The sequence below is a fragment of the uncultured Pseudoxanthomonas sp. genome, assembly GCF_947498795.1.
Lineage (GTDB): Bacteria > Pseudomonadota > Gammaproteobacteria > Xanthomonadales > Xanthomonadaceae > Pseudoxanthomonas_A.
On the sequence record NZ_CANMLQ010000003.1, the window covers coordinates 192672 to 250342 of the forward strand.

Consider the following 57671-nt stretch of genomic DNA (forward strand, 5'->3'; position numbering starts at 1 on the left):
CGAATCTCGCCGCCTGGGACTTCGGCTACCTGCAGGCGGGCGCAGTCGCGGAGCGCACGCGGAACGTCTTCGACACGCTGGAGCAGCTGCCCCGGCACCGCGGTCACTTCCTCAACTGGTACGACACCTCGAACCTGCAGCCGCTTCCGCCGCGTTACGTTTCCACGGTGGACAGCGGCAACCTGGCCGGGCATCTGCTGACGTTGAGGCAGGGACTGCTGGCGATGGTCGATGCGCCCATCCTGGCGCCCACGACGTTCGGCGGCATCGCGGATACCTTCGGTATCGTCGAGGAAGAAGCGGCTGCGCAGCCTGCGCGGAGCGCCGCCGTCACCCTCGAGCTGGCGGCCTTCAGGGGCGGCCTTGCAGCCATCGACACGGATAGCGCCCTCTCGTTGGAGCAGGCGATGTCCTCGCTCACCGGACTGCAGACGCATGCCGCGAATCTGCTGGCGGTCTGGCCGGCGCCATCCGACATGGCGCCCGGCGACCGCCACTGGCCACAGGCGTTGAGTGATGCCTGCACCGGTGCCGTGGAGGCGCTGGCGCTCTTCTTTCCGGACGCGGCCCTGCCGCGCACCGGCGCGTCGCCCGGCCGGACCATCCCGAGCCTGCGGCAACTCGCCACCGCGGGCGAGGATGCGCGGGCGTCGCGGCTGGCGCGGGAACGCATCCGTGAGCTGGAGCGGCTTGCGCACCTGGCCGGGCAGTTCTCGTTGATGGAATACGGCTTCCTGTACGACCGTTCCAGGAACCTCCTGGCGATCGGCTTCAACGTGGACGATCACCGCCTGGACAACAGCTTCTACGACCTGCTCGCATCGGAAGTGCGCCTGGGCGTGTTCGTCGCCATTGCGCAGGGGCAGCTGCCGCAGGAGAGCTGGTTCGCGCTCGGTCGCCTGCTGACCGAAGTCAATGGAATGCCCGCGCTGCTTTCCTGGAGCGGCTCGATGTTCGAGTACCTGATGCCGCAACTGGTGATGCCGGATTACCCGGACACCTTGCTCGACCAGACCATGCACAACGCGGTGGAGGCGCACATCCAGCATGGCAGGAACGTGGGGCTGCCGTGGGGTGTGTCGGAGTCGGGATACAACGCGGTCGATACGCGCATGAACTATCAGTATCGGGCGTTCGGCGTGCCCGGCCTGGGCCTCAAGCGCGGACTGAGCCAGGACAGCGTGGTCGCGCCGTACGCCAGCATGATGGCGCTGATGGTGAACCCCGAAGCGGCCTGCGAGAACCTGCAGCGCCTGCAGGCGCTGGGATTTTCCGGACGCTTCGGCCTGTACGAGGCGATCGACTACACGCCGTCGCGCGTGCCGCCGGGGCAGGAGTGCGTCCTGCTGCGCTCGTTCATGGCGCATCACCAGGGCATGGGCTTCCTGTCGCTGGTGCACCTGCTCGGCAACCAGCCGATGCAGCGGCGTTTCGTCGCCGATGCGGAGTTCCAGGCGACCTTGCTCCTGCTGCAGGAACGCATTCCGCGCGTGGGCGTGTTCCATCCGCACGAGGTGGAAACGCTGGAGACCCGGACGCCGGTGGGCGAGGGCGAAGCGGTACTGCGGGTCATCCGCGATCCGGAAGGCCCGCGTCCTGAAGTGCAACTCCTGTCCAATGGTCGCTATCACGGACTTCTGAGCCACGCGGGGGGTGGTTACAGCCGCCACCACGACATGGCGACCACGCGCTGGCGCGAGGACGGCACCACCGATGCCTGGGGCACCTTCTGCTATCTGCGCGACATCGAGAGCGGGGAATTCTGGTCGACGGCGCACCAGCCGACCTGCGTGCAGGTGGACCAGTACGAAGCCATCTTCTCCGATGCCAAGGCCGAATTCCGGGGCCGCAAGCACGGCTACGAAAGCCATCTCGAAATCGCCATCTCGCCCGAAGACGACATGGAGCTGAGGCGGCTGAAGATCGCCAATCGCAGCCGCCGCGCGCGCACCATCGAGATCACCACCTACGCGGAAGTCGTGCTTGCGCCGCCCGCGTCTGACGACGCGCACCCGGCGTTCAGCAACCTCTTCGTGCAGACCGAGATCGTGCGCGAGAAGCAGGCGCTGTTGTGCACGCGGCGGCCGCGCGCGCACGATGAAGTGCCGCCGTGGCTGGTTCACCTGGTCGCCGTGCACGATGCCGACGTCGCCACGATCTCCTACGAGACGGACCGGTCGGCATTCCTCGGTCGCGGCAATACCCCGCGTGCGCCGAAGGCCTTGACGGGCGCAGTGGCGCTGTCCGACAGCGAAGGTTCCGTCCTGGACCCGATCGTGGCGATCCGCGTGCGGGTGACGCTGGAACCGGAGCAGGTGGTGCAGGTCGACATGGTCTACGGCGTGGCGGCGAGTCGCGAGGCCAGCGAGACGCTGATCGACCGCTATCGCGACCGTCGCCTGGCCGACCGCGTCTTCGATCTCGCATGGACGCACAGCCAGGTCGTGCGTCGCCAGATCAACGCCACCGTCGCCGAGGCGCAGTTGTACGAGCGGCTCGCCAGCCTGGTGGTCTACGCCAATCCGCATCTGCGTGCCCCCGCGGATGTCCTGCAGCAGAACCAGCGCGGCCAGTCGGGGCTGTGGGGGCATGCGATTTCCGGCGACCTGCCGATCGTGCTGCTCAAGGTTCACGACGCCGACAACATCGAGGTGGTGCGGCAACTGGTGCAGGCGCATGCGTACTGGCGGCTCAAGGGACTGCGCGCCGATCTGGTCATCTGGAACGACAGCAAGGCCGGTTATCGGCAGCAGTTGCAGGACCAGATCCTGGGCATGATCTCGGCCGACGCGGAGGCTTCCGTCCTCGATCGGCCGGGCGGCATCTTCGTGCGGCCCGCGCAGAACATGTCGCAGGAAGACCGGACGCTGCTGCAGGCGGTCGCCCGCGTGCTCATCGACGATCGGGAAGGCACGTTGGCCGCGCAGCTCGGACGGCTGGTCCCGCCGAAGCCCTGGCCGGCCGCATTCGCGCCGCGACCGGCTGCCGACGACGCGTCGAGCACCCCTGCGTCGGACGCGGGCGACGAGAACGAAGGGATCGACCCGCGCAGCGGGCTTCCCGCACCATGGGAAGGCGACGAAGAGCAGCGGGAAGCGCTGTGGCCGTTCCTTCCGGTGGAAGCGGAGCGCATGTTCGACAACGGGATCGGCGCGTTCACCGGCGACGGCCGCGAGTATGTCGTGGTGTCGCGCGAAGGCATGCCGACGCCCGCCCCCTGGTGCAACGTGCTGGCCAACGATGCGTTCGGCTGCGTCGTCAGCGAGAGTTCGCCGGGCTACACCTGGTTCGAGAACGCGCATGAGTACCGCCTGAGTCCCTGGCACAACGATCCCGTCTCCGATCTGGGCGGCGAGGCGTTCTACCTGCGCGACGATGCAAGTGGCGAGATCTGGTCGCCCACGCCGCTTCCTTGCCGGGGCAGCGGCGACTACCGGACGCGCCACGGGTTCGGCTATACCGTCTACGAACACCAGGAACGCGGCATCCACACCGAGTTGTGGATCTATGTGGGGGTCGACGAGGCGGTCAAGCACTCGATGCTCCGCATCCGCAACGTGTCGGGCCGGATGCGCACGCTGTCGGCGTTCGGCTACGTCGAATGGGTGCTGGGCGACCTCCGCCACAAGTCCAGGATGCACGTGGTGACCGAAGTGGATCCGGTCAGCGGTGCGTTGATGGCGCACAATCCTTTCAACACCGAGTTCGCCGGCAGGACGGTGTTCTTCGACACCGACGCCAGCGGCTGCAGCTGGACGTCCGACCGCATCGAATTCGTGGGGCGCAACGGAGGTTTGCACCGTCCCGCCGCCCTGAGCCGCGAACGGTTGAGCGGACGTGTCGGCGTCGGGCTCGATCCCTGCGCCGCGATACAGGTGCCGATGACGCTGGGCCCGGGCGAGGAACGCGAGGTGGCTTTCCGGCTGGGCGCGGCGAAGGACCGCGACAGCGCGCTGGCGATGGCGCGTCGCCCGCAAGGCATGCACGACGCGCACGATGCACTGGACGCGGCGCGCATCCATTGGCGGGGCCTGCTGGACTCGATCCAGGTCCGTACGCCGGATGCCGCCTTCGACGCGCTCGCCAATGGCTGGCTGCTCTACCAGACGCTGGGATGCCGCTATCTGGCGCGCAGCGGCTATTACCAGTCCGGAGGCGCGTTCGGCTTCCGGGACCAGCTGCAGGACACGATGGCGACCATCCATGCGCGTCCCGACCTGAGCCGCCGGCACCTGCTCACCAGCGCTGCGCACCAGTTCCCGCAGGGCGACGTCATGCACTGGTGGCATCCGCCGCAGGGACGCGGTGTCAGGACGCGCTGCTCGGACGACTATCTCTGGTTGCCGCTGGCCACCAGCCGCTACCTCGAAGTGACGGCGGACCGTACCGTGCTCGACGAGATCGTCGGTTTCGTCGAGGGCAGGGAGGTCAATCCCGATGAGGAAGGCTATTACGACATGCCGGCAGCCTCTGCACTCCGGAAGACGCTCTACGACCATTGCCTCCTGGCGTTGCGGCGCGGCTGCCGTCTGCTGGGCGAGCGCGGGCTGCCGTTGATCGCCACGGGCGACTGGAACGACGGCATGAATCGCGTGGGCGAAGGCGGGCGCGGCGAGAGCGTCTGGCTGGGTTTCTTCCTGGTGGACACGCTGCGGAAATTCATTCCCGTGGCCGAGGCGCGCGGCGATGCGGAGGTCGCGCGCTGGTGCGCCGAGCAGGCGGATGCGCTCGGCGTCGCGCTGGAGACGCACGCCTGGGATGGCGAGTGGTATCGCCGTGCATGGTTCGACGATGGCACCCCGATCGGTTCGTCCAGCAGCGACGAGTGCAGGATCGATTCGATCTCGCAGAGCTGGTCGGTGCTCTCCGGCGTGGCCGACGCCACGCGTGGCCAGCGGGCCCTCGATGCCCTCTACACGAAGCTGGTGAAGCCCGAGGCCGGCCTGGTGCAGCTTCTCGATCCGCCTTTCGACCGGACGACGCATGATCCGGGCTACATCCGCGGTTATGTCCCAGGGGTGCGCGAGAACGGTGGGCAGTACACGCATGCGGCGGTATGGGCGGCGATGGCGTTCGCGCATGCCGGCGACCCCGAGCGTGCGTGGGAACTGGCCCGCATGATCAATCCCGTCAACCACGCGCTGGATGCCGACGCCGTCCAGGTATACAAGGCGGAGCCGTACGTCATGGCCGCCGATGTCTACGCGGTGGCGCCCCACACCGGCCGCGGTGGCTGGACCTGGTACACCGGATCCGCTGGCTGGATGTATCGGTTGATGATCGAATCGGTGCTGGGCGTGCGACGCAAGGGCGATGTCCTGACGCTGGATCCGCGTACGCCGTCGGCATGGGAGGCATTCGAAGTGCGATATCGGTTCGGCAGCTCGACCTACCGGATCAGCGTCACCCGGGGAACGTCGGGTGACGCGACGGTGATGCTGGATGGCGTTGCGCAGGACGCGCTCGACGTTCCCCTGGTCGACGATGGAAAGCTGCATCGTGTCGTCTACACGACGTGAGACCAGGCATGGAACTACGACCCACCACCGAAGCGAAGTGGCGCAACCTGGTCGACGCGCTTCCCGAGTGGACGAGCCGCGTGCGTCATCCAGCGCAGTTCTGGCCCCAGTTCCACGCGCTGGTCCAAGAAATGGAGCTCGAATGCGGTCCGCGCGAATTGGCGGAGCTGCGCGATCGGGTAAGGGCGCTTGTTGCCAGCCTTGGTGAGGCGGAATGATGGGTGGCTGCCGGCCGACATCCGACCCGCCAGTCCCATGGTTTGATTAAGCGCGTGTACCTCTACAGCCTGCCTGCTACGCATGCCGATCATCGAAGGTGGGCAGCGTGAAAAGCATCGTCAAAGCGTCATCGACACGATCGGCTTGCCGACGTGCGTTGTGCCTTCTGTTCTGCACCGCATTCACGGTCGCCGCGGCACCCGCACCTGCGCCGGCAGCAGCGCCAGCACCCACCGCTGCCATGATGCCTACGGCCGATCGCCTCGAGATCGAGCGGCAGCTGACCGAAGAGGTGCAGGCGCGAGTCAACCGGCAGAAGCGGATCGAGGGACAGGGCAAGGACGTATCCGTGCATGTCGAATTCGACCGCGCCAGCAGCAGAGTGATCGTGGATCTGGGTCGCGGCTATGTCCCCAGGTATGCCGGAGGCGAACTGGAAGACCTGGAAGCGCAACTGAGGACCGTCGTCGAGGAACTGCTGATGGGCCTGGTGGACTTCAGCGGCGTCCAGTTCCGCTACGACGGAAAATCGATCCAGCACTTCCATCCCGATCCGCCGTGGCCGACGTTCCGCTCATCCACCCAGAGCCCAATGGGGTCCCCGCACTGAGACGGTATCCCGTCGGCCCGTCCGCCTTCGACCCGAAGCGGACGTCAGCCCTTGCTTGAAACCTAAGTCCTGATGGGAAGATTTTCGATCAGCTTATCGAGCGTGATCGGGTATTCACGAACGCGCACGCCAGAGGCGTTGTAGATGGCATTTGCGATCGCTCCGCCCACTCCGCAGATGCCGAGTTCGCCCACGCCCTTTGCTTTCATCGGTGAGGAGATGGGATCCGTCTCGTCCAGGAAGATCACCTCCTGATGTGGGATATCCGCATGAACGGGGACCTCGTAGCCGGCTAGATCGTGATTGACGAAGAAGCCCAAACGCTTGTCTACGGCCAACTCTTCCATCAGGGCAGCCCCGGCCCCCATGACCATGGCGCCGATCACCTGGCTGCGAGCCGAGGTTGGATTGAGAATGCGGCCTGCGGCACAAACGGCAAGCATGCGACGGATGCGGATTTCGGCGGTGTAGGCATCCACGCCGACTTCAACGAAGTGTGCGCCAAAGGTCGCCTGCTGAAACTTCTTCTGCAGATCGCCAAATTCAATGGTGTCCTCGGCCACCAGCCCGCCATCGTGGGTGGCTTGGACCAAGGGGATTTCCTTGCCCGCGTCCAGCACGTGGCCGTCGACGAACTGAGCGCGAGCAGGATCCAGCCCGAGCTTGGTTGCCACCGTATCGCGCAACTTGACGCATGCCGCGTACACGCCAGCGGTGGAGCTGTTGGCGCCCCATTGGCCGCCAGAACCCGCAGACACCGGGAAGCTTGAATCCCCCAGCCGGACGTCTACCCGATCCAGCGGGACACCCATCATCTCCGCAGCGGTCTGCGCAATGATCGTGTAAGTCCCTGTGCCGATGTCGGTCATGTCGGTCTCGACAATGACCCGTCCTTGAGGGGTAAGCCGAACGCGTGCGCCGGACTTCATCACCAGGTTGTTGCGGTAGGCCGCCGCAACGCCCATCCCGACCCACCAGCGGCCGTCGCGCACTTGCGCGGGTTTGGCATTGCGTTTGTCCCAGCCGAACTTGTCCGCACCTGTCTTCAGGCATTGCACCAGCTGGCGCTGCGAGAACGGGCGTTCCGGCTTCTCCGGATCGACCTGGGTGTCGTTGAGAATCCGGAACGCCACCGGATCCATGGCCAACTTCTCGGCCATTTCGTCCACGGCTGCTTCCAACGCCATCATGCCCGGTGCCTCCCCCGGCGCACGCATGGCGCTACCCTCCGGGAGGTCGAGTTCGGCCAGCCGCAGCGCGCACTTGCGGTGCTCGCCGGCATAGAGCCAGCGGGTCTGCTGCGTGGCGACCTCGGGACCGCCGCCGGGAAGATCACCGGACCAACTCTCGTGAGCGATGGCCGAAATGCGACCGTCCTTGCCGCACCCAATGCGGATGCGCTGGATGGTCGCAGGCCGGTGGGTCGTGTTGTTGAGGGAGAGCGGGCGCGGCAGCGCCACCTTGACCGGACGCTTGGCTGCACGGGCGCCCAATGCCGCCAACAAAGCATCCGAGCGCAGGAACAGCTTGGATCCGAAGCCCCCGCCAATGAACGGCGAGTCCAGCCGCACCTTGTCCGCCGGGATGCCCAGCGTACGGGCCATGTCCTGCTTGCCCCAGTTGATCATCTGATTGGACGTCCACAAGGTCAGTGCGTCGTCCTGCCAGGCCGCGATGCTGGCATGGGGTTCCATCATCACGTGGGACTGATCGGGCGTGGTATAGGTCACATCCAGTTGGACAGGCGCGGACGGGAAATTCGCGTTGAAGTCACCAGCCCCGGTATCGGGATCGCTCTTGGGCATGGTGGCCGAGGCTTTCGCTGCAGCGAGGTCGAAGCGACCCTTGGTGCGCGCGTAGTCCACCTTAACCAACTGGGCTGCGGCACGCGCCTGCTCGAACGTCTCCGCCACCACCAGGGCTACCGCCTGGTGGTAGTGCTGGACGTCCGAGACGGCCAGCAGATGCGCGGTGTTGAAGTTGCCCTTGGCCAGAGTGCCGGCATTCTTGCCGGTGACCACGGCCAGCACACCAGGTGCGGCGCGCGCGGCCGAGGTGTCGATCGAGACGATGCGGCCTTTAGGAATCGTGGCGCAGACAGGATAGCCGTAGGCCTGGTTGGCCACCACGTCGTGCCGCTCGTAGGCATAGGGCGCGCTTCCGGTAACTTTGCGCGGGCCATCGATCCGCGCGGTGGGCTTGCCGACGACTTTAAGCTGATCGATGGGGTTGGTAGTGGCGGGGGTGTCGAATTTCATGAGCGCACTCCTGCATCGGCCAACACGGAGGCGATGGTCCGCTCTACCAGAGGCACCTTGAACGCGTTGAGTTCGCTGGTCCTGGCGCCAGCCAGCAAGGGCGTGGCCACGGCGACTGCGCCGTTGGGCAACTCGCGCTCTGCCTCCTCCACGCGCCACGGGCGCGCCGCAACGCCTCCCAAGGCGACTCGGCCTTTGCCGTCGCGCTGGACGATGGCGGCCACGGAGACCAATGCAAAGGCATACGATGCGCGATCGCGCACCTTGCGGTAGAAATGCTTGCCACCCACCGGCTCGGGCAAGATCACGGCCGTGATCAGTTCGCCCAGCTCCAGCGCCGTTTCCAGATGCGGCGTGGTGGCAGGCAGTCGATGGAACTCACCCACAGGGATCTGCCGCGTGCTGCCATCGGGTTTGACGGTCTCCACGACCGCATCCAAAGCGCGCAGCGCCACGGCCATGTCACTGGGATGGGTCGCAATGCAGGACTGGCTGGTGCCGAGAATCGCGTGGGTACGGTCGAAGCCGCCGATAGCCGCACATCCACTGCCCGGCAGGCGCTTGTTGCACGGCTGGGCCGTGTCGTAGAAGTAGGGGCACCGGGTACGCTGCAGGAGATTGCCCGCGGTCGTGGCGCGATTGCGCAACTGGCCCGACGCGCCGGCCAATAAGGCACGGGACAGTACTGCGTAGTCCTTGCGCACTTGGGCATCGGCGGCCAGATCGGTATTGCGGACCAGCGCACCGATCCGCAGTCCGCCATCAGCGGTTCTCTCGATCTTGTCCAGGGGCAATGCGTTGACATCGACCAGATGGGTCGGGGTTTCCACCTCCAGCTTCATCAGATCGACCAGATTCGTCCCGCCGGCGATGAAGCGCGCACCCGGCGAGCGCGCGACCGCGGCTGCCGCCTCCGCAGGGGTTCTTGCTCGCTCGTAAGAGAAGGCCTTCATGAGCGTGCTCCGGAGACATCGGTCATTGCGTCGATGATGTTGGAGTAGGCGCCGCAGCGGCAGATATTGCCGCTCATACGTTCACGTAGCTCCTCGGCACTGACGCGCGGTTGCTCGGTCAGGTCTGCGGTGACATGACTGGGGATCCCATCCTTGATCTCGTCCAAGACCGCGACCGCAGAGCAGATCTGACCGGGTGTGCAATACCCGCACTGATAGCCATCGTGATCAACAAAGGCCTTCTGCATCGGATGCATGGCCTCAGGCTTGCCAAGCCCCTCAATCGTGGTGATCTCATCGCCCTCATGCAGGACGGCCAAGCTGAGACACGCGTTCACCCGCCGGCCGTCCACCAGCACGGTGCACGCACCGCACTGGCCGTGATCGCAGCCTCTCTTGCTACCTGTCAACTTGAGGTGCTCGCGCAAAGCGTCAAGCAGGGTGGTGCGCGTGTCCAGCGTAAGCGTGTGCGCCGCACCGTTGACGCTGAGACTCACCCGGGACATGACCGGCGGTCTGGCCGCAGGCGATGCCCCTTGGACCGCAGAGGCCAAGGCCCCCGGTACCGTGCTGGCGGCCACGGTGGACGCGCTCGCCAGGAGCATTTCCCGGCGACTGAACTTGAACGGTTCTTGCGGTGTTGTCATGGCGATGACCCTTTGGCTGCAAGCCAAGCGGGAGTGCCGAGGCACCGGCTTGCCTGTGGCTAGATGCTTTAATGTGTAGCACAGCGTGCTTATTGCACTGTGAAAGATACGGCGAGCCGTTGCGTGAATGCGCCATGCCGGTGCCGGCTGTTCTGTTCTTCGCTGTGCGCCTCATAGTTGCGGTACTTGTCGGGTGTACTGGCATCCTGGGCATCGCTGCCGGGATCAGTGGGGACACGGATGGCCTGTCGTGATCGCCGTGATCTTGTAATCGACTCGATTGCGGGCATGCGTGGTGATGGAGGCGTGATGTGGCAGCCTCGACATTCACCCGATACTCACCGGCTGCGCGAACAATCGGTCATGGATCGACACGAGGCACATGCATGACTACCGCCCCCCTACCGCCGAGCGAGGGCAAGCTGTCCCGTCGCGCCGCCATCCTGCACTTCCTGTTCCGTTACCGGAAATCCGGCGTCTTCCACGGCCTGACGCTTGAGCCAGCAATGCTGGAAGCCGATGCGGTGGAAGAGGGCAGTCCGGAACGCTTCGCCGACGAACTTGAAGCATTGGGACCTACGTTCGTGAAGCTGGGCCAGATGCTGTCCACGCGCCCGGACCTGGTGCCGCCCGCGTACGCGTCCGCACTGGAGCGGATGCAGGAAAAAGTGTCGCCGGTGCCGTTCGAAGTAATCCGTGAACAGGTAGAGGAATCGCTGGGCGTGCGCATCAGCAAGGCCTACGCCAGCTTCGAAGAAACACCGCTGGGCTGCGCCTCGCTGGCGCAGGTGCATCGCGCCACGCTGCGCGACGGCCGCGAGGTAGCGGTGAAGGTGCAACGGCCCGGGGTGGCGCAGCAGCTGATGAGCGACCTTGAGCTGCTGCGCGGCATCACCGATACGGCGGACCGATTCACCAGCGTCGGCCGCAACGTGCGCTTCTCCGAATGGCTGGGCGAGTTCTCCCGCTCGCTGACCGCCGAACTCGATTACGTGGCAGAAGCCGAGAACCTGGACCGCTTCAGGCTGCATCTGGCGCCGTTCCGACAACTCTGGGTGCCCGCGCCGATCTGGGACTACACGGGCAAGCGCGTGCTGACGATGGAGCTCGCCGATGGCCGCCGCGTGGATGAAATCTCCGGACTGCGCCGGACCGAGCAGGGCATGAGGCCGCTGGCCGAGGATCTGCTGCGCGGCTATCTGGACCAGATTTTCGTACATGGCGAGATCCATGCCGATCCGCATCCCGGCAATCTGCGCGTCACCGAAGACGGGCGGTTGGCGATCTTCGATCTGGGCATGGTGGCCAACCTGCCGCCGCGCCAGCGCGACCGCCTGCTGAAGCTTCTGTTCGCCGCAGTGGACGGTCGCGGGGAACAGGTGGCGGAAGAGTGCATCGCACTCGGCATCCGCCTGGAAGACTACGACGAGCCGCGCTTCCTGCGCGAAGTCGGACAACTGGTGGCCCGCTACGGTGCGCACCAGACGTCGATGTCGGAAGGTCGGGTGGTGCTGGAGCTGGTGCGCATTGCGACCCATTGCGGCCTGCGGCCCCCGCCCGAGCTGAGCCTGCTCGGCAAGACGTTGTTGAACCTCGATGCGGTCTGCCACCTTCTGTCGCCCGAACTCGACACCCAGGGCGTGGTGGAGGACCAGCTGCAGCACGTCATGCGTGCCCGCCTGCGCAAGTCGCTTTCTTCGCCCAACGTGGCCAGCGAGATGATGGAAGTACAGGCCTTGCTGCGCGACGGTCCGCGCAAGCTGTCGGACATCCTGTCGTTGGTGGCCGAGAACCGGTTCCAGCTTCGGGTCACCGGACTGGAAGAGTCGCGGCTGATGGAAAACCTGCAGAAGATCGCCAACCGCATTGCGGTAGGTTTGATCACGGCCTCGCTGATCCTGGCGTCGGCGATGATGATGCGGGTGTCCTCGACGCACACGTTGTGGGGATATCCGGTCGTGGCGCTGGTCCTGTTCCTGCTCGGCGTGGCGCTGGGTGCCGGCATCATCGTCAGTTCGCTGCTCAGCGACCACCGCGCGCGTTCGCGGGAGGAGCGCGGCCCGCGCTGATGCGTCCCGCTTCCGCGTTGCCTCCGTCATCACGAAGCCGGCGCTAGGCTCGACCCATAGACGACGGAGCACGCCCATGGCGAAGAAGACGGCGAGTAAGGTCACAAAGGCAGTGGTTAGCGAAGCCAACGCGACCTCGTCGCGCCAGCGTGCCCTGCAGCGAGAGGCATTGAAGAAGGCAGCCGCCGTGCCCAAGCCGAAGAGGAAGGCAGTGCAGGCTGGCGTACGCGCGCAGCCCAAGCCGCCGCTGCCGAAACAGCACCTCGACAAGCCGGGCAACGAGGGCGACCTGCAGCTGCAACCGAAATTCCTGGCGCCCGATTATGCCGGCAGCGGCAAGCTGCAGGGCATGACCGCGATCGTGACGGGCGGCGATTCCGGCATAGGGCGTGCAGTCGCGGTGCTGTTCGCCCGTGAAGGCGCCGACGTTGCCGTGCTGTATCTGGACGAACACGAAGATGCGCGTGTCACCGCCGAGCATGTCGAGGCCGAGGGGCGCCGTTGTCTGGTGATCGCTGGCGATGTCCGCGATCCCGCGTTCTGCGAGACGGCCGTGGCGAAGACGCTGGAGGCATTCGGGCGACTCGACGTGCTGGTCAACAACGCCGCATTCCAGCAGCACGCGATGCGGCTGGAGGACATCAGCGATGCCCAGCTCCAGGAAACGCTGCAGACCAACATCGGTGGCTACTTCAACATGGCGCGCGCCGCGCTACCGCACATGCAGGAAGGCGGTTGCATCATCAATTCCGGCTCCGAAACCGGCATCTTCGGTAGCCAACACCTGCTCGACTACTCGGCGACGAAGGGCGCAATCCACGCGTTCACCCAATCGCTGGCCAGCAACCTGCTCCCGCGCGGCATCCGCGTGAATGCGGTGGCGCCGGGCCCGGTGTGGACGCCGCTGAATCCTGCCGACAAGAAAGCAGAGGATGTGGCAACGTTCGGCAAGGACAGCGACATGGGACGCCCCGCGCAGCCGGAAGAAATCTCGCCAGCCTATGTGTTCCTCGCTTCGCCGATCACGGCGTCGTATGTCAACGGCGTGATCCTGCCCGTGATGGGGGGTCCCCGCGGCTGAACCAGCGGGATCTCCCTGCGGCCTTCGATGCAGGGCGATGCCGGTCCAGGACCCTCCGGTGCAGGCGGAATCCGAACCGCCACAGCGTGGTCCAAGCGGTTGCTGTGCGACCCTCTTCACTTCGGGTGTTGGCGCAGTTCCGCGTTTTCGCAGAAGCTGGCACAACGCGATCCCTCAGGTCCGATGCTTCGCCTGGATGATCTCCGTCGTCCGCTCACCGAAGACGACGCGCGGCGCTCGTGTTGCCTCTGGGCACGTCGGCATGATCGATGCGTCCGCGTTACGCAGTTGCTCGACGCCATAGACCTGCACGTTGCTGGTGACGTCGTAGATCAGGTCTTGCCCCCTCTTTGGGGTGCATGCCGGATGCCAGAAGGTCACCGGCGGCAGGAACATGGCGGGATCTCCATGCGCACATCCGTGGCACCGTCGCCGACGCTCGTGCGTCATGCTGTCCGCTTTCGGTCGCGACACGCGCGGCTCGCTGGCACACGCAGCTATGCCGGCGCCTACGACGACGCATGGTGCGGGTCAATCAGCGTCGCGCAACACGTTGGCGCTGCGCGTGGACTTCTGCCCGGCAGGCGGCGTCGCCGCTGGCAGAATTCAGCTACGACGCTCCGGGCCTCCTGTTCGAGCCGACGAAACAGGAAGGGAATTTGGAGTGCGGATGCCGCTAGTGATATGTCGAGAGATTACGCAACCCTTTCCGCGTTCTTCCTCTTGACGATGACCACGCCCGTGTCAGTGCGACAGCGATCCCAGCAACAGTCCTGCCCCGAACAGCGTCCAGTCATTGAGCACATGCGCGCCGGTCGACACCCACAGATTCCGCGAGAACAGGTACGCCAGACTCAGTACCAGCCGGGCGCTGCCGATGATCACCAGGCACTGCACCAGGTCCCACTGGTAGGTGGGCAGGTGCGCCAGCGCGAATGGGATGGCCGACAGTAGCCACGCCAGCACCAAGGCAGTGCGTCGCGCCAGCCTCATGCGGGTATGCAGCCACCACAGCAGTGCGAGCAAGGGCAGGATGGTCAGCAGCTCCTCGCCCAACAGCTGCGGCACCATCGCCGCGAACGCCATGACACGGGTGGCCGTATCCGCTTCGCCCATCGATTTGAACGCGGGATTGGCCGACCCATGGTCCAGGCCGTTCAGCAGCAGCCCGATCAGCAGGGTGACCACCAGGTTCAAAGCGGCGATGCCGACCATCAGCAACAGGTCGCGGCCGCTAGGGCGATGGAACAAGGCCGTCCAGGCGCGACCGACAACGAGGGCCAGGGCGCACAGCGGCACGCCGCAGAAAAGCAGCACGGGAATCCACATGCCCCATGGCTGGGCAGGACGTGTCCACGCTGCCACCAGCAGCCAGAACGCCAGCGCCACGCTCGCCATCACGACAAGCCATTGCGGACCGGAAAGGCTGACGGGCCTGCCGGCGTAAAAAGGAAAGTCGGGATGATCCTGCGAACCGGTCGGATGCATGGACGACTCCGCGAGCGTACGGCTGCATTTAAGCATGGGTCCATGCAATATGTGACACGACCTGATGCTCGTGCCATCTCGACAAGGACACCGCGATGATCCGGACCACACTGATCGCATGGCTGGGGCTCCTGCTGCTTCCCCTCTGTGCGCATGCCGTGCCGTCATGGGGGGCGAAGACTTCCAGCCCTGCCGGCACGCCGCCGGCCGCGCTCAAGCCCGGCGAATGGGTCTGGGGCGGCGATGCCAAGGACATGGGGCCGATGGCGGTGGTGGTCAGCCTGACCGAGCAGCGCGCCTACGTGTACCGCAATGGCCTGTTGGTAGCGGTGTCGACCGTCAGCAGCGGCAAGCCCGGACATGAGACGCCGACCGGGGTGTTCACCATCCTGCAGAAGGACAAGGATCATCACTCCAGCAAGTACAACGATGCCCCCATGCCCTATCAGGAGCGCCTGACATGGGATGGCGTGGCGCTGCATGCCGGCGGCTTGCCGGGCTATCCCGAGTCGCACGGCTGCGTGCACTTGCCCACGGAGTTCGCACGACTGCTGTTCGAAGCCACCAACATGGGCATGGTCGTGGTGATCGCGAAGGAAGGGATGGCCCCTGAAGATCTCGTGCATCCTCCCGTCGCCAGCCCGATCGATCCCAGGACGGGGGCGGAGAACGCCGCCCCGCTGCTGGGCGCGGCCGAATCCTTCCGCTGGGAGCCGCAGAAATCGCCGACCGGTCCGCTGTCGATGGTGATGAGTACCGCGGACCGCCGCCTGTTCGTCTTCCGTAACGGCATCGAGATCGGACGCGCGCGTGTGGATTTCCGGGATGGTCCCGCACCGCAAGGTACACACGCTTACCTCGTATCCGGTGCCACGCCGGGTCAGGCGCCGACATGGCGCCGCATCGGCATTCCCGGCCGTGAGGACGAGGCCGGCCAGGAGGTCGCCGAGAAGGATGCAGCACGCATCGTGGTGCCGGCGGCTTTTACCGCTGCGGTCTCGCCGCTGCTGCGGCCGGGCGTCGTGCTGCTGCAGACCGACCTGCATGTGCTGCCGGAGACCACCGGCGCGACGGTACAGGTGCTCAACGGGGATGTGCCGACCCTGTAGCCACGCGTTCGGAGGTGGGTCTTCACGCTGCCGTGGTCGTCAGGAGGTGATGCTCGACCACGGTGGACGGCGAGCCTCACACCCGCTGCGCAGGTGGTAACGCGCATCAACGGGGACACGCACGTCAGGTGCGCCGCACGCAAGGAAGCACAACTCAGGCCCGATCGTTGATCCAGACACGTATATCCCGAAGTCGAACCCCATCAGGAGAATCGCCATGCGTAGTCGCCTTTCGCGTTCCGTCACTCTCTTCACCCTGCTGGCAGCGCCTTTCGTCGCATCCGCGCAGACGCCGCCCGATGTGGAAGACCTGGTCGGCGCGCGCGGTGCCGGCGGCGAAACCCAGCTGCAGTCGCGAGGCTATGAGCAGCGCGATTCCAACACCGTGCGCGACCAGCGTTTTACCTTCTGGTGGAACGCGAAGCGCAGCCAGTGCATCTCCGTCTCCACCATGGATGGCCGCTATGCCTCGATCCAGTCCGTGCCGGCCGCCAACTGTGGTGCGTCCGGGGGTGGATCAGGCGGCGCATCGTCGCGTCCGTATCCGTCCAGCGAGCGCGATCCCAATTCGCTCGTGTTGGTCTGCTACGGCGCCGGCACGCGTCCGACGGTGACCAGCGAGCCGAACTACAGCTGGGACGACAAGCGCAACAAGTGGCACGAAGCCGATACCGTGCGCGCTACCACCGAAGGCTTCAGCAGCGACGTGCAGATCGAACTGTATGGCGACCACGGCCGGATCCACCTGGGTGCGCCGCTGATTCCGCCGATCAACTCGCACGGCGATCATGGCTGGTGGGATCTCGACAACCTGCAGGTCGGTTCCGACCGCATCACCGCGAGCTATCGCCTCAATGGCATGAACAAGCCGCGCCTGACCGTCGACCGCCGTTCCGGCCGCATCAACATCGAGGGTGGCACGACGTTCTCGGGCCAATGCGACATCGGCAACTATGGGGGGGGTCAACGCCGGTTCTGAATGAGCTCGACATGGCGGCGCCAAGGGAGTGGCGTTCGGTGCCGACACCGGCTGGCACTGGAACCACGTCGTGAGGTGTCAGCAGCACGTGCTGCGGTCGCTGTTGATCGGGACTGAAAGAGAGGAGTGCGAGACAGGGGGCGATGCAACCCGCATCGCCCTCTCGCGTGCGAATGACGGAAGCGAGGCAGGGCCTGCATCTGCCGCGTGAGGCCATGCGTATGTACGGCAGCCCTCACGGAACGACGCAATGCGTGCCGATGCGACACGTTTGATCCTCAATCTGCTCGGCAACCAGGTGGTGTGGTTCGTTGCCGTGATCGCTGCCGGGCAGGGACAGGCATGGCCCGGGGTGCTCGCGGCGTTCGCCTTTGTCGCGTTGCATCTGCGAAGCGCACCGCGGCCCGGGGATGAGATTCGCCTGGTGGTACTCGCGGTGCTGTGCGGGGTGGTCGTCGACGGCGTGGCGGCGTGGCAGGGTTGGGTCGTCTATCGCGCCGCCACCTTCGGTACCGCGATGGCGCCACCGTGGATCCTGGCGCTGTGGGCATCGCTGGCGGTCACGGCCCATACGGGCATGCGGTCGCTGCAACCGCGTCCTTGGGCCGCCGCGCTGCTGGGGGGTATCGGCGGTCCCTTGGCCTACCTGGCAGCGGCCCGGGGATGGGACGCCGCGCAGTTCCCCGTGCCTGCGTGGCGGGGCGTGTGCTGGCTCGCGATTGCGTGGGCGATGGCACTGCCTTTGTTGCTGGGTGTCGCGAGACGGCAGGTGACGCGCAGCGCGCTGCGTTGAGCGGCACGGGCCCGCGCGGTCAGCGTTCGGCTTTCTCCCGCAAGCCGTCTTCGTTCTTGTCAGTCGCGTATCCCGAAGGTCAGGCAGCTGCTGCCCTGCCACTGGATCTCGAGAGGCTCGCCGGCGTCTTCAACGGTTTCGACGGAAGGATCCTTGCCGCTGCCCAGGTTGAGTTGGCGGTCGGCTTGCTTGCTCACGCCGATCGTCACCACCAGCCGGCTGCCGGCGGCCAGCTTGCGTCCGATCACGCGCGTGTCCTTCACGACAAGGCGTTGGAGCTCGCCCGGCTGCAACAGGCGCCGCTGCCGCCGGTCTTCGCTGTAGCTCGCTCGTTGTAGCCACCATGCAAGATCGAGGTATTCGCCGTCCGCATTCCGTTCGTAGACGCCGATGGCCAGGTCGACATCCCGCTTGTTGACGGTGAAGTCGAGCACGCCACCGAACGGGCCCGCGAGTTCGATCTCCTGCATCACGGCGTCGCCCACGAATGCCAGGCCCAGGTGCGGATCCAGTCCGGTCGTGACAACCTGCTGCGGCGGTGCCCAGTCCGCGTCTCGGCGGTCGCTGAAGTCAACGCGTTGCGACGCCACAACGCCTGGACGCGATCGCGGGGAAAGCGTGTAGGTGTCGATCGTCGCGCCAGGCGCCAGACACCACGACTGCGTGCGTGTGGCCATCGTCTCCAGCGTGTCAGCATGGCGCCACGCATCGGCACCCATGACCTGCCAATTCACGCGGCCGGCCAGCAGGTCGGGTTTCGGTGCACCTTTGAAGACATGATCGAACCAGGCTAACCGCAGGGCCTGGAGGTTGATGCGCGCAGCGGCATCCGGTGCATAGCCCTGCACGCTCGGAGGCACGCCCGCCTGCATGGTGATGTGTTCGTAGGGACCGATGACCAGCGTGTGGTCGGCGTCCGCGCGGTGGCGCAGGTGCTGGCGGAAATAGTGCAGAACGCCCGCCTGCGCACCATCGAAGTAGCCCGTCGTCGCCAACACCGGGACCCCGATACGGGCGTACTCCTCGCCCTGGGGGATCATCGACTGCCAATACGCGTCGTAATCCGGATGCTGCAGCCATTCCAGGAACAACGGATTCGCGCTGCCATCGACCTGTGGCCGATCCCGGTACGCGAGACCGCGGGCATAGGCCTCGCGGTCGAGCTTGAGCCAGCGTTCGCCATCGCCATACCGTGCGTTGTCCAGCCAACGGTTGCTCGCGGTGTACAGCGGCCAGGGATACATGAAGTTGAGGAAGACGTTGCCTTCCATGGGAATGTCGATGCCGGGCGCCGCCGAGGCGGACGTGGCGATGGCCTTCAATGCCGGCGGCAGGTGCTTCAGTGCCGCCCACTGCGCGAAGCTGTTGTAGCTGCCGCCGAACATGCCCACGCGTCCATCGCTCCAGGGCTGTGTTGCGATCCAGCCGATGACCGCGGCGGCATCGGTTCCGTCGTGCTTGAACGGGGCGATGGCATCCGGACTGCGGCCCTTGCCGCGACTGTACGCCACCGCGCCGACATAACCGTGCGCGGCCATCGTCTTGGCATCGCCCCAAGCCACGTCATCGTCGGCGTAGACGGTGAACTGCAGCAAGGTGGGCAGTCGAGGGGCCGCCGCCGGGCGTACGACGAGGGTGGCGATGCGTGCGCCGTCCGGCGTGGGCACCAGGACATCACGATCAATGCGGTAGCGAAGGGCGTCGTCTTCCCGCAGCGCATCCGCGAACAGCGGTTGCAGCGCCACGTAGACACGATGGACTTGGTACGCACGGATGAGGTCGATAGCGTCCGGCAGCGGCACGCGTCGCTTCCCCGCGATCTTCGCCAGCGCCGCATCCAGATCGCCGCGGACGCGCGTCACCGATGTTCCGAAGGCGAACTCCGCCTGCAGGGCCCTCCTGTCGTCGAGCGCACCGAACCGTTGCGCGAACGCCTGGCGCCACGCGTTCGTGAAAGACATTCCCTGCTGCGCCTGCAGGACGTTCGCGCGCGCGTGGATCTCGTACTGGAGGAAGACCGGCGGCTGCGACGGCGGATCGTTGCGCAGCAGGCGGAGTGCATCGATGCTTTCGATCGCCTGCGCGTACTGGCCGGCGACCATCTGCAGCCGGAATCGCGTGCCGAGATAGCGCGCCCGGTCCTCGTCCTGGTGCAGTCTGAGTACGTCCCGCGCGAGGCCGGGCATCGCTTGGTCGATGTCGCCACCTTGGAGTCCTGCAGGAACCGGCACTTCCGGTACCTGTGCGAACGACGGCAGACAGAGGATCGTAAGGATAAGTCCCAGCAGTCGTTTCATATCGGCCGGAGTCAGGCATACAGGCATGCAGCTTGGCATGCTGCCCTTGCAGCAGGGAAGTGACCAAGGCATGCCGGCGCGAGGCGATGCATCTCGTAACCTAGTGCGGTGCCGACCCAGTGCCTCCGGCATACTGATGGCCTACCGCCCGGATAGCGAAGCATGACGGTGTTGAGCAGAAGCATGGACATTGAAGTGCAGGCGATGGGAGGGTGCCGTGCAGCCAGCGGCGCTGTCGCCCCCGGATCTGATTCGTACTGTTTCGCAGGAAGAGCGCGCTGGCAGCGGACCGTCGACCAGCCGTGCACTCGTCGTCAGTGTTGGAAGGCAACGCCGCGTAGACGTGCCTCGCCCGGGATTCGGAACGATGCGCGCATGCCGTTGAAGTCGCGCTTCTGGCCGCTGGTGTGCGCCGCCTTGTGGGCACGGGCCGCGGGGGCTGAGCCGGCCGAACAGCCCGTCTTGCCGGCGGAAACGCTCGATCGTGTCGTCGTGACCGCGACACGGCTGGAGTCGGTCACCGCCTTCGACACGCCCGCATCCGCCGTTGTCGTGGCACTGGGCGATGGCGGTGCGCGTCCGCAGGCAGCGTTGTCGGAGGTGCTCGAGGGCATTCCCGGCGTATTCGCGCGCGAACGGCAGAATCTCGCCCAGGACACGCAGTTGTCGATTCGTGGATTCGGCGCGCGGTCGACGTTCGGCGTGCGCGGCTTGCGCCTGTATGCCGACGGCGTGCCGGCGACGATGCCGGACGGTCAAGGCCAGGTGTCGCACTTCAACCTGCTGGGCGCGGATCGCGTGGAGGTGTTGCGCGGGCCCTTTTCCGCACTGCATGGCAACTCGTCCGGTGGCGTGATCCAGTTGTGGAGCGACATTCCTGACGACGGGCGCGAAGCGCGTGCGCAGGCCAGCGTCGGCAGCCACGACAGCACCGTGATCGGTGCGCGCGTGCGCGGCGCGGGCGACGTGCTCGGCTACTCGCTGTCGGCTTCCGTACTGGATACGCAGGGCTATCGGGACCACAGCGCCGCACGGCGGGAATCGCTCAATGCCCGACTGCGCTTGAAGCCGGGCGACGGCACGCTGGATCTGGTGCTCAACCATTTCGACGCGCCCGACGCCCAGGACCCACTGGGCCTGACGCGGGCGCAGGCATGGCAGGCACCGCGCCAGGCGGCGCCCGTCGCAGTGCAGTACGACACGCGGAAGTCCGTGCGCCAGGATCAATTGGGCGCGGTCTATGAACGGCCCCTCGCCGCCGGCCACCGGTTGCGCGCGATGGCCTACGGCGGCCGTCGCGATGTCGAGCAGTACCTCGCGCTGCCGATCACGGCGCAGGGCAATCCGCTCAATTCGGGGGGGGTGATCGACCTGGCCAACGATTACGGCGGCGCCGATCTCCGCTGGTCATGGACAGGCGACCTGGCGGGCCGACCGTTCGAGCTGGCGGCCGGTATCAACGCGGACCGCCAGCGCCAGCATCGGCGTGGCTACGAGAATTTCGTCGGCACCTCGCTGGGCGTGCGCGGTACGCTGCGGCGGGACGAACGCAACCAGGTCGGCAACGCGGACCAGTATGCACAGGCGTGGTGGCGCCTGGCGCCGCGCTGGTCGCTGCTGGTCGGTGTCCGCCACAGCCGTGTCGACTTCCGTTCCGACGACGCTTACGTCACGGCCACCAATCCCGACGACAGCGGTCGCGTGGTGTACGAACGGACCATGCCCGTCGCGGGCGTGGTGTTCGCGCCCACCGATGCCTTCCGCGTATATGCGTCCACGGGGCGTGGCTTCGAGACGCCGACCTTCAACGAGGTCGGCTACCGTGCCGACGGCGGTGCGGGCCTCGCGTTCGACCTGCGCCCGGCGACCAGCCGCAACACCGAACTGGGCGTGAAGTGGCGGGGCCGGCAAGGCGCGCGCGTCGAGGCGGCGGTGTTCCGCGCCGACACCGACGACGAGCTTGCGGTCGCGCGCAATGTCGGCGGGCGCAGCAGCTTCCGCAATGTCGGCGCCGCGCGTCGCGAAGGTGTCGAGCTCCAGGCGGACCTGCCACTCCATGAGGCGTGGCAGCTGCAACTCGCCTATACGTGGCTGGATGCGACATTCCGCGATAGCTTCCCCATCTGCACCGCGAGCGGTTGCGCCTCGCCTGTCGTACAGGTCGTGGCCGGCACCCGCATTCCCGGCATCGCCCGCCAGCAGGCATCGGCACGCTTGCGTTGGCAGGGCACGCAATGGAGCGTCGCTGCCCAGCTGTCGGCGATCGGCAACGTCACGGTGAACGATACCGGCAGCGAACGCGCGCCGGGCTACAGCGTGCTGAACCTGGAACTGGTGCGCGACTGGACGCTGCGGCAGGGCCGGCTGCAGGCATTCGCGCGCGTCGACAACGCACTGGACCGGTTCCACATCGGTTCGGTCATCGTCAACGAAGGCAACGGACGCTTCTACGAACCGGGCACCGACCGCACCTTCACCCTGGGGCTGCGCTGGCTGTGGGCGGAGGACTGATGTGCTGGATGTCAGCGCGTCGGCGCGGGTGCACCTGATCGGTGGGAGGCGACGTATTTCATGATGTCGATGAAGGGCGCTACCCAATAGTCGTCGGGGTGCGCGGCGAGATGGCGCAGCAGTTGTTCGTGCGCTTCGCGCGACACGGCAAGGTGATCGCCGCCGATGCCGTGGAAGGTGAAGCTGACCATCGTGCCCTTGCGCGCCGCCTGCTCGACGCGTGCGATCAGCTGGTCGCCGGTGACGCCTGCAGGTACATCCACCGGCACGGCGGCCACGTCGATCGCCGACATGTCGTCGATGACGCCCCCTTGTCCGAGCTTGATCGCGACGAACTCCGATGCGACGGCATCGACGTAGTTGCCATCGCTCGCCTGCGTATCGCCGCAGGGGACGGTCATCGTCCGCTCGGTCCTGCCATCGAGCATGGCCAGCATCGCGTTGGCCAGCCGCACCTGGTCGACCATCTGGGCGATCGTGGTGGTATCCAGGTTGCGATGCGGGACGACCCAGCCGCGATCGGGCAGCGACGCCGAGCACGCATGGAACAGCGTGTGGTTGCCGAGCTCGTGTCCGTTGCGCGCAGCGGCCGCCCATTCGTGCTGGCGCGTGCGGAGCGTGTCCGACGCCAGGGTCAGATAGAAGCTCCCCTTCAGGCCGTAGCGATCGAGCGCCGGAATGGCGTGGTCGAGCTGCGAAGGGACGGCATCGTCGTAGGCCAGGCTCACCGCCGCCTTGCGTCCGTCGGGCCAGGGATACGGTTCGCCGGCCTGCGCGGCAGCGGCGGCTCCCGCCAGCGCCAGCAGGGCGAGCCGGGCGATCCCCCGCCGGAACGCGGACATCCCTACTGCACCAGCGTCTGGATCGCGCGCGCGGGAATCGTCACCACGCCCGAGGCCTGGCCGACGTAGAAGTTGTATGCGATGTCCTTGTCGGTCGGATTCATCACCACCGTCGCCAGGCGTCCGTCCGGGTTCACGAAGGACGTCGCCAGCAGCGTGCTGCGGCTGGTGGCGGTGCTGACGCGGCGCGCGTCGGGCCGGATGAACTTCGAGAAGTGGCCGACGTAGTAGTAGCTCGGCGTGTAGATGAGTTCCCCCGTGCGGGTGTCGGCGTGCAGCGGCGCGAAGCAGTAGTTGCCCACGTGGTTGGGGCCGCCTTTCTCGTCGAGCAGCATGATCCAGTCGGTCCAGCCCACGGCGCCGTTGTTGAAGTCGTTGATCATCGACGTGCCGTAGCGTTCGGCGTTCGGCCAGTGCTGGTAGCGCGCGGGGTCGAACTTCTCCACGGCGGCTTCGGTCAGCAGCACCGGCTTGTCGGGGAAGGCTTCCGTCACGGCGGCCACGTTGCGGAACATGGGGTCGAAGCCGGCCCACGTCTCGTACCAGTGGAAGCCCAGCCCCCACGCGTACTTCGCCGCCTCCGGATCGCCCAGGATCACCTGCGCGCGGTACAGCATCATGTCGCGGTTGTGGTCCCACACGATGATCTTCTTGTCGGCGTATCCCGCTGCGTGCATCGTCGGGCCCAGGTGCAGCTTGAGGAAGTCGCGCTCTTCCTCGGCCGTGTACAGCATCGATTCCCACGTCTGCGTGGCCATCGGCTCGTTCTGCACCGTGATGCCCCAGACCGGAATCCCTTCCTTCTCGTAGGCCTGGATGAACTTCACGTAGTAGTTCGCCCACGCCTGCCGGTACTCGGGCAGCAGCGCGCCCCCCTTGAGCATGTGCCCGTTGGTCTTCATGAAGGCCGGTGCGCTCCACGGGCTGGCGTACAGCGGCAACGCGCCACCCGCGGCGGCGATCGCCTGCTTGATCATCGGGATGCGCGCCTTCCGGTCATGGTCGACGGAGAACGTCGCCAGCGCCTTGTCGCCCTCGTCGATGTACGTGTAACTGGCGGAGCTGAAGTCGGAACTGTGGATGGTGGTGCGCGCCAGCGAGTAGCCGATGCCGTCCTTTCCGTCGTAGTACGCGCGCATGAACTCGGCCTGCTTCGCCGGCGACAGCGTCGCGTAGACCTCGGCCGTGGAATCGGTGATGGCACCCCCGATCCCCAGCAGGGGCTGGAATGTCTTCGTGGGATCGACGAAGACCGAGTTCTCGACCTCCGTCAGTCGGTGCCCCGCCGTCAGCGTGACGGTACCGGTCTGGCTCAACCGGTGCGCGGTGCCCTGCGCCGTCGTGTAGAGGGTCACGGTGGCAGGTCGCATGGGCGTCTCCTTGGGTTCGGCGGCGCTGGCGCCTGTCCATGTGGCGGCGAGTGCCATGCCGATCGCGGCAGCGGAAGAGAGTCGCGTGTAGCGCATGCAGGAGCCTCGCAGGGGTGGGAACGGTCCGATGCCGCGTCGCCGCGTCGGACGCGTGGTAGTTGACAGCGCTGTCATACCGTTGCTACATCTCGCTGTCAATCGATGGCTCGGGGTAGCGCGGGAAGCGTGCGTGCGTCGTGCTTTCCGTGCGCGTCGTACGCAGGCGCGTGTTGCCGTGCAGCACGTGTTTGCGTGCAAGGCGTCGAGGGTCGAGTCGTCGGTCGGATGGCGTCGATGGCGAAGGGTGATGGGGGGGGGGCGGCGATGTGTATCCAAGCGATGGTCATCGCTGTCAGAATCCGGCGTCGTGCCGGGAGGGTGGTCGGAATGGAGTGGGAGCAACCCCATGCGTAGTCGGATCGAGGACGTGGCCGCCGCCGCCGGCGTGTCCATGAAGACCGTGTCGCGGGTGCTCAACAACGAACCCAACGTGCGCGAGGAAATGCGCCAGCGGGTGATGAAGGCGGTCGAGAAGCTGCAGTACCGGCCCAACCTGTCCGCGCGGAGCCTCGCCGGCCAGCGCTCGTACGTGGTCGCGCTGGTGTACAACAATCCATCGCGCAACTACCTGATGGAAATCCAGAGCGGCATGCTGGATGCCTGCCGGGACCACCACTACAACCTGGTGCTGGCGCCGGTCGCTTCACCGAAGCAGCGCAAGGCCGACGACCTGAAGGTGGTGTTCGAGCATTTCGCACCGGATGGCGTGGTGCTCATTCCCCCGCTGACCGACGACCCGGTGGTACTCGCGTTCCTCGAAGAACACCAGGTGCCCTATGCCAGCATCGCGCCCAAGCATCCGGAAGGCAGGATCGGCGTGATGATGGACGAAACCGCGGCGGTACTCGAACTGATGGCCGGCCTGGTGGCGCAGGGTCACCGCCGCATCGCGCACATCAAGGGTCCGCCCGCGCATGGTGCCTGCCAGTGGCGCTACAAGGGCTATCGCGACGCGTTGAAGCAGGCCGGCCTGGCCTACGACGCGGATCTGGTCGTACAGGGCGCGTTCTCGTTCGAGTCGGGCATCGAGGCGGGCAATGCGCTGCTCGATCTCCAGCAGCCGCCCACGGCGATCTTCGCCGCGAACGACGACATGGCGGCCGGCGTGATCCGCGCCGCCTGCGAGCGCGGCCTGGTGGTGCCGCGCGACATATCCGTCTGCGGCTTCGATGACACGCCCATCGCGCGGCACATCTATCCCGCACTCACCACCGTGCGCCAGCCCACCTCCGAGATGGGCAAGCTCGCGACGCTGCAGTTGCTTTCGCGCATCCGAACGGCCGGTGGCGGCGGCATGGTGCACGTCGAGCACGAAGTGCTGTTCCGCGAGTCGACGCAAAGCCCCGCCAGGCGCTGATCCCCGCGTGCCCGTCGCCGTGGCGTGGCTGCGTCGCGGCTCATGCTGCGTGCGTGCGATGGTCGACGCACATGCCATACCAATAGAAAACCTTACGTACGTTCCGGCGGAAATTCTTTCGCTGATCGATGGATGTGTGAGTTTCGAGAAAACGATTTCAGCTGCGTCGCACCATCAATTTCGTAGCTGAAAACAAGGGATTTTTTGCAAAACGAAAGCGGATTTCCGGAAAGTTGACAACGCTGTCAATCGCGCGTCCAATGCGCCCCAATGTAGGGGGAGGCGACAACCTGCGTTCCAGTCCAAGACATCGTTCGTGAATTTCCGGAGAGGGGAAAGTCCATGAAGCAAGTGCAATCCGTTCCAAGAAAGCGGGTGCTGACATCCGCATTGCTGCTGGTCATCGCAGGTCCCGCGTGGGCCCAGCAGTCCGAGCCGCAAGGCACCGCCACGCCGGCGCCGGCCACCGCCGAGCCCACCGAACTCGACACCATCGTCGTCACCGGCATCCGCGCCAGTCTCGAATCGTCGATGAACCTCAAGCGCGATGCGCAGGGCGTCGTCGATGGCATCGTGGCCGAGGACATCGGCAAGTTCCCCGATACCAACCTGGCAGAATCCCTGCAGCGCATCAGTGGCGTGTCGATCGATCGCACGCCCAGCGGCGAGGGCTCGAAGGTCACGGTGCGCGGCATCGGTCCCGATCACAACCTGGTGCTCCTCAACGGCCGCCAGATGCCCGGCGCGCTGTTGAACGGGTTCTCGGCATCCAATTCGCGTGCATTCGATTTCGCCAACCTGGCGTCCGAAGCGGTATCGGCCATCGAGGTCTACAAGACCGGCCTGGCCTCCAATCCGACCGGCGGCATCGGCGCGACGATCAACATCAAGACGGCCCGGCCGCTGGAAAGCGCGCCGCTCCTGAACTTGGGCGTCAAGACCGTCCACGACACGTCCAACGGCAACCTGCCCAAGATCATGCAGGGCGACGACTGGACCGGCGAGATGTCGGGCATCTTCAGCCAGACCTTCGCCGACGGAAAGTTCGGCATCGCCGTCAACGGCAGCTACCAGGAACGCGACAGCGGCTTCAGCCAGGTCGGCGTGACCGCCGGCTGGCGTACCCATTTCGGTGGCGAAGGCGGTTGGGGCGCGATCGCACCCGGCACGCCGGGCAACGACAACCTCCCGGGACCGACCGATCTGTACTCGGTGCCGCAGAACCTCAACTACAGCGTCAACGGCATCCAGCGCCAGCGCACCAACGGACAGGTCACGCTGCAGTGGGCGCCGTCGGATCGCGTCACCACGACGCTGGACTACACGTACTCCGAAAACAAGATCCAGCAGCGCCGCAACGAGATGTCGGTGTGGTTCAACTTCGTCGGCCAGGAAAGCGCCTGGACCGACGGTCCGGCCGCAGGACCGGTGTTCTACCGCGAACTCATCCCGTGCACCGGCACGCAGAATCCGAATGGCACCTACGAAGGGTGCAGCGACCTGGCGATGGCGGGTGGCATCAGCGCGACCAAGGCGGAGAACGAGTCGGTCGGCTTCAACGTCGAGTGGGCCGTCTCCGACGCGCTGGACCTGGCGTTCGACTACCACCGCTCCACCGCCGAACTCTCGCCGGACAGCGACTGGGGTTCGCAGGGCAACATCGGTACGGCCGCGTGGATCCGTGGCGATACCACCGTCTACTTCGACGGTGAGCTGCCGATCCTGAACTACACGCTGGCGCCGGGCGTCACCGGTGTCGATCCGTCGCAGGCGCGCGTCACCGGCCGCCAGTTCGTCAACGGCTATTCGCGCGGCGAAGTCGACCAGGGCCAGCTGAGCGGCACCTTCAAGTTCGGCGACTACTCCGACCTCAAGTTCGGCGTGGCCAACACGGAGGTCAAGAACCGTACCGCGTGGGGCATCAACGAAGCGGCCGACTGGGGCGGCATCGGGCTCGCGTCGGACTTCGACGACAGCCTGTGGCAGATCGACGACATGGCGCGTTACTTCGACGCGTTCCCGGGCTACAAGGATCCGCGTTTCAGCAGCCAGTTCCTGGTCTTCGACTACGAGCGCATGCGCCAGGCCGTCGGCGACTTCACCGGCAGGCCCGACCTGGCCCGTCGCCCGGACGACTTCAATCGCGCCGACCTTCGGACCACCGAAAAGACCCGCAGCGCCTATCTGCAGTACAGCACCAGTTGGCAGACGCGCATCCCGATCAACCTGGCCGTGGGCGTGCGCTACGAGAAGACCGAAATCGAATCCGCGGCGCAGGTGGATACGCCGGTGCTCGTGCGCTGGGTGGCGGACAACGAGTTCTTCACCGACATGGGCGAGAAGACGTTCACCACCATGACCGGTGAGTACGACTATTTCCTGCCGAGCATCGACACCAGCTTCGAGATCACCGAGGACATGGTGCTGCGCGCCAGCTATGGCCACTCGCTCGGCCGTCCGGGCTGGCAGGACATCCAGGGCGGACAGACCGTCAGCCCGCTGCTGCGCGTCAACGGCGGCAGCGGCAACTCCGGCAATCCCAACCTGAAGCCGCTGCTCTCCAAGAACATCGACCTGTCGTACGAGTGGTACTACGCCGACGCCAGTTACTTCTCGGTGGGCTACTACCGCAAGAACATCTCGAACTACATCGACAGCGGCGCCGGCTCGTTCCAGGACACGCTCTTCAGCCTGCCGACGCCCGTCGGTGGCGCTTACTGGAACGCGGCGATCGCCGGCGGCTGCGGCAGCGCAGACGTGGGATGCATCCGCCAGTACATCTTCGCCAACTTCGATGGCCAGCCGGGCGTGGACAGCACCGCGGGCTCCAACGGCGAGATCACCGGCGTCCCCGGTGATCCGCTGACGGTGTACAACGTCACCATCCCGGGCAATGCGGGCTCGCACAAGCTCAACGGATTCGAGCTCGCCCTGCAGCACATGTTCGGCGACAGCGGTTTCGGCGTGGCGGCGAACTACACCATCGTCGACAGCGACAGCCTGTCCTACGACAACAATGCGAAGGGCCCGCAGCAGGTGCTCATCGGCCTGAGCGATTCGGCCAACCTGGTGGGCTTCTACGACAAGGGACCGTGGCAGGTGCGCCTTGCGTACAACTGGCGCGACAAGTTCCTCAACGGCCAGTACGACGGCGATGCCGCGGACCCTGCGAAGAACAACCCGGTGTACGTGGAAGCATACGGCCAGTGGGACCTGAGCGTGGGTTACAAGTTCAGCGACCGCTTCACCGTGCAGTTCGAGGGCGTCAACCTGACGGACGAGACCGCGCGGCTCAGCGAGCGCAACGAGAACATCCTGTTCTACGGCACCCAGACCGGCCCGCGCTACATGCTCGGCTTCCGCTACAACTTCCGCTGACGTTCGACGACATGCCCGGGTCCGGCCAGGACCCGGGCAGCATCGCCCAAGCCGCTGGTCTCCAGCGGCTTTGGTTTTGGGGGCGGACCGTCCGGGTTCCGCCCGTCGGTTGCCAAGACGAGGTAGCGGCGTGGATTCTCCTGTCAGACATGTAGTCATTCTCGGCGGCGGTTCGGCCGGCTGGCTCACCGCCGCCGTGCTGGCCGCCGAACACCAGGCCGCGTCGGACGCCGGGCTGCGGATCACCTTGATCGAATCGCCCGACGTGGCGACGGTGGGCGTGGGCGAGGGGACGTGGCCCACCATGCGCGATACCCTGCGCAGGACGGGCGTCAGCGAAACGGACTTCATCCGTGAGTGCGACGCGGCTTTCAAGCAGGGCTCGAAGTTCGTCCGCTGGCGCGAAGAGGTCGAAGGCGACTACTACCACCATCCGTTCGTGCTGCCCCCGGGCTTCCTGGAAACCCATCTGGCCGCCGGATGGATGGCGCACCGCGACGTGCCCTTCAGCCTGCTGACCTGCTTCCAGGCGCACCTGTGCGAGGCGGGCAAGTCGCCCAAACAGTTTTCCACACCGGAATGGGCGTCCGTGGCCAACTACGCGTACCACCTGGATGCGGCGAAACTGGGCGTCTTCATGCGGCGGCACTGCGTGGAGAAGCTCGGCGTGCGCCATGTGTCCGACCACATGGTCGAGGTGGTGGCACACGAGAACGGCGACATCGCGGGGTTGCTCACGCGCGAGCATGGCCTGATCGAAGGCGACCTGTTCGTGGACTGCAGCGGCATGCGCGCGCTGCTGATCGGCCAGCACTACGGTGTCGGGATCGAGTCGCAGAAGGAGGTGCTGTTCAACGACCGGGCCATCGCCACGCGGGTGCCCTATGCGGACCCCACCGTCGAGATCGCCTGCCAGACGATCTCGACGGCGCAGGAGGCAGGCTGGATCTGGGACATCGGCTTGCAGAGCCGTCGCGGTATCGGCCACGTGTACTCCAGCACCCATACCAGCGACGAGGCCGCCGAGGCCGCATTGCGACGCTACATCGTGGCGACCGGTGGCCGCGAGCAGGACATCGACACGCTGCCGAAGATCGTGATCCGACCCGGCTTCCGCCGGGGGGCGTGGCACCGCAACTGCGTGGCGGTCGGACTCTCCAGCGGTTTCATGGAGCCCCTGGAAGCATCTTCGCTGGTGATGGTCGAGCTGGCCGCGGGCCTGCTCGCCGACCAGATGCCCGCCACGCGCGCGGCCATGGACATCGTGGCCAGGCGCTACAACGATACCTTCAGCTACCGCTGGGACCGCATCGTCGATTTCCTGAAACTGCACTACGTACTGAGCAAACGGGACGACAGCGCCTACTGGCGCGACAACCGCCGGCCCGAGACGATACCCGAGCGCCTGCGCGACCTGCTCGCGTTCTGGCGCCACCAGCCACCGTCGCGCTACGACCTCAACCGGGTCGAAGAGGTGTTCCCCTCCGCGAGCTACCAGTTCATCCTCTACGGCATGGGGTTCACGCCGGAGGCGCGGCCCACCACGCGTCGCATGGACGACGTGCGCCGTTCCGAAGAGTATTTCCGCCAGTCCGCCGACATCGCGAGGAAGATGCTGTCGGCGTTGCCCGGGCATCGCGAGATGCTCGATCATGTGATGACGCGCGGAATGCCGCGCATCTAGGACGAATGCCCGCATGCCACGACACGCCCAGGTCAACAACATCGACCACAGGGACCTGCGAATCGATACCCGGCGCGGCGCGCACCTGGGCGATGACGTCGGTTTCGCCGCCACGTTCCCCGCCGAGTTCCGCGACCTGCAGGCCTGTTATCCCATCGTGTTCCGCAAGGACGCACGGGGTGCGTTCTCGCCCGTCGCCCTGCTGGGGTTCGAGGAGGGACGCAACCTGTTCCTCGACGGCGAACGCTGGGACGCCCACTACCTGCCGCTGGCGATCGAGCGGCAGCCGTTCCTGATCGGCCGCGCCGGCGACGAGATGACGGTGCACATCGACCTCGACCATTCCCGGGTGGGCAGTGCCGACGGCCAGCCGCTGTTCCGCGAACACGGCGGCAACACCGAGTACCTGGACCGCATCGCCTCGGTGCTGCTCACGCTGCACAACGGCCTGGAGCGCGTGCCGGCCTTCGTCGATGCGCTGCTCGCGCTCGACCTGCTGGAATCGTTCGCGCTCGATGTCGAACTGGACGATGGGTCGCTCAACCGCCTGGCCGGCTACTACACCATCAACGAAGACCGCCTCCGCGACCTGGACGCGGCGGCGCTCGGCGGGCTGCATGCCGCCGGCCACCTGGAGCCGGTGTTCATGGCGGTGGCGTCGATCTCGAACTTCCGCGGGCTGATCGACAGGATGAACCGGAGCCGTGCTCGCGGACGCTGAGCCCATCCGGGAGTTCCGCGGCGACGCGCGCGACGCCCTTTCCTTGCCGACATCGTCGGGCCCCGTGGTCCTGCGGGGCCTGGTGGACCACTGGCCGATGGTGGCGGCTGCACGCGAATCCATGCGTGCGGCCGTGGCCTACCTGCATGGCTTCGTGCGCGCGGACGCACCCCCCGTGATCGCGACGGTCGCGGCCCCCGCGACCGGTGGCCGGGTGTTCTACAACGAGGATCTGAGCGGCATGGACTTCCGCCAGGAGCAGATCCCGTTGCCCACGGTGCTGGACACGCTGGTCAAGTACGCCGACCACGCCACGCCGCCGATGATCTACGTGGCGTCGACGACCCTCGACACGTGGCTGCCCGGCTTCCGGCGCGACAACGACCTGCCGTTGCACGGGCGTGATCCGCTCGCGAGCATCTGGATCGGCAATCGCACGCGCATCGCGGCGCACCAGGACGTGCCGGACAACCTCGCCTGCGTGGTGGCCGGGCGCCGCCGCGTGACGCTGTTTCCCCCCGACCAGCTGCGCAACCTGTACATCGGTCCGCTCGACTTCACGCCGGCCGGGCAGGCGATCAGCCTGGTCGATTTCTCCGCGCCGGACCTGGTGCGCTTCCCGCGCTTCGCCGAGGCGATGCGGCATGCGCAGGTGGCCGACCTCGGGCCCGGAGACGCTGTGCTGATCCCCAGCCTGTGGTGGCACCACATGGAGGGACTGGAGCCGTTCAACGTACTGGTCAACTACTGGTGGCGCGACGTGCCCGACTGGATGGACACGCCGATGAACGCCCTGATGTACGCGCTGATGACGGTGCGCGACCTTCCGCGGCACGAGCGCGACGCGTGGAAGGACGTCTTCCGCCACTACGTGTTCGAGGCCGACGACGACACCGCCGCCCATATTCCCGAGCAGGCACGCCGCCTGCTGTCCCCGCTGGACGAGGCACGTGCGCGCGAACTGCGGGCACGCCTGCTCAAGCGCATCAACCGCTGACCGCAATCCCAGGAACCTGCCCGTGAGCAACGAGATCCACGATTCCAGCAACCGACCCGTGAAGCGCGTGGTCATCGCCGGCGGCGGCACGGCCGGATGGATGGCCGCGGCGGCGATATCGCGCGTACTGGGCAAGACGCTGGACATCACGCTGGTCGAGTCCGAGGAAATCGGCACCGTGGGGGTGGGCGAAGCCACCATCCCCACCTTGCTGAGCTTCCACCGGATGATCGACATCAACGAGCAGGCGTACATGTCGGCGGTGCAGGGCACCATCAAGCTCGGCATATCGTTCGAGAACTGGCTGGACAACGGGCACCGCTACATCCACTCCTTCGGCTTCAGCGGCAAGGAGCGCGGAACCACGGGGTTCCAGCACTTCTGGCTGCGTGGCCGCCAGGAAGGCATGGCCAGCGGCTACGAGGACTACTGCCTCGAGCTGAAGGCGGCCCTCGGCGATCGCTTCGCGCATCTCCCCCATGGGGGGCTCCACTATGCGTACCACATGGATGCCAGCCTGTACGCGAAATTCCTGCGGGAATTCAGCGAGCGCCACGGCGCCCGGCGCGTGGAGGGCAAGATCGCCGAGGTGCTGACCGAGGCCGGCTCGGGTTTCATCACCGCGCTGAAGATGGAGAACGGCGACATCCTCGAAGGCGATCTCTTCATCGACTGCACCGGCTTCCGTGCACTGCTGATCGGCAAGACGCTGGGCGTGGGCTTCACCGACTGGTCGCACTGGCTGTTCAACGACAGCGCCCTGGCCACCCAGACCACGGCGGTGCGCGACGCGGTCCCCTACACCCGTGCCATCGCCGGCAAGGCCGGATGGCAGTGGCGCATTCCGTTGCAGCACCGGGTGGGCAACGGCATCGTCTATTCCAGCCGGCACATGAGCGACGACGAGGCGCGCGAAGAGTTCCTCGGCAGCGTCGAGGGCGAGGTCATCAAGCAGCCGTGGCCGATCCGCTTCCGGCCCGGGCAACGGCAGCAGTGCTGGGCGAAGAACTGCGTGGCCCTCGGCCTGGCCGGCAGCTTCATCGAGCCGCTGGAATCGACCACGATCCACCTGATCCAGCGCGGCATCGTGCACCTGCTGCAGAACTTCCCGCAGGTGGTCACCCAGCCGGCGATCGATGAGTACAACGCGCGCCTGGACGAGGAGCTGCAACACGTCCGCGACTTCGTGGTGATGCATTACCACCTCACCGACCGGCGTGATTCGCCGTACTGGCGGGAGATCGCGGAGATGGACATCCCCGCCACGCTGCGCCACCGCATCGAGTTGTTCCGCGAGACTGGCACCGTCTTCCACGTGCCGGGCGAACTGTTCGGCGAGAACTCCTGGATCCAGGTGATGATGGGCCAGGGCATCATGCCCAAGCGCTACCACCCGACGGCGGACGCGATCCCGCCGGACGAGCTGCGCAGCTTCCTCGACGACATCCGCAGCCGCGTGGTGGGCACTGCCCAGCGGATGCCGGCGCACATGGATTACCTGCGCAGCTACTGCCCCGCGCCCCGGCCCTGAGCACGCCAGCCTGCGCATCGCCTATGCTGCGGGCATGAGCGATACGCGACTCGAGGATTTCGTGGCGGCGCACCGCCGGCTGTTCGTCCTGACAGGGGCGGGGTGCAGCACCGCGTCCGGCATTCCCGACTATCGGGACGAGCAGGGCGCGTGGAAGCGCACGCCGCCGGTGACCTACCAAGCCTTCACCGGCGACACCGCCACGCGCCATCGCTACTGGGCGCGCAGCATGATCGGCTGGCCGCGCGTGGCAGCAGCACGGCCGAACGATGCGCATCGCGCGCTGGCGTCGCTGGAAGCCCAGGGGCGCTGCGAAGTACTGCTGACGCAGAACGTCGATGGCCTGCACCAAGCCGCCGGCAGCCACGCGGTGATCGACCTGCACGGGCGGCTCGATGGCGTCGTCTGCCTCGCCTGCGGCGAGGTGACGCCGCGCGCCGCACTGCAGGCCCGGTTGATGCAGGCCAATCCCGGATGGATCGACCTGCAGGCGGGCACGGCACCCGACGGCGATGCCGACCTGGAGGAAAAGGATTTCGAGCGCTTCCACGTGCCTGCATGCGAAGCGTGCGGAGGCATGCTGAAGCCGCACGTGGTGTTCTTCGGCGAGAACGTGCCGCACCCGCGCGTGGAAACGGCGATGGCCCACGTCGACCGGGCCGATGCGCTGCTGGTGGTCGGTTCGTCGCTGATGGTCTATTCGGGGCTGCGCTTCGTGCACGCGGCCGTGCGCAGGCGGATCCCGGTGGTGGCAGTCAGCCTGGGCCGTACGCGCGCCGACGATCTGCTGCAGTTCCGCATCGCCGCGCCTTGTGGGGACGCGCTCGCCTTCCTGCTCGAACGCGAGGGCGGCGCAGCGGTCAGGCCGCCGGTGGTTGCAGGCTGACCCAACGTTCCAGCGAGTGCGGTGAAAGCGGGCGCGAGACGTAGTAGCCCTGCAGCAGATCGCAATTGAGCGAAGCCAGCACCGCGCGCTGCGCCGCATTCTCCACGCCCTCCGCCACCACCTTCAACGACAGGCTGTCGCCGATGCGCAGGATGGACGTCGTCAGCGCGCGTGCGGACTCGCTGTGCTCCAGGTCGCGAACGAAGCTCATGTCCAGCTTCAGTTCTCTGATCGGCAGGCGATGCAAATGGCTGAGGCTGGAGTAGCCGGTGCCGAAGTCGTCGATGGACAGGCTGACGCCCATCCGGTGGATCGCATCGATGTTGGCCAGCACTTCCGGCTTCTCCGCCAGCATCACGCTCTCGGTCACTTCCACCATCAGTTCGTCCGGCGACAGTCCGCACTTGCCCAGCACGTTGCCGATGAAGGCCGGCAGGTCCTGCTGCTCGAAGTTGATCGCCGACAGGTTGACCGAAACGCGCGGTACCGGCACGCCGCGACGGCGCCAGTCCGCCATCTGCGTGCAGGCCTCCTCCAGCGTCCACCGGCCCAGTTCGTCGATCAGTCCGCACTCCTCGGCCATCGGAACGAAGGTGGCGGGCGATATCTCGCCGATCTCCGGGTGTCGCCACCGCAGCAGGGCCTCCACGCCATGCAGGGTCGCGTCCTCGTCGAGTGCGACCTGCGGCTGGTAGTGCAGGCGCAGCTGGCCGCTGCGGACCGCCTCGCGCAGCGCATTTTCCAGCGCCAGGCGCTCCTGCATGGCCTGGTTCATTTCCAGGCTGTAGAACACGATGCGCGCGCCGCCTTCGGACTTGGCGCGGTACATCGCGATATCGGCGTGCCGCACGAGCGAATCGACGTCCCACCCGTCGGCGGGAAACATCGCCACGCCCACGCTGGCCTGCGGCGTCAGCATCATCCGCCCTGCGTTGAGCGGCTCGGACAGGCGCGCCATCAGCCGGTCCGCGAGATTGGCGGCTTCCTCGGCCGTGCGACCGGGGACGGCCAGGACGAATTCATCGCCCGCCAGCCGGGCCACCACGTCGCCGTCGCGGAGTTCGCCGCCGAGCCGTTTCGCCAGCTCGCGCAGCAGGGTGTCGCCGGCCGTATGGCCCTGGGTGTCGTTGACGATCTTGAAGCGGTCGATGTCGACGAACAGCAACGCCACGGGACTGTCGCTGCGTGCCGCGGCCAGCAGCATCTGCTCGACCTTGCTGTTGAACAGCGCGCGGTTGGGCAGGCCGGTCAGTGCGTCGAAGAAGGACAGCTGGTGCATGCGTACGCGGGCGCGCTCGCGTTCCATCGCCAGCGCGCACAGGTGCAGGCACACGTCGACCACGCGCTGGTGGAAGTCGTCCGGCGCGCGGTTTTCCCAGTAGTAGAGGGCGAACGTGCCCAGGACGCGTCCGTCGTTGCCCTTGATGGGGCTGGACCAGCAGGCGCGGATGCCGACGGCGAGGAAGGGTGCGTTGTAGGCCTGCCAGCGCGGGTCGCGTTCGATGTCGCTGCATTCGACCGGTTGTCCGCTCCAGGCCGCCGATCCGCAGGCACCGACCATCGGCCCGGCGAGTTCGCCATCGATCATCGCCCCGATGGTCTCGGGCAGGCTGGGTGCCGCCAGCGGACGCAGGCGGCCGTAGTCGTCCAGGCCGATCACCGAGGCCACCGCTTCCGGCATGACCTTCTCGACCTCGCGGCAGACCAGGGTCAGCACGTCGTGCACGGGCTGTTCGCGGACGATCGCCCCCAGCACCTTGCGGTGCAGTTCCTCGTGCAGCTTGCTGTGGGTGATGTCGGTGTAGACGCCGAGCAGATAGCGGCTGTCGCGGTCCGCATCGAACACCGGGTTCACCACCGCGGAAATCCACAGGGGCACGCCGTTCTTGGCGTACACCAGCAGTTCGGTGCGGTAGCCCTGCTGCGTGTGCAGCTGCCCGCGGACCCATTCGACCGTTTCCGGGTCGGTGTGCGGCCCGGCGAGGAAGTCGCTCGGGCGCCTTCCCACGACTTCTTCCTGCGTGTAGCCGAGCATGCGCGTGAAGCCCTGGTTGATCCAGGTGATGCGCGCGCTGTCGTCGCACACGACGATGGCGTTGTCGCTGTGGTCGATGACCCAGGACACATCGGGCTCGCCATCGGCGAGACGGGACGGCATGGCGATGGCAGTGGGCCTCACGGTCGGTTCTTCCCCAAGAACGGTTGCCGCCTGATGGACCGGGTTCGCCACCGTATTCCCTGTGCAGTCGTTCCCGAGAGGGACGATATACCGCGTTATCGGCCCGAGATCGCCGCACTTTACCTGAAGTCCCGCGTGCTGCGGACCGCGGCGGCGCGTGCAAACGGTTCCAGCGATGGCCCGGCATCGGGCAGCCCGGCAAGGACCTCCTCGTGGATCCCTTTTCCGTCATGGTTCCGGAGCAGGACGCAGGGTGCGGACACGGCTGACGCACCCCGGTCATGAACGCCACCTAGGCTTGCCGGCCGCGAAAGGGGGATGCGCATGAGAACGAGCTGGGTGTGGATCGGAATGGGAGCCGTGCTGTGCATGACGGCGTGCCGGGAGGTCTCGCCGCCCCCCGCGGGCCGGCCGGCGGGAGCCTCATCCGCGGGGATCGTGGCGGTGGATGCCGGGGACGTGTCCACGGATCCCTATGCGCGCGCCACGCGCGCCCTGTCCGAGCACCGGATGCTGTCGCCTGCCGGCAACAATGCCGTGGAGCACTATCTCGCGGCCCGCGCGGCAGCGGCGGACCAGGCGCGCGCGAATGCCGCGCTGGCCGAGCTGCAGCCGTACGTGCTGATCGCGGCCGAGCAGGCGATCGCGCGCGGCGACGGCGTAGAAGCGGGGCGCTTGCGGAACCTGATCGAACGCATCGATGCGCGGGCACCCGCGCTGCCACGCTTGCGCGCGGCACTGGCGACCCTCGCCCGCGCGCAGGCCGCCCAGGCGACGGTCGCCGTGCAGACCTCGACCATCGACGCCGCGGCGCCCGCCCGCTCCGCGGCGTTGGCCGCTGTCGCGCCTGCGACCACGGTCGTGCCGTCGAGGGACGTCGAATCCTCGCCGACATCGCCGCCGCCCGCGTCCACGCAAACAACCCAGGCGACGCAGGAAACGCCGCAGCTGCCCGCTCCACCCGACGCGACGCCTCGCATCGTCCAGGCGGCGCGCGTGCCGCGGCTGGTGCAGGACGCGCAACCCCGGTATCCGCTGCCCGCCCTGCGCGCCCGCATCGAGGGGCAGGCCGACGTGGCCTTCACCATCCAGCCGGATGGCAGCGTGCGCGACGTGCGCTTGGTGTCGTCGACGCCGTCCGGCATGTTCGACGCGTCGGCGCTGGCCGTCGCGCAGCGCTGGCGCTTCGAAGCCACCGGCCAGGCCCATGCCTCGAGTCGCACCGTGCGGTTCCGGCTGCCGGACGCGGAGAAAGGCGGCGGCTGAGTGGTGTCCGTGCGCCTCTGCGGCGAGAATGGCGGCATGACGACCTCTTCCGCCTCCCCCATCCTCGATGCTGTCGAACAGGAAACCGGCCCCGCGCCTTCATGGTCGGTGCTGTGGCTGCATGGCCTCGGCGCCGACGGCCACGACTTCGCACCGCTCGTGCCCGAGCTGGTACGGCCGGGCTGGCCGGCGTTGCGGTTCGTGTTCCCGCATGCGCCTGTGCGCGCCGTGACCATCAACAATGGCGTGCGCATGCGCGCCTGGTACGACATCGTGGGCATGGACTTCCCGACGCGCGCGGACAGTGCCGGCATCGAGGAATCCATTGCCCACGTGGATGCGCTTATCGAGCGCGAGCAGGCACGTGGCATCGCGCCGGACCGCCTGCTGCTGGCGGGGTTCTCGCAGGGCGGCGCGATCACGCTGGCCGCCGGGCTTCGGCGGCAAGTGCCGCTGGCCGGGCTGATCGCGCTGTCGACCTATCTGCCCGGGGCCGCGCAGGCCGCAGGCCACCTGGCCCAGGCGGCGACGGCGCAACCGGTGTTCATGGCGCACGGTGCCGCAGACCCGGTGATCCCGCTGGTCCACGCGGAACAGAGCGCGCGGGTGCTCGGCGACCTGGGCTTTGCGGTGCAGTGGCACCGCTACCCGATGGCGCACCAGGTCTGCGCAGACGAGATCCGTGACCTCGGTGACTGGATGGCGCGGCGGTTTGCGTTGTAATTCCCCCGCGTCCCCGGAAGGATGACGCAGGGCGCGGCGATGGGTAACCTAGGCCGCGGGGGATCACGCCAACGTTCATCGAGGACGCCTTTGCCGTGAAAGTGGTCATTGCCGACGACGAGTCCCTCGCCCGCGAGCGCCTGCGCGCGTTGCTGGCCGAGCACCCGGGCATCGAAGTGGTCGCCGAGGCGGAGAACGGCCTGGACGCCTTGCAGGCCTGCTCGCAGCATCGCCCCGACATGGTGTTGCTCGACATCGCCATGCCCGGCGTGGACGGACTGGAGGCCGCCCGCCACCTGGCGGCGTTCGACCCGCGGCCGGCCGTGGTGTTCTGCACCGCCTACGACGAGCACGCGCTGTCGGCGTTCGAGGCTGCGGCCATCGACTACCTGATGAAGCCGATCCGCCCCGAGCGCCTGGCCGCCGCGGTCGAGCGCGCACGTACCTTCATCGCCGGACGCGAAAGCCAGCCGCCCGCCGCCTCGAACAGCCAGCCGCGCACGCACCTGTGCGCACGCCTGCGCGGCAGCCTGCGCCTGATTCCGGTGGACGAAGTGCACTACCTGCAGGCCGAGGAGAAGTACGTGGTGGTGCACCACGCGCGCGGCGAGGACCTGATCGAAGAGTCGCTGAAGTCGCTGGAAGAGGAGTTCGGCGGCCGCTTCGTGCGCATCCACCGCAATTGCCTGGTCGCGCGCCACGAACTGGTCGAGATCAAGCGCATCGGCGATGGCCATGTCCAGGCCATCCTGCGCCACGGCAAGGCCCCGTTGGAAGTGAGCCGCCGCTGCGTGGCCGGCCTGCGCGAGACGGTCAAGGCGCTCTGATCGCCGCCGCGATGGCGGCATGCGGGATAATGGCCGAATGACCATCCTGCGCATCGCCACCCGAAAGAGCCCGCTCGCCCTCTGGCAGAGCGAACACGTCGCCGACCGCCTGCGTGACGCGCATCCGGGGCTGGCGGTCGAGCTGGTGCCGATGAGCACGCGTGGCGACGAGGTGCTCGACCGCTCGCTGGCCGCGATCGGAGGCAAGGGGTTGTTCCTCAAGGAGCTCGAACTGGCGATGCTGCGCGGCGACGCCGACTGCGCCGTGCATTCGCTCAAGGACGTGCCGATGGAGCTGGAAGGGCCGTTCGCGCTGCCCGCCATCCTGGCGCGAGCGGATCACGCCGACGCTTTCGTATCGAACCTGCATGCCGGCATCGACGCGTTGCCGCACGGCTCGCGCGTGGGCACATCGTCGCTGCGGCGGCAGGCGCAGCTGCGTGCGCAGCGGCCGGACCTGGCACTGGTCGACCTGCGCGGCAACGTCAATACGCGCCTGGCCAAGCTCGACGCCGGCGAGTACGACGCGATCATCCTGGCGTGCGCCGGCCTGGAACGGCTCGGGTTCGCCGCGCGCATCCGCGCGCGCCTGGACGCGCCGCACTGGTTGCCGGCGCCGGCCCAGGGCGCGGTCGCGGTCGAGTGCCGTGCCGACGATCCCGCGATGCACGCCCTGTTCGCCGCGCTCGAAGACACCCCCACACGCATTTGCGTGGAGGCGGAGCGGGCGATGAATCGCGCCCTGCACGGCAGCTGCCATGTGCCCGTGGCGGCCTTCGCGCGGCGCGAAGGCGACGACCTGGTGCTGTCCGGGCTGGTCGGATCTGCGCAGGACGGCCAGGTCCTGCGTGCCGAGGCCCGTGGCCCGCTCGCCGATCCCGACGCGCTCGGTCGCCGCGTCGCCGCTCGGTTGCTGGAGCAGGGCGCAGGCGCGTTCCTCGCCTGAGCGTCGTGCGGCGCGCTTACTTGAAGCGGTAGACCACGTTCATGGTGGTCAGCGTGTCGGTGCGCTTGCGGTCCGGCGCCACGTCGCTGTTGTGGCGCGCCTGCCAGCCGGCTTTCAGCGCCAGGTGGGAGTTCATCGTCACCGACACGCCCAGGTCGTTCTGCGCGAAGGTGTTGTAGTCGCCCGACTCTACCAGCAGTTTGTTGACGATCTCGGTGTTCTCGCTCAGTGCGTAGCGCACGTCGATCAGGCCACGACCGATGAAACCGGCTTCCGTGCGCGCATCCAGCGTGTCGTAGGCACGGCGGTAGCCCGGCCCGACCTGCAGGTCCAGGTGCGCGCGTTCGTTCTCGATCACGCGGTTGCCGTAGCTCAGGCTGACCGACTGCTGCCGGCTGTAGGTGCCGAAATCGTCTTTCTCATGGCGCACCGAGGTGTTCAGCGTGCCGCGATCGTCCATCAGGTAGGCGCTGTTGGCGGTCACCGTGTAGCGATTGGCCGTGGTGCGCGTGTCGCGGACGGCACTGCCGTCTTCCCGCGTGCGCATGTATTCCGAGCGCGAGTGCAGGCCGAACAGGCTGCCGCTGTGGCGCCATGCGCCGCCATCGGTGTAGGTCAGGTCCAGCCGTCCGTTGAAACTCTCGTTGTTGCTGTTGCCGCTGGCGGCGGCGAAGCCGAGTTCGCCCCCGCCGGTGAGCTTGGGGGTCGGCGGAGGAGGGGCGGCGGGTGTCGGGGGGGTCTCGGGGATGGGACGGACCGCCATCGCGACCACCGGAAGCGCCATGCCCTCCTGCTTGCCGAAACCCTTGCCCGCCTTGGGCGCGTCGACCTTTTCGTTGCGGGGCAGCAGCACATCGGTCGCGTGCGCCTGCAGTACACCGCTTGCCGACAGTGCAAGGGCGAGCAGGGTAAGGGGCATCCGGGGGGGCATGGCGGATCTCGGAGAAAGGAGTGACTGAAACCGGTTACATGGTAGGCAGGGCAGACGTCGGCCACAACCCAAGTGCTTGTTCCGATTCAGGTTCGCGGCCTGGATTCTGCCACGCCCGCCGGCCTGTTCCCGGAACCCCGTCACGGTCGGCACCGGTCCCGGTATTCCCGCAGTTCCCACGCCAGCCGCCGGCGCCCCTCATCGCTGGTGTCGGTCAGCAGACCATGGACGTTGTCGTGCATGCGCGGACAGGGGTCGGTGGTGTAGTCAGGCCCGGCCAGCATCCTGCCGATCGCCTGCAATGTCCTGTGCGGCGATGGTGGCTCGCGCATGTGGAAGCGGCCGCCGGAAGCGCCGCCAGGTAGCCTCGGAACACGGCTGGCCATCAGTCCGGGCTGGAAATCGGTCGCCGGCGCGCTTTCCGCCGCCCAGGCGGCGCCTTGCGCCAGATAGTCGGGTGTCGATGCGGAGATCGCCACATCCGGAGGCCGCTGCGTGGCATCCAGCGACCTCGCCACGCGATCCAGGTCAGGTGATGGTACGGAAGGATCGGCCGAGGGCGCAGGCGTCGCACGCGCATCGGGCGGCGAGGTCGGCAGGGCGGGCCGTGAGTGTTCGATCCACCGCACTCGCAGCACGGGTGACGGGGAACTCTTCCCGACAAGCCACCCCGGGGGGCGTACCAGTACCCACGTCACCGCTCCATGGATCAGCACCACGATCACGGCCGCCACGGCGCGGCTCCGGCCTTCTGCTGACATCCTGTCACCCCCGCATCGCGTTGGCGGAGTCTGTGGCATCCAAAATGAACTGCCAGTTATCCGCTCGGCACGCGACCCGACGGGAGGCGGTGTCGACACAGTGGCGACGAAGCGTGGTGTATCCCACCGCGACAGCGCCTTCGGTCCGTGCGTTGAGGGTGCCGCGACGGCGAGGACACGCCGCATCACCAGGCACCGCACGGGCCGAAGCCGCCGCCGGCGTTCGCCCCTTCACCGTCTCCAACGGCAGGCAGGCGACGAAAACGGCCACCCGTCGGTGATAATCCTCGAACGCCCCCTGCCGTGCCGACCATGGACAAGATCGAACGCATCACCGCCCTTCACCGCATCCTGAAGGCCGCGCGCTATCCGGTCACCGTGAAGCGGCTGCAGGAGGAACTGGGTTGCTCGCGCGCCACGGCGTATCGCGACCTGGCGTACCTGCGCGATGCGTTGATGGCGCCGATCGAGGGCGACGGCGAAGCGGGTTTCCGTTACCACGCGGCCGAAAGCGAACGCTTCGAGCTGCCTGGCCTGTGGCTGAGTTCGGAAGAGCTGTATGCCCTGCTCGCCGCGCAGCAGCTGCTGGTGCGCACGGGCGGCGGCGTGCTGTCCGGTGCGCTGGCGCCGCTGCAGAAGCGCATCGAGGGGCTGCTGGCCGACCACGCCGGCGTCGACCAGTGGCCGGTCGACCGCGTGCGCGTCATCCCGCATCGCGGCCGCACGCTGGACGAAGCCAGCTTCCGCACCGTCGCCTCGGCCGTGCTGGAGCGCAAGCAGCTGCACTTCGAATACCGGGCACGCTCCACCGACGAGCGCACGCGCCGCACGGTGTCGCCGCAGCGCATCACCCACTACCGCGACAACTGGTACCTGGATGCGTGGGACCATGAGCGCAACGCGCTGCGCAGCTTCGCGGTGGACCGCGTGGGCAACGCGAGGATGGTCGATGAACCCGCCCGTGACCTTCCCAACGACGAACTCAACCAGCACCTGGCGTCGAGCTACGGCATCTTCTCCGGCGAACCGAAAGGCTGGGCGACGATCCTGTTCAGTGCCAAGGCCGCGCGCTGGGTTGCCGACGAGCAGTGGCACTCGAAGCAACAGGGCCGGCACCTGCCGGATGGCCGTTACGAACTGAAGATCCCCTACAGCGTCTCTCGCGAGCTGCTGATGGACATCCTGCATTACGGCGCCGATGCCGAGATCGTCGAGCCTGCCGTGCTGCGCGAGCAGGCGAAGGCACTGCTGGAGCTGGCCCTGTCGAACTACGAGAAGAAGTAACGCCGCAGGTGATACGCGCGTGGGAGCGAAGCAAGTCGCGACCACCTTCGGGACGGGCTGAAAAACTTCGCGACTTGCGTTGCTCGCACGTGAGCGGTTTCCCCCGATCCGCTCGTCACGGCTCCTTGGGCGCTCCGAACCCCGGCGTCCCCACCTGATCCGGCACCTGCGGCACGCGTACCAGCTGGCGCGCATTGATGCCATGGTCACGCGCTTTCCTGACCAGCTCCTGGTAGGTGGCATCATCCATGGTGGCGTCCCGCGCGAGGATCCAGCCCATGTCGCGGCCAGGATAGTCCGCCATCACCCAGGAATAGTCCGGCGCCACCTCGACGATGCGCCACTTGGCCGGCACGACGCCGACGAACCAGAGGGTCCATTCGCGGTTGCCGCTGTCTTTCTTCACCGATGCACGTGCATCGCGCTGTTGCTCGGGCGCGTCGAAGCTTTCCCGGTAGTGGTAGGCCACGGCGACCTTGTCCGTGTCGCGCAGTGCGTACTCGTACCGCGCCGCCACGTGGCCACGCTCGGCAAAGTACGGGATGTGCGCGATCACGCGCCACGTACCCATGAGGCGCGGCAGGTCGATGGCCGCGGGATCCTCCCTGACTGCGCCACGATGCCCGCAACCGGCGACCACGAAGAGCAGGCACGCGGACAGGACGAAGCGGGCGGCACGGGAAAACAAAAGCATGGGCATGTGGAACTCCGTTCTCCCCGTCATACGGACACGCTAGCCATCAGGATGCGACGGAGATGTTAACCGCTGATGTCGCAACGCGTGAGATGGACCTGCGCGACTGTGACGTCCAGCCGACATCACGTCACAGGAGTTCATCGCCATGTCCTTCGTTTCCTCCGTCTCTTCCGTCGCGGCATCGTCCGACCGTCCCGATGCGACGCTGGATCGCATGCTGCGCAGGCTGGTCCTGACCGGCGTGGCGCTGGTACTGCTGCTGCCGCTGGCGCGCGCCAGCACCGACGCGCTGGGTTGGCTGCCGCTGTGGCTGGTGGGGATGCCTGCCGTGGCATGGTGGGCCCTGCACCGGTTCAGGATGCCGGGGCTTACTGCCGTCGCAGCGGCATCGCGGCGGCGTCGCGGTCCGCAGGCGCGCCGGCTGCGGTCCGCGCCGGCGCGTCTGTCCCGGGCGGCCTGACCTTCGGCAGGGGGTGGCCTCCGGGCCTTGTGCTAGCGTGACATGTTCATGAACTGCACCTCCGGAGCCACCCCTCATGCCCAGACTCACCCACGCCTGCCTGGCCGCCGGCCTCGCTGTAGCGGGCGCCCTGTCCGCCCCCGCGCACGCCAAGGAGGCTGACGTGTCCAACGACCCGTATGCCTGGCTGGAAGACGTCGAGGGCCAGAAACAGCTCGACTGGGTGAAGGGCGTCAATGCCAAGGCCGAGGCCGAGATCGCCTCGACCCCGGCCTTCAAGCAGCTGGAAGCGGACATCCGCGCCATCCTCGATTCCGACGCCAAGATCCCCGGCGTGCAGAAGATCGGCGACTACTACTACAACTTCTGGAAGGACCAACAGCACGAGCGCGGCCTGTGGCGGCGCACCACCCTGGCCGAGTACCGCAAGGCCCAGCCGCAATGGGAGACCGTGCTCGACCTGGACGCGCTGAACAAGGCCGAGGGCAAGAACTGGGTCTGGCACGGCGCCGACTGCCGCAAGCCCGACTACGCGCGCTGCCTGATCGCGCTGTCGCGCGGCGGGGCCGATGCCGACGAGACCCGCGAGTTAGACCTGACCAACAAGAAGTTCCTTGCCGACGGGTTCTACCGTCCCGAAGCCAAGGGTGCGCTGGGCTGGAAGGACGCCGACACCGTCTACGTCTACACCGACTTCGGTGCGGGCAGCATGACCAGCTCGGGCTACCCGCGCATCGTAAAGGAGTGGAAGCGCGGCACGCCGCTGGACAGCGCGAAGGTCGTCTACGAAGGCAAGCCGGACGACATGTACATCGCCGCGTACCACGACGACACGCCGGGCTTCCAGCGCGATTTCGTCAGCCGCACGCTGGCGTTCTACAACGACGAGCTCTACCTCCGTCGCGCCGATGGCACGCTGGCCAAGGTCGACGCGCCGAATTCCGCCAACAAGGGCGTGTTCCGCGAGTGGCTGACGCTGGAACTGCGCGAGCCGTGGACCGTCGGTGGCAAGACCTATGCGGCAGGCTCGCTGCTGGCGGCGAAGTTCGACGACTTCATGGCCGGCAAGCGCACGTTCGACGTGCTCTTCGAACCGACCCCGACGACCTCGCTCGCCGGCATGTCGGTCACCAGGAACCACGTGGTGCTGAACGTGCTGGACGACGTCAAGAACAAGCTCAGCATCCTGACGCCGTCGGCGACGGGCTGGAAGACCAGCGCCTTCACCGGCGCGCCGGGCTTCGGCACCATCAGTGTCAGTGCGGTCGACAGCGACGACAGCGATGCGGTGTGGATGACCGTCACCGACTACCTGACCCCGACCACGCTGTCGCTGGTCGAACTGGGCCAGCAGCCGGAACAGCTGAAGTCGATGCCGGCCTTCTTCGATGCCTCGGGCAAGAAGATCGAACAGCATTTCGCCACGTCCAAGGACGGCACCAAGATTCCGTACTTCCTCGTGCGCCCGGACAACCTGAAGTACGACGGCAGCACGCCGACGCTGCTGTACGGTTACGGCGGCTTCGAGATCTCGATGACCCCGGGTTACTCCGGCGGCGTCGGCAAGGGCTGGCTGGAGAAGGGCGGCGTGTACGCGGTCGCCAACATCCGTGGCGGTGGCGAGTACGGTCCGCGCTGGCACCAGGCGGCGCTGAAGGCCAATCGCCACAAGGCCTATGAAGACTTCGCGGCGGTCGCGCAGGACCTGATCGCCCGCAAGATCACCTCGCCGAAGCACCTGGGCATCCAGGGCGGCAGCAACGGCGGCCTGCTGACCGGCAACATGCTCACGCAATACCCGGAACTGTTCGGTGCGGTGGTGGTGCAGGTCCCGCTGCTGGACATGAAGCGCTACAGCCACCTGCTGGCCGGTGCGTCGTGGATGGCCGAGTACGGCAATCCCGACACGTCCGACTGGGAGTTCATCAAGACCTTCTCGCCGTACCACCTGTTCGACGCGAAGAAGGACTATCCGCCCACCCTGTTCATGACCTCGACGCGCGATGACCGCGTGCATCCCGGCCATGCCCGCAAGATGGCGGCCATGATGCTGGACGCCGGCAAGGACGTGCGCTACTACGAAAACATCGAGGGTGGCCATGGCGGCGCGGCGAACAACGCCCAGGCCGCGCACATGAGCGCGTTGGCCTACACCTTCCTCTGGCAACAGCTGTCCAAGTAAGTGCCTGGCGCCCCTCCCTCGCGGAGGGGCGCTGCCATTGCAACCCGCAATCCCGGACCCCATCCATGAAGCCGACTTCCTTCCTGCTTGCCGCGACCGTCCTGATGAGCACACCGATCACCTCCGCGCTTGGCGCCAGCGCCACCCCGCCCGACGTGGCCAAGAAGCCGCACGTGGTGAAGGCGCCCCACGGTGCCGAGCGCAACGACGAGTACTACTGGCTGCGCGACGACAAGCGCGAGAACAAGGAGATGTTGGCGTACCTCAACGCCGAGAACGCCTACACCGACGCGGTGATGGCGCCGTTGAAGCCGCTGGAGGACAAGCTGTACAACGAGGTCGTCGCCCGCATCAAGCAGGACGATGCGAGCGTGCCTTACCGCGAGCGCGGCTGGTGGTATTACGCGCGCTTCGTGACCGGCAAGGACTATCCGGTGCATGCGCGCCGCAAGGACGCCCCGGGCATGGATGCGGTCTCCATCCAGAAGGCCAACGAGGCCGGCGATTTCGCCGGCGAGCAGGTGCTGCTGGACGTCAACGCGCTGGGCGCCGGCAAGGACTACTACAACGTCGGCGACTACGAGGTCAGCCAGGACAACCGCCTGCTCGCCTACGCCGACGATACCAATGGCCGCCGCCAGTACACGATCCGCTTCAAGAACCTGGACACCGGTGAACTCCTGCCGGATACGGTCACCAACGCCGAACCGAACCTGGTGTGGTCGGACGACGGCCGCACGCTGTTCTACGTCGACAAGGACCCCGAGACCCTGCTCAGCAAACGGGTGAAGTCGCATGTGCTCGGCACGCCGGCCAGCCAGGACACGCTGGTCTACGAAGAAGAAGACGACAGCTTCTACATGGGCATCGGCCGCAGCCGCGACGACAAGTTCATCTGCATCAGCGTCGAGAGTACCGTGTCGTCCGAGATGCGCTGCACGCCGGCCGCGAGCCCGGGCGTGTTCACCGTGCTGGCCCCGCGCGAGCGCGATGTGGAATACCAGGCCGACCACCTCGGCGACCGTTGGGTTATCCGCACGAATGCCGATGGCGCGACCAACTTCAAGATCGTGACCGCGCCGACCGATTCGACCTCGGGCAAGGACTGGAAGGACTGGATCGCGCACCGCAGTGACGTGTTCGTCGAGGGCTTCGAACTGTTCGACGGTTTCAGCGTGGTGGCCGAACGCGCCAACGCGCTGGAGAGCCTGCGCGTGATCAAGGCCGATGGCAGCAGCGACTACGTCAAGGCCGACGAGCCGGCGTACTCGATGGGGCTGTCGGCCAATCCGGAAACCGGCACCGACTGGCTGCGTTACAGCTACACGTCGATGACCACGCCGGCGACGACCTACGAGATCAACACCAAGACCGGCGAGCGCCGCCAGCTGAAGCAGCAGCCCGTGCCCGGCTACGACGCCTCGAAGTACGTGACCGAGCGCGTGTGGGCACCGGCCCGCGACGGCAAGACGAAAATCCCGGTGACGCTGGTGTACCGCAAGGACGTCGCCCGCGACGGCAAGGCGCCGATGCTGCAGTACGCCTACGGCAGCTATGGCGCGTCGATGGACCCGAACTTCAGCATCACCAACGTCAGCCTGCTGGACCGGGGCGTGGTCTACGCGCTTGCCCATATCCGCGGCGGCCAGGAAATGGGCCGCGCGTGGTACGACGACGGCAAGCTCTACAACAAGGTCAACACCTTCACCGATTTCATCGATGTCACCGACTACCTGGTGAAGGAAGGCTATGCCGCCAAGGATCGCGTGGCCGCGATGGGTGGCAGCGCCGGCGGCCTGCTGATGGGCGCGGTGTCGAACATGGCGCCCGAGAAGTACAAGGTCATCCTGACCCTAGTGCCGTTCGTCGACGTCGTCACGACGATGCTGGACCCCACCATTCCGCTGACCACCAATGAGTACGACGAGTGGGGCAATCCGGAAGAGAAGGGCTACTACGACTACATCCTCACGTATTCGCCCTACGACAACCTGCAGGCCAAGGCCTATCCGGCGATGTTCGTCGGCACCGGCCTGTGGGATTCGCAGGTGCAGTACTGGGAGCCGGCCAAGTACGTCGCCCGCCTGCGCGACCTGAACACCAGCAAGAATACGGTCGTGTTCCGCACCAACATGGAAGCCGGCCACGGCGGCAAGTCCGGCCGTTTCCGCCAGTATCGCGAGCGCGCGGAGATGTACGCCTTCATGCTCGACCAGCTGGGCGTGGCGTCGAGGTAAGCCGCCATGCGAGCACGAAGAAAGCCGGGGCAACCCGGCTTTTTTCTTTTTCACGGCCAGCCGATGAGCGGCGCTCCAGTGTTGCGGCCCTCCCGCCGATAACCCGGGGAGAACAGCAGCGGAACGGAGAGGTGGGCCATGGCGAGGTGGGGCGCGGTCGTCCGCTGCGCGCACGTCGTGTTCGCGCCATCGGCGGCGGATTTGGGGTACAAGGGCGCGGTGCCCGATACGTCTTCCCCCAGACCCCGCGATATGCCCGATCCCAGGCCCGCCCGGTTCCGCTGGGCGTGGTGGCTGCTGGCGTACGCCAGCCTGGGCATGGGCATCCTCGGCGTGTTCGTGCCCGGGTTGCCGACGACGGTGTTCATCCTGATCGCGGCCTATGCGGCCTCGCGCGGTTCGGACCGGTTGCATCGTTACCTGGTCACGCACCCGCGTTTCGGCCCGATGATCCACGACTGGCACCTGCATCGCGCGGTGTCGCGGCGCGCCAAGTGGGCGGCGACGTGGGCGATGCTCGCCTGTGCCGCCCTCCTGGTCACGCTGATGCTGTGGACCGGATCGCACCGGTGGTGGATGGTCGCGCTTCCCCTTGCGTGCATGGCCACGGTCGATGCATGGCTGTGGCGGCGTCCCGAGCCGCCAAGCCCCGACTGAGCGCCCACCGCATTCATCGGGCTGTGGCTATACTCGCGCCATGAACCGGAATGCCCGCCTTGTCCTTGCCGCCGCCGTGATGGCGGTCCTCTCCGCCTGCGGTGCCAAGGGCCCGCTGTTCATGCCGGAGAAGCCGGTCGAAGAAGCGCCCGTGGCCCCCGCCGACGCCGTGCAGCCTGCGACCGATGGCGTCCCCGCCGACCCGCCGATCGACCCCGCGACGGTGCCCGCCACCGACGGGAATGGCTGAGTCGACGCACGCGCGGAGCACGTCGATGCGTTTCACCAAGATGCATGGGGCCGGCAACGACTTCGTCGTGCTGGACCTGCGCCACGGCCTGCCGCCCCCGGATGCCGCGCTGGCCGCATCGCTCGCCGATCGTCACCGCGGCGTGGGCTGCGACCAGATCCTGACCATCGAACCCCCTCGCAGCGCCGGCGCGGTCGCGGCCTACCGCATCTGGAATGCGGACGGCTCGCCTTCCCAGCAATGCGGCAACGGGGCGCGCTGCGTGGCGGCATGGCTGGTGCGCGATGGCGCTGCAGGTGACGTGGTCTTCCAGGTCGACAGCCCCGTGGCAGCGCACGAGGTGGAGCGCCTCGCCGATGATCGCTATGCGGTTGCAATGGGCGTCCCCGAGTTCGTGCCGGCGCGCATTCCCCTCCGCGGCTTCGACGACGCGCGCGCCGAGTACGACGCGGATGTGGACGAAGGCGTGCGGCTGCGCTTCGGCGCGGTGTCGATGGGCAACCCGCACGCGGTGATCGAGGTCCCGTCCGTCGATGCCGCCCCGGTGCTGCACTACGGCCCCTTGCTGCAACGCTCGTGGCACCTCCCGGAATCGGTCAACGTCGGGTTCGCCGAAGTGGTCGGGCGCGACCGCGTTCGCCTGCGCGTCTACGAGCGCGGCGTCGGCGAAACGCTCGCCTGCGGCAGCGGCGCCTGTGCGGCCGCGGCCGTGCTGATCCGTCGAGGTCGCGTGGATCGCGACGTCGCCATCGTGCTGCCGGGTGGCGAGCTCCGCATCCGCTGGCCGTCCGACGACGCGCAGGTCATCATGTCCGGGCCGGCGGCATTCGTATTCGAAGGGGAATGGAAAGCATGAGCGAGACACTCGAAAAACTGGGCGCCCACGAGGTCGCAGCGTGGCTGCGTCGCCACCCGACTTTCCTGAAGCAGTTCCCCGACCTCGCGCTGAGCATGGTGGTACCGCGCGACGAAGGCCCCACGGCGTCGCTGGCCAGCTATCAGCTGGAAGTCTTGCGCGACAAGAACCGCGAGTTGTCCAAGCGCCTCGGCGACCTGTTCGCCAATGCACAGGAAAACGAGCGCCTGGCCGTGCGCACGCACCAGCTGGCGCTCACGCTCATGAAACAGAACACCGCGGCCGACACCGTGCGCGCGATGGCGGCGTCGCTGGCCGAAGACTTCAACGGCGACCGCGTCAGCATCGTGCTGCTGCAGCCAGTGGCCGGGCTGGACGAAGGCGAGTGGCTGCAGGTCATCCCGGCCGACAACCCGCACATGGCCCCTTTCCGCGACTGCCTGCGCGACGGCGAGCCGATCTGCGGGCGCCTGCAACCTGAGAAGCATGTGCTGCTGTATGGCGCGCGCGCGGAAGAAGTGGCGTCCTCGGCGCTGCTGCCCTTGCCCGGCATCGGCCTGGTCGCCGTCGGCAGCCGCGATGGCAATCGTTTCTACCCCGGCATGGGCACGCTGTTCCTGCGCATGATGGGCGAGACGCTGGTGACGGCGCTGAAGCGGTTCGATGGTTGAGCGCGCGCTGACGCCCGTTGCGGGAATGACGGACCACCGGAATGTACGCAGTCGCCGACTTCCTTGCCCATCTCGAGGTCGAGCGCCGCGTCTCCGCGCATACGCTGGACGCGTACCGGCGTGACCTCGCCGCGTTGACGGAATGGGCGCAGGCCCAGGGCATCGTCCACCTCGTTGAGGTACATGCGGAGCAGCTGCGCACGTTCGTCGCTAGCGAGCACCGTCGTGGGTTGTCGCCGAAAAGCCTGCAGCGGCGGCTCTCGGCGTGTCGCAGCTACTACCAGTGGCTGTTGAAACATGGCCGCGTGGCCGCGAGTCCCGCCGCAGCGCTGCGCGCGCCCAAGGCGCCGCGCAAGCTGCCGCAGGTGCTCGATGCCGACGAGGCCGTCCGGTTGGTCGAAGTGCCGACCGATGCGCCCCTGGGCAAGCGCGACCGCGCACTGCTCGAACTCTTCTATTCGTCCGGCTTGCGCCTGAGCGAGCTGTGCGCCCTGCGGTGGCGCGACCTGGACATGGCCGGTGGCATGGTCACCGTGCTGGGCAAGGGCAGCAAGGAGCGCAAGGTGCCGGTCGGCTCGCATGCGCGCAACGCGCTGGCCGAATGGCGACAGGAACGACCGTCCGGCAACGAGGGCTTCGTCTTTCCCGGCCGTGCCGATGGTCCCCTTTCGCAACGCGCCGTGCAGATCCGCATCAAGCAGCTGGCGCAGCGGCAAGGCCTGTTCAAGCACGTGCACCCGCACATGCTGCGACACAGTTTCGCCAGCCACATCCTCGAATCCTCGGGCGACCTGCGCGGCGTGCAGGAGCTGCTGGGCCACGCCGACATCGCGACCACGCAGATCTACACGCACCTGGACTTCCAGCACCTGGCCAAGGTCTACGACGCCGCGCATCCGCGGGCCAAGCGCAAGAAATAGGGAAGCCGTAGAGCCGTAGGCCGGGATGAAGCAACGCGAAATCCCAGCGTTGTAAGCGATCTGGCTCTGGCGCGCTGGGATTACGCGTTGCTTCATCCCAGCCTACTGCCGGCCGCTTCAAGTCCATATCGTGGACCCAAAGGTCATGCTTGAACCGCGGAGCGGCGTCCCCACTTCTGGTGGAACACCCCGGAGGCCTCCATGGACCCCAGCCAGAATCCGAACGTCTTCCACGCCACCACCATCCTGTCCGTGCGCCGCAATGGGCATGTCGCCGTCGCGGGCGATGGCCAGGTGACGCTGGGCCACACGGTCATGAAAGGCAATGCGCGCAAGGTGCGCCGGCTCGGTCGCGATGGCCAGGTGCTGGCGGGTTTCGCCGGCGCCGCGGCGGACGCGTTCACGCTGTTCGAACTGTTCGAGGCCAAGCTGGAGAAGCACGGCCAGCTGACACGCGCGGCCGTGGAATTGGCGAAGGACTGGCGCACCGAGCGCCGCCTGGGCAAGCTCGAAGCGCTGCTCGCCGTCGCCGACAAGGAAACCTCGCTGATCATCAGTGGCACCGGCGACGTCATCGAGCCGGAGGACGGCATCATCGCCATCGGCTCGGGCGGTTCCTACGCGTTGTCCGCCGCGCGCGCGCTGCTCGCCCACACCGAGCTCGATGCGAAGTCCATCGCCGTCGAGTCGCTGAACATCGCTGGCGACATCTGCATCTACACCAACCGCAACGTGGTGGTCGAAGAGCTCTGAGCTCCGACGCCCGCTCGCATCCCAACGACTACATCCCCATGACAGAAAACACTTCATCCACCATGACCCCGCGCGAGATCGTGCAGGAACTCGACCGCCACATCGTCGGCCAGCAGGCTGCCAAGCGCGCGGTGGCCATCGCGCTGCGCAACCGCTGGCGCCGCATGCAGCTCGACGACGGCCTGCGCAACGAAGTGATGCCGAAGAACATCCTGCTGATCGGCCCGACCGGCGTCGGCAAGACCGAGATCGCGCGCCGCCTGGCGACCCTGGCCAACGCGCCGTTCGTGAAGGTCGAGGCCACGCGCTTCACCGAAGTCGGTTACGTGGGCAAGGACGTCGAGCAGATCGTCCGCGATCTGGCCGACACCGCGGTGAAGATGTACCGCGAGCAGGCCAAGGCGCGCATGCGCACCCAGGCCGAAGAGCGTGCGGAAGACCGCATCCTCGATGCACTGCTGCCGCGTCGCGAGGGCGCCGGCGGCGGGTTCGGCTTCGGCGCGAACACCGCCACCACCACCGTCGACATCGGCGCGGAACCGTCGTCGAAGGAATCCGAGACGCGGCAGAAGCTGCGTCGCCAGCTGCGCAATGGCGACCTGGACGAGCGCGAGATCGAACTTGAGCTCTCCGCCAACGTCGGCGTCGACATCATGACCCCGCCGGGCATGGAGGAGATGGGCCAGCAACTGCGCCAGATGTTCTCCAACCTGGGCGGCAGCAAGACCCACAAGCGCACCGTGACGATCAAGGCGGCGCGCCCGCAGCTGGTCGAAGAGGAAGCCGGCAAGCTGGTCAACGAGGACGACATCCGTGCGGCCGCGATCGAGGCCTGCGAGCAGCACGGCATCGTCTTCATCGACGAAATCGACAAGGTCGCCAAGCGCAGCGGCAACGTCGGCGGAGCCGATGTCAGCCGCGAGGGCGTGCAGCGCGACCTGCTGCCGCTGGTGGAGGGCAGCAACGTATCGACCAAGTACGGCACGGTGAAGACCGACCACATCCTGTTCATCGCCTCCGGCGCCTTCCATCTGGCCAAGCCGAGCGACCTGATCCCGGAGCTGCAGGGTCGTTTCCCGATCCGCGTCGAGCTGTCGGCACTGAGCAAGGACGACTTCATCCGCATCCTCACCGAGCCGAAGGCGGCGCTCAGCAAGCAGTACGTGGAGCTGATGAAGACCGAAGGCGTCGCGTTGCGTTTCAGCGATGATGCGATCGACCGTCTCGCCGAGATCGCCGCGCTGGTCAACGAGCGCCAGGAGAACATCGGCGCGCGCCGCCTGCATACGGTGCTGGAGCGCCTGCTGGACACGCTGAGCTACGAGGCGCCCGACCGCGATGGCCAGAGCGTGGTCATCGATCGAGCCTACGTCGATGCGCATCTCGGCGAACTGGTGCAGGACCCCGACCTGAGCCGCTACATCCTGTAACAACGTAGCGTGCGCCCTGCGCACGACCGCATGAACCCCTCGATACGCGGTCGTGCGCGCGGCGCACGCTACGCATGCGACAATCGCGGCCCGCTTCGCTTCCCGATCCGCCATGTCGACTCTGCCGCCGTGCCCCCAATGCCAGTCCGAGTACAGCTACGAGGACGGCGGCCACCTGGTGTGCCCGGAGTGCGGCCACGAATGGTCTGCCGATGCCGCCGTCGCCGGCGATGAAGCGCGCGTCATCAAGGACGCGAACGGCAACCTGCTGCAGGATGGCGACACCGTCACCGTCATCAAGGACCTGAAGGTGAAGGGTTCGTCGCTGGTGGTGAAGGTCGGCACCAAGGTCAAGAACATCCGCCTGGTCGACGGCGACCACGACATCGACTGCAAGATCGATGGCATCGGCGCGATGAAGCTCAAGTCGGAGTTCGTGCGCAAGGCCTGAGGCGAACCTCAGTCCTCGCCGATGTCCTCGTTCCACACCTCGGGATTGGCGCGGATGTAGTCGCCCAGCATGGTGATGCATTCCTCACTCTGCAGGTCGATGACGGTGACGCCGGACTCGCGCAGCCACTCGATGCCGCCCTGGAACGTGACCGACTCCCCCACGACCACCGTGCCGATGTTGAACTGGCGCACCAGCCCGCTGCAGTACCAGCAAGGGGCCAGCGTGGTGACCATGATGGTGTCGCGGTAGCGGCGCTGGCGGCCGGCCTTGCGGAAGGCATCGGTTTCGCCGTGCACGGAAGGGTCGCCTTCCTGGACGCGGCGGTTGTGGCCGCAGCCCAGCAGTCGGCCGTCCTGGTGGTAGAGCGCCGCGCCGATCGGGATGCCGCCTTCGGCCAGGCCCTGGCGGGCTTCGGCGATGGCGGTCTCGAGTAGGGCGCGATAGTCGGGCGTCGTGCTCATGGCGGCGTCGATCAGGGTGGTCGGGCGCGCAGCATCACATGGTGGAGAGTGTGATGCCACTCACGGCGTGCGTGCGCCGGACTGGTTAGAACACTCGACGTGCCGCGTGACGCGCACGGTGACCAGGGGAGTCGGGAGCGTGAAAAGGGGATTCAAGGACGTATCGCGCCGTACCGCCGGGTTGGCGGTGGGGTTCCTGCTGGGGTTGTCGCAGGCAGCGGGTGTGCAGGCGCAGACGATCGAGCAGGGGTTGTTGCAACTGGAGTGGGGCGACCCGCCGCGCGCTGCCGCAGGACAACCCCGGCTCGCGCCCCGCTTCAATGCCTCGTTGCTCAGGGACGACGGCAGCCGCATCGCGCTCGATCCCGCGCAGGCGAAGCTGGCCGCCGGCGATCTCTACGTACTGGCCAATCGCCGCGTCGCCGTGGCGTTCGCGCCGCAGGGTCGCGTGATGTCGTCCGCGCCCGCGATCCAGGCCATCGTGCCCGCGGACCGCGTCACCCAGTCCGCGCCGGTGCAGGGCGCCAGCGCGCGGGTGATGGCGGCCGCTCCCATCAGCGGGACCACGCGCTGGGTGACGTTGATGTGCAAGTTCAGCGACGTGGCAGAGGAGCAGAAGGACCAGGCGTTCTTCCAGTCGCAGTATGGCGAGGGCGTGGGCCAACTCGGGCACTACTGGCGCGAGGTGTCCTACAACAAGATCAACCTGACCGGCAGCACGGCACATGGTTGGTACGTGCTGCCGAGCCCGCGCTCGACCTACGTCACCATGGTCGACGGCAAGGAGAAGGCGGATCTGAACAAGCTGTTCGCCGACTGCGCGTCCGCGGCGCCGGCGACGCTCGACCTGAGTACGCCGGTCGGCATCAACATGATGTTCAATGGCCTGCTCGATGGTTATGCGTGGGGCGGACAGAGCTGCGCGACGGTGCGTGGCGTGCGCCTGTGCAAGCGGGTCACCTGGAACCCCCCCTGGTCCTTCGGCAACCTCGCGCCGCTGGCGCACGAAATGGGGCATGGCTACGGTTTGCCGCACTCGGACAATTCCGATGGGGACGACGACACCTACGACAATCCGTGGGACGTCATGAGCGATGGCTGGTCCAACGCGGTGGGCGATGCGACCTATGGCACGCGCCCCAAGCATATCAACATCTTCCAGCGAAACCGGTTGAGCTGGGTCGATGCGCCGCGCCAGCGGGTCGTCATGCTCGGCGACCTGGCCACCCGCGACATCACGCTGGACTATGCGCACCTGGCGGCGTCGGCGAACGTGCAGATGCTGGTGCTTTCGCTGTCGCCCCAGCCCGATCCCTATGCGACGGTGG

46 protein-coding genes (2 of these 46 cut by a window edge) are annotated in these 57671 nt (G+C 66.9%); 33 read left to right on the forward strand and 13 right to left on the reverse strand.

Translation table 11 applies throughout. The features are described from left to right. The 3 genes from Q0907_RS10320 to Q0907_RS10330 form a co-directional block, all read left to right on the forward strand. Positions 1–5519, forward strand: partial view of a glycoside hydrolase family 94 protein gene (locus Q0907_RS10320; protein WP_299344237.1) — the 3' portion only. The gene continues 3223 nt to the left of window position 1, outside the view; only the last 5519 of its 8742 coding nucleotides appear in the window; the start codon falls outside the window, past its left edge; the stop codon is at positions 5517–5519. Positions 5520–5527: 8 nt separating this feature from the next. Further along, positions 5528–5737, forward strand: a complete 210-nt coding sequence (locus tag Q0907_RS10325; RefSeq protein WP_299344239.1) for a hypothetical protein — start codon at positions 5528–5530, stop codon at positions 5735–5737. Positions 5738–5982: 245 nt separating this feature from the next. After that, entirely contained in the window at positions 5983–6348 is a 366-nt protein-coding gene (locus Q0907_RS10330) for a hypothetical protein (protein ID WP_299344241.1), read from the forward strand. A 62-nt stretch (positions 6349–6410) separates the two neighbouring features. Here Q0907_RS10330 and paoC read toward each other — a convergent pair whose 3' ends face one another. Genes paoC through paoA form a run of 3 tightly spaced genes read right to left on the reverse strand, consistent with a single transcriptional unit; the run spans position 6411 to position 10206 of the window. Further along, positions 6411–8606, reverse strand: coding sequence for an aldehyde oxidoreductase molybdenum-binding subunit PaoC (gene paoC, locus Q0907_RS10335; RefSeq protein ID WP_299344243.1), 2196 nt, complete (start codon positions 8604–8606; stop codon positions 6411–6413). Beyond that, positions 8603–9559, reverse strand: a complete 957-nt coding sequence (locus tag Q0907_RS10340; protein WP_299344245.1) for a xanthine dehydrogenase family protein subunit M — start codon at positions 9557–9559, stop codon at positions 8603–8605. The genes paoC and Q0907_RS10340 overlap by 4 nt, the downstream gene beginning before the upstream one ends. After that, a complete protein-coding gene (gene paoA, locus Q0907_RS10345) occupies positions 9556–10206 on the reverse strand; it encodes an aldehyde dehydrogenase iron-sulfur subunit PaoA (RefSeq protein WP_299344247.1) in 651 nt (216 codons plus the stop codon). Before paoA ends, Q0907_RS10340 begins: the two co-directional genes overlap by 4 nt. Before the next feature lie 386 nt (positions 10207–10592). Here paoA and Q0907_RS10350 point away from each other — a divergent pair, with 386 nt between their 5' ends. Continuing rightward, positions 10593–12275: an AarF/UbiB family protein gene (locus Q0907_RS10350; protein ID WP_299344249.1), complete on the forward strand. Its 1683-nt coding sequence runs from the start codon at positions 10593–10595 to the stop codon at positions 12273–12275. Positions 12276–12351: 76 nt separating this feature from the next. Next, positions 12352–13356 (forward strand): SDR family oxidoreductase, encoded by a 1005-nt coding sequence (locus Q0907_RS10355; protein ID WP_299344251.1) that lies wholly within the window; start codon positions 12352–12354, stop codon positions 13354–13356. Positions 13357–13530: 174 nt separating this feature from the next. Here Q0907_RS10355 and Q0907_RS10360 read toward each other — a convergent pair whose 3' ends face one another. Then, positions 13531–13752, reverse strand: coding sequence for a GMC oxidoreductase (locus Q0907_RS10360; RefSeq protein ID WP_296279206.1), 222 nt, complete (start codon positions 13750–13752; stop codon positions 13531–13533). A gap of 348 nt (positions 13753–14100) precedes the next feature. Further along, a complete protein-coding gene (locus Q0907_RS10365) occupies positions 14101–14844 on the reverse strand; it encodes a CPBP family intramembrane metalloprotease (protein ID WP_299344253.1) in 744 nt (247 codons plus the stop codon). Between the two features lie 95 nt (positions 14845–14939). Between Q0907_RS10365 and Q0907_RS10370 the strand changes: the two genes are divergently transcribed. The 3 genes from Q0907_RS10370 to Q0907_RS10380 all read left to right on the forward strand — a co-directional run bounded on the left by Q0907_RS10370 (position 14940) and on the right by Q0907_RS10380 (position 17725). Further along, the gene (locus Q0907_RS10370; RefSeq protein ID WP_299344255.1) at positions 14940–15953 is read left to right on the forward strand and encodes a L,D-transpeptidase; all 1014 of its coding nucleotides are present in this window, start codon (positions 14940–14942) and stop codon (positions 15951–15953) included. Between the two features lie 217 nt (positions 15954–16170). Next, positions 16171–16932: a hypothetical protein gene (locus tag Q0907_RS10375; RefSeq protein ID WP_299344257.1), complete on the forward strand. Its 762-nt coding sequence runs from the start codon at positions 16171–16173 to the stop codon at positions 16930–16932. A 250-nt stretch (positions 16933–17182) separates the two neighbouring features. Then, positions 17183–17725: a DUF2878 domain-containing protein gene (locus Q0907_RS10380; protein ID WP_299344258.1), complete on the forward strand. Its 543-nt coding sequence runs from the start codon at positions 17183–17185 to the stop codon at positions 17723–17725. 59 nt (positions 17726–17784) lie between these two features. Here Q0907_RS10380 and Q0907_RS10385 read toward each other — a convergent pair whose 3' ends face one another. After that, positions 17785–20022 (reverse strand): CocE/NonD family hydrolase, encoded by a 2238-nt coding sequence (locus Q0907_RS10385; protein WP_299344261.1) that lies wholly within the window; start codon positions 20020–20022, stop codon positions 17785–17787. Between the two features lie 375 nt (positions 20023–20397). Between Q0907_RS10385 and Q0907_RS10390 the strand changes: the two genes are divergently transcribed. Further along, positions 20398–22533: a TonB-dependent receptor gene (locus Q0907_RS10390; RefSeq protein WP_299344264.1), complete on the forward strand. Its 2136-nt coding sequence runs from the start codon at positions 20398–20400 to the stop codon at positions 22531–22533. Positions 22534–22544: 11 nt separating this feature from the next. Here Q0907_RS10390 and Q0907_RS10395 read toward each other — a convergent pair whose 3' ends face one another. Both Q0907_RS10395 and Q0907_RS10400 read right to left on the reverse strand, forming a co-directional pair. Beyond that, positions 22545–23375 (reverse strand): polysaccharide deacetylase family protein, encoded by an 831-nt coding sequence (locus Q0907_RS10395; RefSeq protein ID WP_299344267.1) that lies wholly within the window; start codon positions 23373–23375, stop codon positions 22545–22547. A gap of 2 nt (positions 23376–23377) precedes the next feature. Continuing rightward, positions 23378–24745, reverse strand: a complete 1368-nt coding sequence (locus tag Q0907_RS10400; protein WP_299344270.1) for a glycoside hydrolase family 30 protein — start codon at positions 24743–24745, stop codon at positions 23378–23380. A 445-nt stretch (positions 24746–25190) separates the two neighbouring features. Here Q0907_RS10400 and Q0907_RS10405 point away from each other — a divergent pair, with 445 nt between their 5' ends. From Q0907_RS10405 to Q0907_RS10435, 7 genes are all read left to right on the forward strand, one after another. After that, complete coding sequence (locus Q0907_RS10405) at positions 25191–26201, forward strand: LacI family DNA-binding transcriptional regulator (RefSeq protein WP_296279215.1); 1011 nt, start codon at positions 25191–25193, stop codon at positions 26199–26201. A gap of 342 nt (positions 26202–26543) precedes the next feature. Next, positions 26544–29579 (forward strand): TonB-dependent receptor, encoded by a 3036-nt coding sequence (locus tag Q0907_RS10410; RefSeq protein ID WP_299344273.1) that lies wholly within the window; start codon positions 26544–26546, stop codon positions 29577–29579. 130 nt (positions 29580–29709) lie between these two features. Further along, positions 29710–31263, forward strand: coding sequence for a tryptophan 7-halogenase (locus Q0907_RS10415; RefSeq protein ID WP_299344276.1), 1554 nt, complete (start codon positions 29710–29712; stop codon positions 31261–31263). 13 nt (positions 31264–31276) lie between these two features. After that, positions 31277–31984: a SapC family protein gene (locus Q0907_RS10420; RefSeq protein ID WP_299344278.1), complete on the forward strand. Its 708-nt coding sequence runs from the start codon at positions 31277–31279 to the stop codon at positions 31982–31984. Then, a complete protein-coding gene (locus Q0907_RS10425) occupies positions 31968–32981 on the forward strand; it encodes a cupin-like domain-containing protein (protein ID WP_343229813.1) in 1014 nt (337 codons plus the stop codon). The genes Q0907_RS10420 and Q0907_RS10425 overlap by 17 nt, the downstream gene beginning before the upstream one ends. A gap of 22 nt (positions 32982–33003) precedes the next feature. Then, positions 33004–34512 (forward strand): tryptophan 7-halogenase, encoded by a 1509-nt coding sequence (locus Q0907_RS10430; RefSeq protein ID WP_299344281.1) that lies wholly within the window; start codon positions 33004–33006, stop codon positions 34510–34512. A gap of 34 nt (positions 34513–34546) precedes the next feature. After that, positions 34547–35398 (forward strand): NAD-dependent protein deacetylase, encoded by an 852-nt coding sequence (locus Q0907_RS10435; protein ID WP_299344283.1) that lies wholly within the window; start codon positions 34547–34549, stop codon positions 35396–35398. On the opposite strand, the gene Q0907_RS10440 is transcribed toward Q0907_RS10435, so the two are convergent. Continuing rightward, complete coding sequence (locus Q0907_RS10440; RefSeq protein WP_299344284.1) at positions 35373–37556, reverse strand: EAL domain-containing protein; 2184 nt, start codon at positions 37554–37556, stop codon at positions 35373–35375. The two genes, Q0907_RS10435 and Q0907_RS10440, sit on opposite strands and share 26 nt — an antisense overlap. A gap of 480 nt (positions 37557–38036) precedes the next feature. On the opposite strand from Q0907_RS10440, the gene Q0907_RS10445 reads away from it, so the two are divergent. The 4 genes from Q0907_RS10445 (at position 38037) to hemC (ending at position 41339) form a co-directional block, all read left to right on the forward strand. After that, positions 38037–38843, forward strand: coding sequence for an energy transducer TonB (locus Q0907_RS10445; RefSeq protein ID WP_299344286.1), 807 nt, complete (start codon positions 38037–38039; stop codon positions 38841–38843). Positions 38844–38879: 36 nt separating this feature from the next. Next, positions 38880–39566 carry an alpha/beta hydrolase gene (locus Q0907_RS10450; RefSeq protein WP_299344288.1) on the forward strand — a complete coding sequence of 229 codons (687 nt, stop codon included), beginning with the start codon at positions 38880–38882 and terminating at the stop codon, positions 39564–39566. Positions 39567–39661: 95 nt separating this feature from the next. Then, complete coding sequence (locus Q0907_RS10455; protein ID WP_296279224.1) at positions 39662–40393, forward strand: LytTR family DNA-binding domain-containing protein; 732 nt, start codon at positions 39662–39664, stop codon at positions 40391–40393. Between the two features lie 37 nt (positions 40394–40430). Continuing rightward, positions 40431–41339 (forward strand): hydroxymethylbilane synthase, encoded by a 909-nt coding sequence (gene hemC, locus Q0907_RS10460; protein WP_299344290.1) that lies wholly within the window; start codon positions 40431–40433, stop codon positions 41337–41339. Between the two features lie 16 nt (positions 41340–41355). On the opposite strand, the gene Q0907_RS10465 is transcribed toward hemC, so the two are convergent. After that, entirely contained in the window at positions 41356–42258 is a 903-nt protein-coding gene (locus Q0907_RS10465; protein ID WP_299344293.1) for a DUF481 domain-containing protein, read from the reverse strand. A gap of 152 nt (positions 42259–42410) precedes the next feature. Next, entirely contained in the window at positions 42411–43004 is a 594-nt protein-coding gene (locus Q0907_RS10470) for a hypothetical protein (RefSeq protein ID WP_299344296.1), read from the reverse strand. A 339-nt stretch (positions 43005–43343) separates the two neighbouring features. On the opposite strand from Q0907_RS10470, the gene Q0907_RS10475 reads away from it, so the two are divergent. Then, entirely contained in the window at positions 43344–44315 is a 972-nt protein-coding gene (locus Q0907_RS10475; RefSeq protein WP_296279228.1) for a YafY family protein, read from the forward strand. A gap of 115 nt (positions 44316–44430) precedes the next feature. Here the strand turns inward: Q0907_RS10475 and Q0907_RS10480 are convergent, their stop codons facing one another. Further along, positions 44431–45015: a lipocalin family protein gene (locus tag Q0907_RS10480; RefSeq protein ID WP_299344299.1), complete on the reverse strand. Its 585-nt coding sequence runs from the start codon at positions 45013–45015 to the stop codon at positions 44431–44433. Between the two features lie 142 nt (positions 45016–45157). Here Q0907_RS10480 and Q0907_RS10485 point away from each other — a divergent pair, with 142 nt between their 5' ends. The 11 genes from Q0907_RS10485 to Q0907_RS10535 all read left to right on the forward strand — a co-directional run bounded on the left by Q0907_RS10485 (position 45158) and on the right by Q0907_RS10535 (position 55879). After that, complete coding sequence (locus Q0907_RS10485; protein ID WP_299344302.1) at positions 45158–45472, forward strand: hypothetical protein; 315 nt, start codon at positions 45158–45160, stop codon at positions 45470–45472. A 76-nt stretch (positions 45473–45548) separates the two neighbouring features. Further along, a complete protein-coding gene (locus Q0907_RS10490) occupies positions 45549–47654 on the forward strand; it encodes a prolyl oligopeptidase family serine peptidase (protein WP_299344304.1) in 2106 nt (701 codons plus the stop codon). 65 nt (positions 47655–47719) lie between these two features. After that, the gene (locus Q0907_RS10495) at positions 47720–49891 is read left to right on the forward strand and encodes a S9 family peptidase (RefSeq protein WP_299344306.1); all 2172 of its coding nucleotides are present in this window, start codon (positions 47720–47722) and stop codon (positions 49889–49891) included. Positions 49892–50143: 252 nt separating this feature from the next. Continuing rightward, positions 50144–50548 carry a YbaN family protein gene (locus Q0907_RS10500; RefSeq protein WP_299344309.1) on the forward strand — a complete coding sequence of 135 codons (405 nt, stop codon included), beginning with the start codon at positions 50144–50146 and terminating at the stop codon, positions 50546–50548. A 40-nt stretch (positions 50549–50588) separates the two neighbouring features. Beyond that, a complete protein-coding gene (locus Q0907_RS10505) occupies positions 50589–50798 on the forward strand; it encodes a lipoprotein (RefSeq protein WP_299344312.1) in 210 nt (69 codons plus the stop codon). Positions 50799–50823: 25 nt separating this feature from the next. After that, a complete protein-coding gene (gene dapF / locus Q0907_RS10510; RefSeq protein ID WP_299344314.1) occupies positions 50824–51654 on the forward strand; it encodes a diaminopimelate epimerase in 831 nt (276 codons plus the stop codon). Continuing rightward, positions 51651–52325 carry a DUF484 family protein gene (locus Q0907_RS10515; RefSeq protein ID WP_299344317.1) on the forward strand — a complete coding sequence of 225 codons (675 nt, stop codon included), beginning with the start codon at positions 51651–51653 and terminating at the stop codon, positions 52323–52325. Before dapF ends, Q0907_RS10515 begins: the two co-directional genes overlap by 4 nt. Before the next feature lie 41 nt (positions 52326–52366). After that, positions 52367–53245 (forward strand): tyrosine recombinase XerC, encoded by an 879-nt coding sequence (gene xerC, locus Q0907_RS10520; RefSeq protein ID WP_299344320.1) that lies wholly within the window; start codon positions 52367–52369, stop codon positions 53243–53245. A gap of 201 nt (positions 53246–53446) precedes the next feature. Beyond that, complete coding sequence (gene hslV / locus Q0907_RS10525; RefSeq protein WP_056879246.1) at positions 53447–53998, forward strand: ATP-dependent protease subunit HslV; 552 nt, start codon at positions 53447–53449, stop codon at positions 53996–53998. Between the two features lie 38 nt (positions 53999–54036). After that, positions 54037–55428: an ATP-dependent protease ATPase subunit HslU gene (hslU, locus tag Q0907_RS10530; RefSeq protein WP_299344322.1), complete on the forward strand. Its 1392-nt coding sequence runs from the start codon at positions 54037–54039 to the stop codon at positions 55426–55428. A gap of 112 nt (positions 55429–55540) precedes the next feature. Beyond that, positions 55541–55879: a zinc ribbon domain-containing protein YjdM gene (locus Q0907_RS10535; protein ID WP_299344325.1), complete on the forward strand. Its 339-nt coding sequence runs from the start codon at positions 55541–55543 to the stop codon at positions 55877–55879. 8 nt (positions 55880–55887) lie between these two features. Here Q0907_RS10535 and Q0907_RS10540 read toward each other — a convergent pair whose 3' ends face one another. Next, positions 55888–56343: a nucleoside deaminase gene (locus Q0907_RS10540; RefSeq protein ID WP_299344328.1), complete on the reverse strand. Its 456-nt coding sequence runs from the start codon at positions 56341–56343 to the stop codon at positions 55888–55890. A 139-nt stretch (positions 56344–56482) separates the two neighbouring features. Between Q0907_RS10540 and Q0907_RS10545 the strand changes: the two genes are divergently transcribed. Beyond that, on the forward strand, positions 56483–57671 hold the 5' portion of the coding sequence (locus tag Q0907_RS10545; protein WP_299344331.1) for a hypothetical protein. Its footprint extends 434 nt past the window's final position; the window shows 1189 of its 1623 coding nt (coding positions 1–1189); the start codon lies at positions 56483–56485; the stop codon falls past the right edge of the window.

What these genes read in the sequence shown, in the direction of transcription:
- Q0907_RS10370 (WP_299344255.1), top strand. Translation starts at nt 14,940, where the DNA reads ATGATCCGGACCACACTGATCGCATGGCTGGGGCTCCTGCTGCTTCCC.
- Q0907_RS10420 (WP_299344278.1), top strand. Translation starts at nt 31,277, where the DNA reads ATGCCACGACACGCCCAGGTCAACAACATCGACCACAGGGACCTGCGA.
- Q0907_RS10405 (WP_296279215.1), top strand. Translation starts at nt 25,191, where the DNA reads ATGCGTAGTCGGATCGAGGACGTGGCCGCCGCCGCCGGCGTGTCCATG.
- Q0907_RS10475 (WP_296279228.1), top strand. Translation starts at nt 43,344, where the DNA reads ATGGACAAGATCGAACGCATCACCGCCCTTCACCGCATCCTGAAGGCC.
- Q0907_RS10480 (WP_299344299.1), bottom strand. Translation starts at nt 45,015, where the DNA reads ATGCCCATGCTTTTGTTTTCCCGTGCCGCCCGCTTCGTCCTGTCCGCG.
- Q0907_RS10505 (WP_299344312.1), top strand. Translation starts at nt 50,589, where the DNA reads ATGAACCGGAATGCCCGCCTTGTCCTTGCCGCCGCCGTGATGGCGGTC.
- Q0907_RS10485 (WP_299344302.1), top strand. Translation starts at nt 45,158, where the DNA reads ATGTCCTTCGTTTCCTCCGTCTCTTCCGTCGCGGCATCGTCCGACCGT.
- hslU (WP_299344322.1), top strand. Translation starts at nt 54,037, where the DNA reads ATGACAGAAAACACTTCATCCACCATGACCCCGCGCGAGATCGTGCAG.
- Q0907_RS10435 (WP_299344283.1), top strand. Translation starts at nt 34,547, where the DNA reads ATGAGCGATACGCGACTCGAGGATTTCGTGGCGGCGCACCGCCGGCTG.
- Q0907_RS10450 (WP_299344288.1), top strand. Translation starts at nt 38,880, where the DNA reads ATGACGACCTCTTCCGCCTCCCCCATCCTCGATGCTGTCGAACAGGAA.
- Q0907_RS10360 (WP_296279206.1), bottom strand. Translation starts at nt 13,752, where the DNA reads ATGTTCCTGCCGCCGGTGACCTTCTGGCATCCGGCATGCACCCCAAAG.
- Q0907_RS10490 (WP_299344304.1), top strand. Translation starts at nt 45,549, where the DNA reads ATGCCCAGACTCACCCACGCCTGCCTGGCCGCCGGCCTCGCTGTAGCG.
- Q0907_RS10350 (WP_299344249.1), top strand. Translation starts at nt 10,593, where the DNA reads ATGACTACCGCCCCCCTACCGCCGAGCGAGGGCAAGCTGTCCCGTCGC.
- hemC (WP_299344290.1), top strand. Translation starts at nt 40,431, where the DNA reads ATGACCATCCTGCGCATCGCCACCCGAAAGAGCCCGCTCGCCCTCTGG.
- hslV (WP_056879246.1), top strand. Translation starts at nt 53,447, where the DNA reads ATGGACCCCAGCCAGAATCCGAACGTCTTCCACGCCACCACCATCCTG.
- Q0907_RS10515 (WP_299344317.1), top strand. Translation starts at nt 51,651, where the DNA reads ATGAGCGAGACACTCGAAAAACTGGGCGCCCACGAGGTCGCAGCGTGG.
- Q0907_RS10410 (WP_299344273.1), top strand. Translation starts at nt 26,544, where the DNA reads ATGAAGCAAGTGCAATCCGTTCCAAGAAAGCGGGTGCTGACATCCGCA.
- Q0907_RS10325 (WP_299344239.1), top strand. Translation starts at nt 5,528, where the DNA reads ATGGAACTACGACCCACCACCGAAGCGAAGTGGCGCAACCTGGTCGAC.
- paoA (WP_299344247.1), bottom strand. Translation starts at nt 10,206, where the DNA reads ATGACAACACCGCAAGAACCGTTCAAGTTCAGTCGCCGGGAAATGCTC.
- Q0907_RS10540 (WP_299344328.1), bottom strand. Translation starts at nt 56,343, where the DNA reads ATGAGCACGACGCCCGACTATCGCGCCCTACTCGAGACCGCCATCGCC.
- Q0907_RS10340 (WP_299344245.1), bottom strand. Translation starts at nt 9,559, where the DNA reads ATGAAGGCCTTCTCTTACGAGCGAGCAAGAACCCCTGCGGAGGCGGCA.
- Q0907_RS10380 (WP_299344258.1), top strand. Translation starts at nt 17,183, where the DNA reads ATGCGTGCCGATGCGACACGTTTGATCCTCAATCTGCTCGGCAACCAG.
- Q0907_RS10465 (WP_299344293.1), bottom strand. Translation starts at nt 42,258, where the DNA reads ATGCCCCTTACCCTGCTCGCCCTTGCACTGTCGGCAAGCGGTGTACTG.
- Q0907_RS10365 (WP_299344253.1), bottom strand. Translation starts at nt 14,844, where the DNA reads ATGCATCCGACCGGTTCGCAGGATCATCCCGACTTTCCTTTTTACGCC.
- Q0907_RS10330 (WP_299344241.1), top strand. Translation starts at nt 5,983, where the DNA reads ATGCCTACGGCCGATCGCCTCGAGATCGAGCGGCAGCTGACCGAAGAG.
- Q0907_RS10395 (WP_299344267.1), bottom strand. Translation starts at nt 23,375, where the DNA reads ATGTCCGCGTTCCGGCGGGGGATCGCCCGGCTCGCCCTGCTGGCGCTG.
- Q0907_RS10355 (WP_299344251.1), top strand. Translation starts at nt 12,352, where the DNA reads ATGGCGAAGAAGACGGCGAGTAAGGTCACAAAGGCAGTGGTTAGCGAA.
- paoC (WP_299344243.1), bottom strand. Translation starts at nt 8,606, where the DNA reads ATGAAATTCGACACCCCCGCCACTACCAACCCCATCGATCAGCTTAAA.
- dapF (WP_299344314.1), top strand. Translation starts at nt 50,824, where the DNA reads ATGCGTTTCACCAAGATGCATGGGGCCGGCAACGACTTCGTCGTGCTG.
- Q0907_RS10375 (WP_299344257.1), top strand. Translation starts at nt 16,171, where the DNA reads ATGCGTAGTCGCCTTTCGCGTTCCGTCACTCTCTTCACCCTGCTGGCA.
- Q0907_RS10385 (WP_299344261.1), bottom strand. Translation starts at nt 20,022, where the DNA reads ATGAAACGACTGCTGGGACTTATCCTTACGATCCTCTGTCTGCCGTCG.
- Q0907_RS10440 (WP_299344284.1), bottom strand. Translation starts at nt 37,556, where the DNA reads ATGCCGTCCCGTCTCGCCGATGGCGAGCCCGATGTGTCCTGGGTCATC.
- xerC (WP_299344320.1), top strand. Translation starts at nt 52,367, where the DNA reads ATGTACGCAGTCGCCGACTTCCTTGCCCATCTCGAGGTCGAGCGCCGC.
- Q0907_RS10500 (WP_299344309.1), top strand. Translation starts at nt 50,144, where the DNA reads ATGCCCGATCCCAGGCCCGCCCGGTTCCGCTGGGCGTGGTGGCTGCTG.
- Q0907_RS10400 (WP_299344270.1), bottom strand. Translation starts at nt 24,745, where the DNA reads ATGCGACCTGCCACCGTGACCCTCTACACGACGGCGCAGGGCACCGCG.
- Q0907_RS10535 (WP_299344325.1), top strand. Translation starts at nt 55,541, where the DNA reads ATGTCGACTCTGCCGCCGTGCCCCCAATGCCAGTCCGAGTACAGCTAC.
- Q0907_RS10495 (WP_299344306.1), top strand. Translation starts at nt 47,720, where the DNA reads ATGAAGCCGACTTCCTTCCTGCTTGCCGCGACCGTCCTGATGAGCACA.
- Q0907_RS10390 (WP_299344264.1), top strand. Translation starts at nt 20,398, where the DNA reads ATGCCGTTGAAGTCGCGCTTCTGGCCGCTGGTGTGCGCCGCCTTGTGG.